Raw genomic sequence first — 57,671 nt, forward strand, 5'->3', positions numbered from 1 at the left:
CGTTCCGTGACCGCCGCCGCGCGTCTGCTGCCGTCCGCCTCGTCGGGCGCGCAATGCCCGGCGCGACAGGGCACCGTCACGCCGGCGGGTTCTCCTCCGGCGGGGCCTGCCCGGCCGCCGGGTCCGCCGGGGGCTGCGCCCCTTCCGGCGTGCCGTCGCCGCCCAGGGCGCCCTTCGCCTGCTCGGCGCCCTTGTCGATCTGACCGCGGTGCTTCCCGCCGGTCTTCTCGTCGATCATGTCAGCGGCCTTGTCGACACCCTGCCCGACCTTGTCGTGGTGCGGAGCGAGCTTCTGCTTGATGGTGTCCATGAGACCCATGTCGTGCTCTCCTTCGGGCTCCCGGTCCGCGCCGGCCGGCTGCGGAACCATGGCGAGGGCCGTCGCGGCGGCACTCTCCGCGGCCTCCACCGGGTGATCGCCTCCGGCGGACTCCTGGGCGGGGACGCGGCACTCGGCCGCGGGCCGCTCCTCGACGATGACTCCGACGCTGGTGGACAGGTGCTCCGGCACGTCCGGCGCCTGCGCTGCCGCTCCGGTGCCCGACGCGTCGCCGGGGCCTTTCACTTGACGCCTGAACCAGTCGAAAACGCCCATTTCGTGCTCCTTGACCCTACGACGCAGGTGGCGGGTATGCATGTCGTCCGACGGACAACGAGTGCGACCGTGCCCCGGTTATGTGATCCGGCCCGCGCGTACCGCATCGGGTGACGGGCGGTAGCCGCGCGTCCGGCAGACTTGTCCCGTGCGCCCCCATTCCCACACCGCCGGCCCGGCCGACCACGCCGCGCCGGACGCCGCCCCGCCGAGCCCGACCGCCCGTCCCCGGGTGGTCGCCGTGGTCGGCCCCACCGCCGCCGGCAAGTCCGAACTCGGCGTCGCGCTCGCCCGCGCGCTCGGCGGCGACGTCGTCAACACCGACTCGATGCAGCTGTACCGGGGCATGGACATCGGCACGGCCAAACTCACCGTGGCCGAACGCGGCGGGGTACCGCACCACCTGCTCGACGTGTGGGATGTGACCCGCACCGCCAGCGTCGCCGAGTACCAGCACGACGCCCGTGCGGTGGTCGACGACCTGCTCGCCGCCGGGCGGACCCCCGTCCTGGTCGGCGGCTCCGGACTGTACGTGCGGGCGGTCGTCGACGACCTGGAGTTCCCGGGCACCGACCCGGACGTCCGCGCGCGCCTCGAACGCGAGTTGGAAGCCGACGGCACCGGGCCGCTGCACGCCCGCCTCGCCTCCCTCGACCCGGCCGCCGCCGCCGCGATCCTGCCCAGCAACGGGCGGCGCATCGTGCGGGCGCTCGAGGTCATCGAGATCACCGGCCGGCCGTTCACCGCGACGCTGCCGGGCCCGGTGCCGGTCTACGACTGCGTGCAGATCGGCGTCGACGTGCCCCGCCCGGTGCTCGACACCCGCATCGACGCCCGCGTGGAACGCATGTGGCACGACGGACTCGTCGACGAAGTCCGGACGTTGGAGAAGCAGGGACTGCGCGACGGCCTGACCGCGTCCCGGGCCCTCGGATACGCGCAGGTGCTCAAGCAGCTGACCGGAGAACTGGGCGAGGCGGACGCCAAGCAGGAAACCGCCCGCGCCACACGCAGGTTCGCCCGCCGCCAGGACACGTGGTTCCGCCGGGACACGCGGGTGCGGTGGCTGGCGTACGACCGCGAGGACTTGCTCGACGAGGCGCTGCGGCAGGTGGGGGGAACGGGGGAGTAGGGACGGCGGCGCACAGCCGCGTCGTGCCTGCCGTGCACGGGCCGGCCGATCAGGCCGTGTTCGAACTGTCGTGCGGGTTTGTGGCGTTCGGCTCTGGACGGGTGTCGCCGGGTCGGGTGAACGGTTGTCCTGTGGCCCGAATTCGGCTGTGCGGAGCGTGTCCGGGGTGTCACGGTTGATGCGTCGCCGTCCCACCGGGCGCATCGTGCCATTCGTGCCACCCCGCGTCACAGCAGTGCGTCCGAGGCGACACCGGCACGCCACGCATTCCGTCAGGGGGAGGTTGCCATGGCCGGATCGTCCACACACGCACGGGAGTTCGCGCGCAGCGCGCGCTCTCCCGCGGCGCGCCGCCGCTGGGCCGCCGGAGCGGCCGTCGCCGCACTGCTCGTGACCGCGTCGCCCGCCGCATCCGCGCATCCGGGCGGCGGCACGGTCCCGAAAGTCCCGGTGATGACCGGATACGGCGGTGCCGTCGCGAGCGTCGACGACGACGCCACCCGCATCGGCATCGACGTCCTGCGGCGCGGCCGTCGCCACCGCCGCCGCACTCGGCGTCACGGAGCCCTACTCGGCCGGCATCGGCGGCGGAGGCTACTTCGTCTACTACGACGCCAAGTCCCGCACCGTCCGCACCCTCGACGGGCGCGAAACCGCACCCGGGAAGATGACCGCGACCTCGTTCGTCGACCCGTCGACCGGGCAGCCGCTGCCGTTCGACCAGGGCGTCAACTCCGGTCTGTCCGTGGGTATCCCCGGCACCGCCGCGACCTGGCAGCAAGCGCTGCGCCGGTGGGGGACCCTGTCGCTGCGCCAAGCCCTGGACCCGGCGGCGAAACTCGCGCAGCAAGGCTTCGTCGTGGACGCCACGTTCGAGGCCCAGACCGCGGCGAACCAGGACCGTTTCGCGGACATCGGGCCGACCCGGGACCTGTTCCTGCCCGGCGGCAACCCGCCCGCGGCCGGGACGGTCTTCCGCAATCCCGACCTGGCGCGGACGTACCGCGAACTCGGCCGCAAGGGCATCGGCTGGCTGTACGACGGCGGCCTCGGCGACGAGGTCGTGCGGACCGTGCAGGCACCGCCTGTGGTGCCCGGCGCCGACCGGGTGTTCCGGCCGGGGCTGATGGAGCGCGGCGACCTGTCGGCGTACTCGGTCCTCGAGCAGGCCCCGACCAAAGCCGACTACCGCGGGCTGACGGTCTACGGGATGGCGCCGTCGTCGTCCGGCGGCAGCACCGTCGCCGAGGCGCTCAACATCATGGAGTCCGCGAACGTCCCCGGGATGGACGCGGCGACCGCGGCGCACTACTACCTGGAGGCCTCGCGGCTCGCGTTCGCCGACCGGAACCGGTACGTCGGCGATCCGGCGTTCGTGGACGTCCCGCTGAGCGGACTGCTGTCCCAGGGCTACGCCGACGAGCGGGCCTGCCGGATCGACCCGGCGTACGCCGGGGTGAGCCCGGTCGCGCCCGGTGACCCGACCGCGCCGTACGGGGGCTGCCCGGCGGCCGCCGGCGCGGGGGAGCCGGAGCCGTACGAGGGGCTGTCCACGACGCACCTGGTCGCGTCGGACCGGTGGGGCAACGTCGTCGCGTACAACCTGACGATCGAGCAGACCGGTGGCAGCGCCATCACCGTGCCCGGCCGCGGGTTCCTGCTGAACAACGAGCTGACCGACTTCAGCTTCGCGCCGCTGTACCCCGGCGTCCCGGACCCGAACCTGCCGGCCGCGGGCAAGCGCCCGCGCAGCAGCATGGCGCCGACCATCGTGCTCAAGGACGGCAGGCCCTACATGGCGGTCGGCTCGCCCGGCGGCGCGACGATCATCACCACCGTCCTGCAGATCCTGACCGGCCGCATCGACCGCGGTCTGCCCCTGCTCGACGCGGTCGCCGCACCACGGCTTTCGCAACGCAACGGCGCCGCCACGGAAGCGGAGCCGGGGGTGCCCGCGGACCTGCGTGCCGCCTTGCTGGCGCGCGGCCACGTGCTGAAGGACAACCCGGAGATCGGTGCGGCGACGGCGCTGGAGTTCCTGCCGCGCGGGCAGGTCCAAGCGGTCGCGGAGCCGACCCGGCGCGGCGGCGGATCGGCGAAGGTGGTGTGGCCGACGGGGTAGCCACGGGCACCGGTCCGCGCCGGCCGACCCCGTAGGATCGATCCGTGACCACTCTCCGCTTCCTCAAGGGCCACGGCACCGAGAACGACTTCGTGATCGTTCCCGACCACGACGGCGTGCTCGACCTGTCCGCCCGGCAGGTGGCGGCGCTGTGCGACCGGCGGGCCGGGATCGGCGGCGACGGGCTGCTGCGCGTCGTGCGGTCGGCGAAGGACCCGGCCGCGGCCGGGATGGCCGGCGAGGCCGAGTGGTTCATGGACTACCGCAACTCCGACGGCAGCATCGCGGAGATGTGCGGCAACGGCAGCCGGGTGTTCGCGCGCTACCTCGTCGAGTCCGGCGAGGCGGCGCCCGGCACCATGGCCATCGCGACGCGTGGCGGGGTCAAGACCGTGCACGTGCCCGCGGACGGCGGCGACGTCACCGTCGACGTGGGCGCGGCGACGCTGCCCGACTCGGCCGGAATCGAGGTTGCGCTGCCGGACGGCACCCGCCGTCCGGCACGCAACGTGAACATGGGCAACCCGCACGCGGTCGTCTTCGTCGCCGACCTCGACGACGCCGGCGACCTGCGCACCGCCCCGCCGGTGACCCCGGCGACCGCATACCCGGAGGGCGTCAACGTCGAGTTCGTCGTCGACCGCGGCCCGCGCCACGTCGCGATGCGGGTGCACGAGCGCGGCTCCGGCGAGACCCGGTCGTGCGGGACGGGGGCGTGCGCCGTCATGGTCGCGACCGCGCGGCGCGACGGTGCCGAGCTGCCCGCGACGTACACCGTCGACGTGCCGGGCGGCCGCCTGGTCATCACCGAGCGCGCGGACGGCGGGGTCGAGATGACCGGACCCGCGCTGATCGTCGCGCAGGGCGACGTCGATCTCGACCGCCTGACCCTCCGCGGCTGACCCCCGTCCACGCAGCCGGGGACCGGCCATGGGAACCCCGCGGCGGCTCTGCTAGAAAGCGCTTGACATAGCCAAGCAAGGCCCTGGGGCCTGCGTGCTTGGGCAAGCGATTCGAGGAGTCGTCGTGAGCGGTTCGCGCATGGACACAGCCCGCACCACCAACCTCGCGGTCAAGGCCGCGGTACAGCAGATCGCGCCGAAGTTCTTCTTCGACCCGCTCACCACCGCGCGCGGTGCCGAACTCGGCTACGACGGGCTGCAGTTCTACATCGCCGGCCGTGGCGGCGTGATCGGCGACGCGAGCGACGACATCGTCGTCGACGCGTTCCACTACTTCGAGCCGGGCACGATCGCGGCGATGTGGGCCGCGGCCGCGAAGATCGGCACGGCGTCCGACGCCGCCGCGGCGTTCGCCGAGTGTTGCCATGCCTGGGGCCGCGCCAAGCTCGCCGACTTCGACGGCGTCGACCGCCTCGCCGAGATCGCCGGCAAGATCGCCGGCGCCAACGACCTCGGCGCGACCGGGCGCCTGTCCAGCGGCTGGCGCGCCCTCCCGGCCGCCGACGACGCCCCGGCCGCGGCGATGCACCACCTGCAGACGCTCCGCGAGCAGCGCGCCGACCTGCACGCGCTCGCGCTGCGCGCGCACCGCATCGCGCCGCTGGAGGCGCAGGTCGGCGAGCGCAAGAACGAAGGCATGATCAAGTTCTTCGGCTGGACCGAGCCGTTCCCGGCGCTCGACGCCGAACTCGAAGCCCGCCGCGCGGACGCCGAGACCCTCACCGACGACCTGGTCGCCGCCACCTACACGGTGCTCGACGACGCCGAGTCCGCCGACTTCGCCCGCCTCGCGCCGGCGGCTCTGGCGCACTTGGGCTGACCCGCGCCGGGTCGGCCCCCGGTCCGGGCCCGAACTCCCGGTCGTGGGGCCGACCCTGCCCGCCCGCAGGCAGGAGCGTTTCGGCACGCCGTCTCCTCGTCGCGGAGGATCCCGGCCTGCTCTCCGGCAGGAACCCGGCAGATCCGGCAAAACTCTACGTATCACCCGACTTCGGGCGGTCGGGAGGCTCGTCAACCCTGCGAACGTCGGATCCCTCTCCGGGGAAACCCGGAGAAAGTCGGCGCGAACCGGGCCGCCCTCCCTCGTCAGGAGGAGCGGCGGTGCCGGTCACACGGGCGACGCGGGGTCGCGCGTCTCGGACTTAGCGTGGACATACCGCCGAAACCGCACCTGGAGGCTCCGATGTCCGCGCCCGCGTCCCGCCCGTCCACCCGATCCCGACGGCGCCGACTCGCTTTGCTGATACCGGCGGTGGTCGTTGCTCCGGTCGTGCTCGCCGCGTGCAAGATGGACGTCGACGTGGACACCGAGAACAAGAACACCGCGACCTACGACGTCTCCGGCAAGCCCGCCAAGCTGTCCGTCGCCACCACCGCGGGCAAGGTCACGATCGTCGAGAAGGACGTCGCGTCCGTCCAGGTCACCGAGACCCGGCACTGGGAAGGCGACACCGAGCCCACCACCACGCACGACGTCACCGACGGCACCCTCGAGCTGCGCTACAAGTGCGGGAAGAAGGACTGCTGGGTGTCCTACGACGTGACCGTGCCGCGCGGCACCGCCGCCAAGGTGGAGACCGACGCCGGCGCGGTCACGGTGACGGGCCTGTCCGGCGACCTCGACCTGTCCACCAGCGCGGGCAAGATCGACGGCACCGGCCTGACCGCCAAGAACGCCACCGCCCGCACCACCGCCGGATCCCTCGACCTCTCCTTCGCCGCGGCACCGCACGACGTCGACGCCAAGACCACGGCCGGACGGGCGACGGTCCGGGTGCCGGACACGCAGGGGTACAACGTGGACGTGGAGGCGACCGTCGGCGACACCGACGTGAAGGTCCGCAAGGACAGCGCCGCGGCCGCCAAGATCAAGGTCCGCACCACGGCCGGCCAGGCCCGGGTCATCCCGAGCTGACGCCCCGCACGGGCGGCCGCGCACCGGAACAGGACGGGTTCCGCCCACCCCGCGATCCGCCCTGCGGAGAACCGTTTCGCCTGTGCTTCCCTCCACCCGTGACCGACCGCACCCCCGCCACGACCGAAACCCACGTGCCACGCCAGCGGAGCCCGTGGCACGATCGAGGTGACGGAATCCCCAGGCCGGGGAAAGACCGGGGGGAAGAACCCGGACCCCTGCCGCGTTGAACAGGACCATATGACCTCCGCATACGACCGCTCCCCGCACGACGACGACTCCGCTGTCGAGATCTTCGACGACCTGGAACCGGACGGATTCGACGGCGGGAAGCGTGACGGCGCCGGGTCGCGTTCAACGCGCACGGGCCGTGGCGCGTCCCAGGGCGACCCCGAAGCATCCGACAACCCCGACTACGACGGCGACCAGTTCGACCTCGCGGAACGCAACGCGCTCCGCCGCGTCGCGGGCCTGTCGACCGAACTCGCCGACGTCACCGAAGTCGAGTACCGGCAGCTCCGCCTGGAGCGCGTGGTGCTCGTCGGCGTCTGGACCGAAGGCACCGTCGAGGACGCCGAGAACTCCCTCGCGGAGCTGGCCGCCCTCGCCGAGACCGCCGGCTCCGAGATCCTCGACGGCGTGATCCAGCGCCGCGACAAGCCCGACCCCGCGACGTACATCGGCTCCGGCAAGGCCCGCGAGCTGCGCGACATCGTGGTCGCCACGGGCGCCGACACCGTCGTCTGCGACGGTGAATTGACGCCGGGTCAGCTCATCCACCTGGAAGACGTGGTGAAGGTCAAGGTCGTCGACCGGACCGCGCTCATCCTCGACATCTTCGCCCAGCACGCCAAGTCCCGAGAGGGCAAGGCGCAGGTCGCGCTCGCGCAGATGCAGTACATGCTTCCGCGGCTGCGCGGCTGGGGCCAGTCGCTGTCCCGCCAGATGGGCGGTGGCGGCAGCGGCAGCAGCGGCGGCGGCATGGCGACCCGCGGCCCCGGCGAGACCAAGATCGAGACCGACCGGCGGCGCATTCGCGAGAAGATGGCGAAGGCGCGCCGGGAAATCGCCGAGATGAAGAAGTCGCGCGACACCAAGCGTGCCGAACGGCGCCGCAACAAGGTGCCGTCGGTGGCGATCGCCGGCTACACCAACGCGGGCAAGTCCTCGCTGCTCAACCGGCTGACCGGCGCGGGCGTGCTGGTGGAGAACGCGCTGTTCGCCACCCTCGACCCGACGGTGCGCCGCAGCGAGACGCCGTCCGGCCGGGTGTACACGCTCGCCGACACGGTCGGATTCGTCCGGCATCTTCCGCACCAGCTCGTCGAGGCGTTCCGTTCGACGCTGGAGGAGGTCGGCGACTCCGACCTCGTCCTGCACATCGTGGACGGCTCGCATCCCGAGCCGGAGGCACAACTCGCCGCGGTGCGCGAGGTCTTCGTCGAGATCGACGCGCAGAACGTGCCGGAGATCGTGGTGGTCAACAAGGCCGACGCCGCCGACCCGCTGGTGCTGGCGCGGCTGCTGCGGCGCGAGCCGCACGCGATCGTCGTGTCCGCGAAGACCGGGCAGGGCATCGACGAGCTGCTGGCGCTGATCGACGACGAACTGCCGCGGCCCGAGGTCGAGGTCGAGGCGCTGGTGCCGTACGACCGCGGCGGCCTGGTCGCCAAGGTGCACGCAACCGGCGAGATCCTGGAGAGCGAACACCGTGCCGAGGGCACGTGGCTGCGCGCCCGCGTCGGCCAGGTGCTCGCCGCGGAACTCCAGCAGTTCGCGGTGGCCAACCACTAGGCATCCGCACGCAGGCGGCGGGTCTCCCCTTCGGGGGAGGCCCGCCGCCTTTTGCGTTCCCGGCGGGTCCGGCCGGGGCATCGGGCGAAAAGGGGGCGGGTCTGCCCGTGTTCGCGTCGGCTCCGCGTCGTTGAGCACGGCGGGGGTCGCCGCCGCGTGCGCGACTCCGGGTCGACCGCTGCGTCCACCCGAAGGTTGGTCACTCGAAGTAGTGGTGATTGTTGCGGAACGTCACGAAACTAAGGTAAGCCTTACCTAAATCACTCTGGCGGTGTGCCCCACGCACCCCTTTCGCACCCTGGAGGCCTGACCATGACCGCCGCGCTCACCCGGGCCGACAGCCGGCCGCACCCTCCGGCGGAGCCCCAGGACGGCACCTGCCCGGACACCGCCCGCGACGGCATCCTGCAGCGCCAGGCCCGCCGCGAGTCGTCGGCGCGGACGTACGCCCGGTCGCTGCCGATCGTGCCGGTGCGCGCCAAGGGCATGACCGTGGAAGGCGCGGACGGCCGCCGCTACCTCGACTGCCTGTCCGGCGCGGGCACCCTCGCCCTCGGCCACAACCACCCGGTGGTCCTCGAAGCGATCCGTGCGGTCCTCGACGCCGAGGCGCCCCTGCACGTGCTCGACCTCGCGACACCGGTCAAGGACCGCTTCGTCGATGCGCTGTTCGAGACGCTGCCGCCGGAGTTCGCCCGCGACGCACGCATCCAGTTCTGCGGACCGGCGGGCACGGACGGTGTCGAAGCGGCGCTCAAGCTGGTGCGGACCGCGACGGGGCGGCGCGGCGTTCTCGCGTTCACCGGCGCCTACCACGGGATGACGGCGGGGGCGCTCGCGGTCAGCGGCGACACGGCGATCCGGGAGGCGATCGGGCCGGGGGCGGACGAGGTGACGCGGCTGCCGTACCCGTACGCCTACCGCTGCCCGTTCGGCGTCGGCGGCCCCGAAGGCGCCGAACTCGCGGTCCGCTACGCGGAGACCCTCCTCGACGACCCGGCGGGCGGCGTCGCCGCACCCGCCGCGATGATCGTCGAAGCGGTGCAGGGCGAAGGCGGGGTGATCCCGGCGCCGGACACGTGGCTGCGCGAGATGCGGCGGATCACCGACGAGCGCGGCATCCCCCTGATCCTCGACGAGGTCCAGACCGGCCTCGGCCGGACCGGCGCGTTCTGGGCGGTGGAGCACAGCGGCGTGGTGCCCGACGTGATGGTGATCTCCAAGGCCGTCGGCGGGTCGCTGCCGCTCGCCGTGATCGTCTACCGCGGCGACCTGGACCGCTGGTGGCCGGGCGCGCACGCGGGCACGTTCCGCGGCAACCAGCTCGCGATGGCGGCGGGCACCGCGACGATCGCGCACATTCGCGCGAACCGCCTCGACACCCGCGCGGCGGAACTGGGCGACCGCCTCACCAGCGGCCTGCGCGCGCTGATGGCGGACCGTCCGGAAATCGGCGACGTCCGCGGCCGCGGCCTGATGATCGGCGTCGAAATCGTCGACCCGGATGCCGCTCCGGGCGTCGACGGCGCCCGCCGGGCCGCCCCCGAACTCGCCGCCGCCGTCCGCGCGGCGGCCTTGGACCGCGGGCTGATCGTCGAACTCGGCGGCCGCCACGGCGCGGTGGTGCGGCTGCTGCCGCCGCTCACGATGACGGACAGCCAGGCGGCGGCCGTACTCGACCGCCTGGCCGACGCGATCCCGGCCGCCACGGCGGCAGTCCGCAAGGCGTCGACACGGAGGGGGCGAACGGAGTGAGCGGGGGAGCGGGACCGGGAGGCGAGGGCGCGCCGACGCCGGTCGGGGAGGCACTGCCGGCGGGGAACGCGGTGGAACCGGTGGACGTGACGGCGGCCGTGCCGATCGCGGGTCCGGGGGCGACGGACGGTGCTTTGGCGGGTGCGGCTGTCGGGGCTCCGACGGCGGCACCGGGGCCGGGCGAGGTCCGTGCGGGCGCCGGAGCGATCGACGTGGCACCCGAGGCGGGCGTTGGCGCCTTCGGATGGTCCGCTGCCGAGGAAATGCCGGGCGGGCCGACGGCGCCGGTCCGCGATGCGACCGCGGACGCGCGGCGGCTGGCCGACGCGGTCGACACCGCCGCTGGGCCGGTACCGGATCGGCAACCGGTTGCCGAGTCGCCGGCGGCGTCGCCGGAGCCCCCACCTGTCGTGCCCGCGCTGCGGGAGTGGTCGGCCGCGGAGGAGCTCGCGGAGCACGCTGCCGGGTCCTTCGCGGGTCCCGGCACGGCCTCCGCCGCGGTTTTCCCGGCGACCGGCCCGGCGGCCACCGCTTCGGGTGGTACGCGCGATGCGACCTGGCCCGCACCCCCGGCCGTGCCGCCCGCGCACGCGGACGTTTCCGCCGCGCCCCCACCCGCCGCGCCCGCACCTGCCTCGCTCCCACCTGCCTCGCTCCCTCCTGCCTCGGACCTGGCGGCCACCGCCCTTGCCGGTGGCCTGGCCGGCCCCTCCGCCCTCACCCCGCTCCTCATGACCGCGCTGAGTGCCATGACGGCCGGTGCCCGGCGCCGCGGCGGGCCGCTGCCGCGCGGGGGACCGGCGGCGGTGGACGCGGACGTGCGGCGGGCGTTGGGGACGGCCGGAGTCGGCGACCTCTTCCCCCACGACACCGGGGCGTCGGCGGCCGACGTCACCGCAGCGGCGCACTTCACCGACGCTTCCGATGCCCTCCGCGTCCAGGGCCCGCACCCGGCCCCGTCGGCCTCGCCTGCGGCGGGAGACGTCCACTTCGGTCAGGCTCACCCCGCCGCAGCGACCGAACGCCGGCCCGGCGGGTACCCGACCGGTGGTGCGCCGACTGTCGAGTTCCCGGGCGCCGCCGCACTCGGCCCGCCGCCCGCCGGGCCTTCGGCGGCCGACGCGTCCCACCCCCAAGGCTTCGCAACCGGCCCGCACCCCGCCGTCCCCCACCCCCACGCCGCCACCGACACCCGCTCCGCCCCCGGGCCTGCCCGCCCCGCGGCCCGGCACGTCGCCGATCCGCTCCCCACACACGGCGTCGGTGCCCACCAAGCCCTCGCCGCCCTCACCGAAGCCCTCGCGCACGGCTCCGCCGATCCCGCCGACCCCCTTTGTGCCGGGCATCTGCACTGTCCGCCGCTCGCCGTCGCCGTGGTCGCCGATGCCGTCGCGGCGGCGCTCAACCCGTCCCTCGACTCGTGGGACCAGGCGCCTGCCGCGACCGCGTTGGAGACCGAGGTGGTCGCGGCGTTGGCCGGGCTGGTCGGGTTCGACCCGGCGGTGGCGTCGGGCACGGTCACGACGGGGGGGACGGAGTCGAACCTGCTCGGGCTGCTGCTCGCCCGGGACCGGTCCGGGCCGGGGGTGGGGCGGCACCGGGTGCTGTGTTCGGATGCCGCGCACTTCTCGGTGCGGCGGTCGGCCGTGCTGCTCGGGCTCGGGGACGATGCCGTGGTGCCGGTGGCGACCGGGCTCGACCACCGGATCGACCCGGGTGCGCTGGACGCCGTCTGCCGGCGGGTCGCCGCGGCGAACGACCTGCCCACCGCGATCGTCGCCACCGCCGGGACCACCGACTTCGGCGCCGTCGACCCGCTCGCCGCGTGTGCGGACGTGGCGCGGGAGCACGGCGCGTGGCTGCACGTCGATGCCGCGTACGGCGGCGGCGCCCTCTTCTCCGACCGCCTCGCCCCCCTCCTGCACGGGCTCGACCGGGCCGACTCGGTCGGCCTCGACCTGCACAAGCTCGGCTGGCAGCCGGTCGCCGCCGGGGTGTTCCTGGTCCGCGACCGGCGGCTCTTCGCGCCGCTGACGCAGCGCGCGAAGTACCTGAACCCGGCGGACGACGAAGACGCCGGGTTCCCGAGCCTCCTCGGCCACTCGCCCCGCACCACCCGCCGCGCCGACGTGTTCAAGATCGCGGTCACGCTGCGCGCCCTCGGCCGGGCCGGGCTCGGCGCGCTCGTCGACCGCTGCCACGAACTCGCCCGGTACGCGGGCGAGCGCATCGACCGCGACCCCGGCCCCGGCGCCCTCGAACTGACCGCCGAGCCCGTCCTCACCACGGTCGTGTTCCGGTACGTGCCCGAGGAGCGCATCGGCGAGTCCCCGGCCGCGCGGTCCGACACCGTCAACGCCGAACTGCGCCGCCGCCTGCTCGCCGAAGGCCGCGCGGTCGTCGGCCGGACCGACGTCGGCCCCGGCCCGGGCGCGGTCCGCCTCAAGCTCACGCTGCTCAACCCGCACGCCGCCGAGCACGACGTGGACGCCGTGCTGCGCGCGGTGATCGACGCGGGCCGCGCCGTGGAGCGCGAACTGTGAACCGCACCCGCCTCGCCGTGCGCACGCACCCCGCGACCGCCCGGGTGCGGATAGCGACCTGACGCACTGTCCGCCCGCCTGTTTGTCACGAATTCCGCGAAACACCCACCAAATGGGTCGACTTCGGATGAATTCGTCGGATCATCAATGGATGTCGGCCCGCCCGGGCCGATCGAACCTCTCGGAGCGCTGATGACCACCGCTGGTGCCCGACATCCGGCCGCGCCGCCCGCGGGGGTCCCCGCGTCCCGCGCCGGAGTCCGCGACGACCACGGGCTGCCGGGCGACCCGCTCGACGACCACGACCCCGACCGGGTCGGCAACACCGCCGCGACCGAAGCACTGCTGCGCTGCTGGGTCCGCGAACGCGCCCTGCCCCGCCCCCGGCCCGGCGAGCCGCTGCGCATCCCGCTGCCGGCCACCGGCATCGCCCTCGACGTCCCCGTCCGCTACTGGTCGGCGGCCGGCTGGCACCGCTTCGGCGCGCCCCGCCCGGCCGGCAGCGACGGACCCGACCTCGACGCCGTCGCCGTCGCCGCACTGCTGGCCCGCGAAGCCCCCGACGCCACGCCCGCCACCCGCACCGACACCGCCGCCCGCGTCGCCGACTCCGCACGCCGCGCCGCCGACCACGTCCGGCACCGCCGCGCCCACCCCGACGACCCGCCCGGCACCACCCCGTTCCTCGCCGCCGAACAAGCCCTCCTGCTCGGCCACCCCCTCCACCCCACCCCCAAGAGCCGGGACGGGCTCACCACCGCCGAAGCCGCCGCCTACGCCCCCGAACTCCGCGGCGGATTCCCCCTGCACTGGTTCGCCGTCCACACCGACCTCGTCACCCAGGACAGCACCCTCGGCACGTCCGCCGCGCAAGTCCTGGAGGAACTCTCCGACGGCCTCGCCGGACCCGCCGACCACGTCCTCGTGCCCGTCCACCCGTGGCAGGCCCGCGACGTCGCGCAGCGGCCCGGCATCCGCGCCCTCCTCGACGTCGCCCTCGTCCGCGACCTCGGCCCCGGCGGCCCCACCTGGCACCCCACCTCGTCCGTGCGCACCGTCTACCGGGCCGACGCACCCGTCATGCTCAAACTCTCCCTCGGCCTGCGCATCACCAACTCGCGCCGGGAGAACCTCCGCAAGGAACTCCTCCGCGGCATCGAGGTCGACCGCATCCTCCGCGCCGGCCTCGCCGCCGAACTCCACGCCGCACACCCCGGATTCGACATCGTCCGGGACCGCGCCTGGCTCGCCGTCGACGCCCCCCGCACCACCGGCCCCGAACGCGCCGAAAGCGGCCTCGAACTCGTGCTCCGCGAAAACCCGTTCGGCGACACCGACACCGTGTGCGTGGCCGGCCTCGTCGCCGAACGCCCCGGACTCGGCCCCTCCCGCCTCGCCGCCCTCGTCCACGGACTCGCCGCCCGCACCGGCCGCAGCACCGCCGACATCGCCCACGAATGGTTCACCCGCTACCTGGCCGCCGTCGCCGCACCCGTCCTCTGGCTCGACGCACACGCCGGCATCGCCCTCGAAGCCCACCAGCAGAACACCCTTGTCGTCCTCGACCCCGACGGCTGGCCCGTCGGCGGCCGCTACCGCGACAACCAGGGCTACTACTTCCGCGCCTCCCGCACCGCCGACCTGCGCGACCGCCTCCCCGCCGCGGGCGCCGCCAGCGACACCGTCGTCGACGACCACGTCGCCGACGAACGCCTCGCCTACTACCTCGGCGTCAACAACCTCCTCGGCCTCGTCGGCGCATTAGGCGCCCAACACCTCGCCGACGAAACCCCCCTGCTGCGCACCCTCCGCGACACGCTCGCCCCGCACGCCGGCCACTGCGGCGCGGCCCGCCTGCTCACCGGACCCCCCACCCTGCGCTGCAAAGCCAACCTCATGACCCGGCTCCACGGCCTGGACGAACTCACCGGCCCCGTCGCCACCCAGTCCGTGTACGTCGACATCCCCAACCCGCTCACCGTCCCGCCCGGCCCGCCGCCCGGCCCGGCCCCCCGCGACCCCGTGTCCGGGACCGCCGCCCCCGCCGACGAACCGACCCGCGCGACACCCGGAGGTGCCCTCCCCGCATGACCGTGTCACCCATGTCCCCGATGTCCCCGATGTCCAGCCCCGCCGACGCCACCCTCGACGCCGCCGTCGCCGCGGCCGCCGCACTCGGCACCACCGACACCCCGGAACGCACCGGCGTCGAAGACCTCGACGACGACACCCTCCGCCTCACCCACCGCGCCCTCCGCGCCGGCCTCTCCGGCCCGCTCACCGAAGCCAACCGGTGGGGCGCCGTCGCCCTGCCGCCCGGCCGCTTCTCCTTCCACGAACTCCACCTCAAACGCGACCTGCCGCTCCTCCACGAATGGATGAACGACCCCGACGTCGCCCGCTGGTGGGGACTCGGCGGCGACGTCGACGTCACCGCCAACCACCTCGCCGCACACGCCCGCCTCACCCACGCCACCGCCTACGTCGGCTGCCTCGACGACCAGCCCGTCAGCTACTGGGAGCTCTACCGGGCCGACCTCGACCCCCTCGCCCGGCACTACGCCGCCAAACCCCACGACGTCGGCATCCACGTCCTCATCGGCCCGGCCCACCACCGCGGCCAAGGACTCGGCTCGCTCCTCCTCCTCGTCGTCAGCGAACTCATCCTCCGCGCCGCCCCCGACACCCAGCGCGTCGTGGCCGAACCCGACGTCCGCAACGCCGCATCCATCGGCGCGTTCCGCCGCGCCGGATTCCGCCGCAGCGTCGACCTGACACTCCCCGGGAAAACCGCCGCCCTCATGATCCGCGACCGGCACCGCGACGCCACCGGCCCGGCGGCCTGACCATGACCGCCCGCGAACTCCCCGGGCCGCGCGCCGCCGGCGCGCGGCCCGACCCCGGCACCCCCGTCCACGACCTCGTCGGCATCGGCATCGGCCCGTTCAACCTCGCCCTCGCCGCCCTCGCCGACCGCGTCGGCGGATTACGCACCCTCTTCCTCGACCGCGCCCCCGCCTTCCACTGGCACCCCGGGCTCCTCATCGACGGCACCACCCTCCAAGTGCCGTTCCTCGCCGACCTGGTCTCCCTCGTCGACCCCACCAGCCCGTGGTCGTTCCTCGCCTACCTGCGCGCCCACGACCGGCTCTTCCCGTTCTACTTCGCCGAGCGGTTCCACATGCCGCGCCGCGAATACGACCACTACTGCCGCTGGGTCGCCGACGCCCTCCCGTCCTGCCGCTTCGGCGCCGACGCCACCACCGCCGACTGGGACCCCGACACCGCGACCTACCGCATCGAATTCCGCGACACCGCCACCGGCGAGATCCACCAGGCCGCCGCCCGCCACCTCGTCCTCGGCATCGGCACCGAACCCGTCGTCCCCGCCCCCTTCGCCGACCTCCTCGACCCGCACGGCGAACCCCCGCCCGACAATTCCGGCCACGACCCGTCCGGAAGCCCCGGCCACCCCGACGTCCTGCACAGCGCCGACTACCTCGACCACCGCGACGCCCTCACCCGCGCCCGCGACGTCACCGTCGTCGGCTCCGGCCAATCCGGCGCCGAAGTCTTCCTCGACCTGCTGCGCCGCCGCACCTCCCCGCGCCACCGGCTCAGCTGGCTCACCCGCTCCCCGGCGTTCGCCCCCATGGAGTACTCGAAACTCGGCCTCGAACACTTCACCCCCGACTACACGCGCTACTTCCACGCCCTCGACGAACCCGTCCGCGACCGCCTCGTCCCCGCCCAAGCCCAGCTCTACAAAGCGGTCAGCGCCGAAACCCTCGCCGCCATCCACGACGAGCTGTACGAACGCGGCATCGGCGGCCACCGCGTCCGCGCCACCCTCATGCCCGGCGTCAGCGTCGGCGCCGCCGCCCGCACCCGCGACGGACTCGAACTCGGCTGCCACCACGCCCACCAAGGCCGCGCGTTCACCCACCACACCGACATGGCCGTCCTCGCCACCGGCTACGCCCCCCGCCGCCCCGACCTCCTCGCCGCCCTCGACCCGCACATGCGCCGCGACCACGCCGACCGGCCCCGCATCGCCCTCGACCACCGCATCGAACTCGCCCCGCACATCACCGGCGGGCTCTACGTGCAGAACGCCGAACTCCACACCCACGGCGTCGGCACCCCCGACCTCGGCCTCGGCGCCCACCGCGCCGCCGTCATCCTCAACAGCCTGTGCGGCCGACCCGTCTACCGGCTCCCGGAACGCACCGCCTACACCACGTTCGGCCTCGCCGCAGGCGACATCCCCGGCGGCACCGCCGACCACCCCGGCCCGGCAAGCCCCGCCGCCGAACCACCCGAACCGCACCCCCACCGGCCCCGGCACGAACGACGCCCCGACGAACGGGAGACCCCGCGTGTCCCTGCCCACTGACGTGAACGACACCGCCACCGCCGCAGCCCCCATCACCGACGGGGCCGCCGGCACCGACCCGGCGACCGGCCCGGCCACCGCCCTCGACCACGCCCCCGGCTTACCCGCCGCCCGCACCGCCCCCGAACCGCCCCCCGCCGACCACGGCTGGGCCCGCGCCGGACGCGCCATGCTCGGCAAAGCCCTCGCCGAATTCGCCTACGAAGAACTCCTCCTCCCCGTCCACGAACACGACGGCACATACCGCGTCGACCTCCCCGGCGAAGTCCGCTACCGCTTCCACGCCCGCCGCGGCGCCTACGACAGCTGGCACATCGACCCCGCCACCATCCGCCGCACCAGCCCCCTCGGCGACGAACCCGGCGACGACATGCTGCGCTTCCTCCTCGACGCGCACTCCGCCCTCGGCCTCACCGGCGACACCGCCGGACACCTCGTCCGCGAAATCACCGCCACCCTCGCCGCCGACGTCGCCACCACCGCCACCGCCCAACCCGCCGCCGTCCTCGCCGAACTCGACTACGCCGCCCTCGAAGGCCACCAAACCGGCCACCCCTGGCTCGTCGCCAACAAAGGCCGCATCGGCTTCTCCGCCACCGACGCCGCCGCCTACGCCCCCGAATCCCGGCGCCCCCTGCGGCTCCCGTGGATCGCCGTCCACCGCAGCCTCGCCACCTACCGCGGCATCCCCGGCCTCGACGAACACCGGCTCTACGCCGACGAACTCGACCCCGCCACCGCCGCCCGCTTCCGCGACCGCATCACCGCCGCCCTCGGCGAAGACGCCGACCACGCCGCCTACCTGTGGCTGCCCGTCCACCCCTGGCAATGGGACGAAACCATCGCCACCCTCTACGCCCCCGACATCGCCGCCGGCCGCATCATCCGCCTCGGCGAAGCCCCCGACCGCTACCTCGCCCAGCAGTCCGTCCGCACCTTCCTCGACATCGACCAGCCCGCCCGGCGCACCGTCAAACTCCCGCTGTCCGTCCTCAACACCCTCGTCTACCGCGGCCTGCCCACCGAACGCACCATCGCCGCCCCCGCCGTCACCGCCTGGGTCCACGGCATCCGCGACAACGACCCGTTCCTCCGCGACGAATGCCGCGTCATCCTCCTCGGCGAAACCGCCTCCGTCACCGTCCGCCACCCCGTCCTCGAAGACGTCCCCGGCGTGCCCTACCAGTACCGCGAACTCCTCGGCGCGATCTGGCGCGAACCCCTCACCCCGCACCTCGCCCCCGACGAACACGCCCGCACCCTCGCCTCCCTCCTGCACGTCGACCCCTACGGCCGGCCCTTCGTCGCCGAACTCGTCGACCGCTCCGGCCTCGCCCCCCGCACCTGGCTCCGCGCCCTCTTCCACACCCTCCTCCCGCCGCTCCTGCACTGCCTCTACCAGCACGGCCTGGTCTTCTCCCCGCACGGCGAAAACACCATCGTCGTCTTCGACGGCGACGACATCCCCGTCCGCCTCGCCGTCAAGGACTTCGTCGACGACGTCAACATCAGCGACCAGCCCCTCCCCGAACTCGACGGCATCCCCGCCGCGGCCGCCCACGTCCTCCTCCGCGAACCCCCGGCATACCTCTGCCAGTTCATCCACGCCGCACTCCTCGTCGGGCACTTCCGCTACCTCGCCGACCTCGCCGACACCCACCTCGGCATCCCGCAACCCGACTTCTGGACCCTGGTCCGCGACGAAATCCTCGACCACCACGCCCGATTCCCCGAACTCGCCGACAGGCACGCCCTGTTCGACCTGCTGACCCCGCGCATCGACCGGCTCTGCCTCAACCGCAACCGGCTCATCCTGGACGGCTACCGCGACCGCGCAAGCCGCCCGCACGTCGCCGCGCACGGCACCGTCCCCAACCCCCTCCACGACCCCGCGGGCACCCTCAGGCACCCGCTCGTCCACGACAAGGCCGCCCGACCCATGGTGTGATTCCGATCACGATGTAACAATGCCGCCCGTGACGTTGGATCGAGCGCCCCTGCGCGTGGCCGCGGCCCAGGCCCACGCCCTGGCCGGGAACGTGGCCGAAAACGTGGCAACCGCCGCCCAGCTCGTCCGCTTCGCCGCGGCCTCGGGCGCCGACATCGTCGTGCTGCCCGAGATGTTCCTGTCCGGGTACGACCTCGACCTCATCCGCAGCGACCCCGCCGCCTGCGACGTCGTCCCCGGCGACCGCCGCCTCGACGACCTCGCCGCCGCCTGCTACGCCAGCCGCACCGTCGCCGTCGTCGGCGCCGCCGTCCGCCGCGGCGGACGCCGCACCATGTCCCTCATCGTCGTCGGCCTCGACGGCGAAGCCCAGATCGCCTACGACGCCCAGCACCTCCCGCGCGACGCCCGCACCCTCTTCGAACCCGGCGACCACGGCTGCTCCGTCGAAGTCCGCGGCTGGCGCCTCGGCCTCGGCACCCGCAGCGACATCGGCTTCCCCGAACACGTCCGCGCCGCCACCATGGACGGCTGCGACGCCTACCTGTGCTCCGGCCTGTTCACCCGCGGCGACCTCGAATACCGGCGCGGCCTCTTCCTCGCCACCCGCGCCCTCGAAAACACCTGCTACACCGTCCTCGCCAACCACGTCGGCGCCACCGGCGACGGACCCGCGTGCGGCCGCAGCGCCGTCTTCGGCCCCGACGGCCGCGTCGTCACCGAAGCCGACGGCGAACGCGTCGACGTCATCACCGCCACCCTCCAGGACTTCGAAGTCGAAGCCGCCCGGGAAAGCCTCACCATGCTCGCCGAACTACCGTGCCCCGCAAGCCGCCGCGAACGCATCAAACTCGACTGACGCCAGCCGGAACGCGCGCCCCGCCCACCCCGATCTGGCGCCCCGCACACCCCCGCGCTTAAGCTCGCCCGAGGCCTACCGGCGGGTAACGCGGCACTGCGCCACTGCGCCCTCGCCCGCACCGGCCGCAAGCGACCAGCCGACCAGGGGAGCGCCGCAGTGGGCCAGGGACGAATCCTCGCAGCGACCGCCGCCGCCGCGGCCCTCCTGCTCACCGCCTGCTCGTCCTCCTCCGGCAGCGACCCCGCAACCACCGCCGACGCCCCGGCCCCCACCACCCCGGCCGCCGCACCCACCGCCCCAGGCCCCGCCACCGGACCCGGCGGCTCCGCCTACGTCGCCCTCGGCGACTCCTACAGCGCCGGCGTCAAAATCTCCGCCACCCTCCCCGGCACCCCCGCCGTCTGCGCCCGCAGCGCCGACAACTACCCCCACATCCTCGCCAAGGCCCTCAACGTGCCGTCCTTCACCGACGTCACCTGCGGCGGCGCCGTCACCGACGACTTCGCCACCGCCCAAAAAGGCGGCGCCGACGGCAACTCCATCGCTCCGACCCCCCAATACGACGCCCTCGGCCCCGACACGAAACTCGTCACCATCGGCATCGGCGGCAACGACATCGGCTTCGGCGGAATAGTCACCACCTGCGCCCTCAGCAGCGGCTCCACCACCTCCGCCACGCCCTGCACCGACACGTTCACCAAGAACGGCACCGACACCCTCAAACAACGCATCGACGCCACCGGCACCAAGATCGACAACGTCCTCGCGACCGTCCACACCAAATCCCCGAACGCCCGCATCCTCCTCGTCGGCTACCCCGCGATCCTCCCCGAGACCGGCGACGGCTGCCGCGACAAACTCCCCGTCGCCCCCGGCGACCTCCCCTACCTGCGCACCACCCTCGGCAACCTCAACAAGATGCTCGCCGACCGCGCCGCCGCCGGAAACGCCGCCTACGTCGACACCTACACCCCCGGCCGTGGCCACGACGTCTGCCAGCCCGCCGGCACCCGCTGGATCGAAGGCCTCGCCCCCGAACAGCCCGCCGCCCCCGTCCACCCCAACGCCCTCGGCCAGCAAGGCATGGCCGCCGCCGTGCTCGCCACGGCCAAAACCGCCTGACCCGGACACCGCGGCCCACCACCCGCAACCACCCGCCTGGCCACCGGTCCGGCCACCGGTCCGGCCACCCAGGGCCACCCCTCCGGCCACCCCGGGACACCGTCCGGAAACGTCCGCCGCCTGGCCTAGGCTTGGCCTCGATGAGCGACACCGCGGAAACCGCAACCCCCCCGACCGGCACCGCCCCCACCGGCCCCGCGCCCACCGGACGCCCCGGCGTCGGCGACCTCCTCGACGCCGCCGTCGAAGCCGTCGGAGGCACCCGGCGACCCGGCCAAATCCGCATGGCCGAAGCCGTCGCCGGCGCCATCGCCCGCCGCGAACACCTCCTCGTCGAAGCAGGCACCGGCACCGGCAAATCCCTCGCCTACCTCGTCCCCGCCCTCGCCGGACGCGGCCGCGTCGTCGTCGCCACCGCCACCCTCGCGCTACAACGCCAACTCGTCGAACGCGACCTCCCCCGCACCGTCGACGCCCTCCACCCCCAACTCCGCCGCCGCCCCACCTTCGCCACCCTCAAGGGCCGCAGCAACTACGTCTGCCTCCACCGCCTCCACGACGGACCCCCCGACGAAGGCGACCAACTCTTCGAACCCTCGCCCACCTCGCAAATCGGCCGCGACATCATCCGCGTCCGCGACTGGGCCGACGACACCGAAACCGGCGACCGCGACGACCTCAGCCCCGGCGTCAACGACCGCGCCTGGGCCCAAGTCTCCGTCTCCTCAAGCGAATGCCTCGGCGCGAACAAATGCCCCTACGGCGAAGACTGCTTCGCCGAACGCGCCCGCGACATCGCCAAACAATCCGACATCGTCGTCACCAACCACGCCCTCCTCGCCATCGACGCCCTCGAAGGCGCCCCCGTCCTCCCCGAACACGAAGTCCTCGTCGTCGACGAAGCCCACGAACTCGCCGCCCGCGTCACCGCCGTCGCCACCGACGACCTCACCATCGGCACCGTCGAACGCGCCGCCCGCCGCGCCGCCAAACTCGCCAACGAAAAAGCCGTCGACGCACTCCAGACCGCCGCCGAGGCCTACGCCAAAACCATGGGCCCCCGCGAACCCGCCCGCATCAACGAACCCGACGCCGACCTCGGCTGGACCCTCGCCGCCCTCCGCGACGCCTGCCGCGCCGTCATCACCTCCCTCGGCGAAGTCCGCGACAAAACCCTCAGCGACGAAGACGCCTCCCGCCGCCAAGCCATGGCCTCCGCCCAGTCCATCCACGACACCTGCGAACGCATCCTCGGCGGATCCCCCTACGACGTCCTCTGGGTCGAACGCAACGACCGCGTCGGACCCTCGCTGCGCATCGCCCCCCTCGCCGTCGCCGGACTCCTCCGCGACGCCCTCTTCGGCGACCGCACCGTCGTCCTCACCTCCGCCACCCTCAAACTCGGCGGAGACTTCACCGGCGTCGCCCGCACCCTCGGCCTCAACCCCGAAGGGCTGCTCCCCGAACCCGGCGCCACCGTCCCGGTCACCGCCATCCCCGCCCCCAAACCCGCCGCCAAACCCGCGGCCAAACCCGCGGCCGACCGCGACACCGCCGACGACGACACCGACGCCACCGACGCCACCGCATCCGGCACTTCCGACACCTCCGATCAGGAAGACGCCGACCCGGACAACGACACCGACCTCGCCGTCTGGCGCTCCCTCGACGTCGGATCCCCCTACGACTACCCCCGCCAAGGCATCCTCTACGTCGCCAAACACCTGCCCCCACCCGGCCGCGACGGCATGCACCCCGACACCCTCGACGAACTCGCCGAACTCATCGAATGCGCCGGCGGCCGCACCCTCGGCCTCTTCTCCTCCCGCCGCGCCGCCGAAGCCGCCACCGAAGCCCTCCGCGAACGCCTCGACCTGCCGATCCTCTGCCAAGGCGACGACTCGCTCCCCGAACTCCTCAAAACGTTCGCCGAAGACACCCGCACCTGCCTCTTCGGCACCCTCTCCCTCTGGCAAGGCGTCGACGTCCCCGGCCCCTCCTGCCAACTCGTCGTCATGGACCGCATCCCCTTCCCCCGCCCGGACGACCCCCTCATGGCCGCCCGCGCCCAAGCCGTCCACCAGGCCGGCGGCAACGGCTTCATGGCCGTCTCCGCCACCCACGCCGCCCTCCTCATGGCCCAAGGCGCCGGACGCCTCATCCGTGCCGGAGAGGACCGCGGCGTCGTCGCCGTCCTCGACTCACGCCTCGCCACCGCCCGCTACGGCGGCTTCTTCCGCGCCTCCATGCCCGACTTCTGGTACACCACGGACCGCAACCAAGTCCGCAAGTCCCTCGCCGCGATCGACACCTGACGGACCATCCGGCAACCGCACCGGCCGGCCGGAACGTATCCTCGGACCGGCGCGCGCCGACCCACGGCCGCGCCACGCACCCGAGGGGGGAGCATGTCGCAGCCGCCGAACGGCCCCTACGGCCCGCCAGGGAACCCGCCGCCAGGACCACCCGGCCCGCCCGACAGCACCCCGCCCTGGCAAGCCATGACCCACGCCGGCGGCCCCTCCGCGGCGGTCCCGCCGCAAAGCAAGCCGCCGACCACCCCGCCCGCGGGCCCCACCCCCGCCGCGGTGCCGCCCGGCGCCGAACCCGGACTCTCCCTGCCGGGCGTCCCCCCGCCCCCTGGCACCCCCAGCCCGGCCGGTCCGCCCGGCCCCGCACCCGCGGCCTACCCCGGCAGCACCCCGCCGCCCGCCACCCCGCCCTACAGCTACGGGACCTCCAGCACCCCGCCCCCGCAGCGCACCCCCGGACGCGGCCTCATCGCCGGACTCTCCACCATCACCGCGCTGGCCGTCATCGCCGCCAGCGCCCTCGGCTACCTCTACGCCACCAAAGACGACGGCGGCACCGGCCCCGGCGGCGGCCTCGCCACCGACGGCAAAACCATGCGCCAAGCCTGGAAAAGCCCCGCCCCCGGCGCCCGCATCGACATGCTCGGCACCTGGACCGCACCCGGCCGCACCATCGCCGGCGACAAAACCGCCCTCGTCGCCTACGACGCCGGCACCGGCGCCGAAATCGGCCGCTTCACCCCGCCCACCGGCGAATTCTGCGGCATGGCCGCACACAGCAGCGACGGCGTAGGCCTCGCCATGTACGGCTCCAAAGACGCCTGCGACACCACCGTCGCCGTCGACCTCGCCACCATGCGCAGCCTCTGGGACAAGAAAACCAAGACCACGGCCACCGGCGACAAATACCGCAGCGTCGAAACCGACAGCGGACCCGGCACCGCCGTCCTCTCCACCAGCACCGGCGTCGCCGCCTTCGGCCTCAAAGACGGCGTCCAGAAATGGAGCTGGAACTTCGACCGCAGCACCACCAGCACCACCGACGACCCCGAAGTCGACGCGCTCCGCATCGACGGCGGCACCGTCCTCGTCGAACTCGGCCAGTACACCAAAAACACCCCCGCCCAAGTCGTCGCCCTCGACGCCGCCGACGGCCGCAGAAAATGGCAGACCACCATCCCCGTCACCGACAGCGGATACTCCACGGTCTACCTCGTCAACGCCGAACCCGCCGTCGTCGAAATCCAACGCAACGGCAGCTACTACCTGCAAAGCCTCGGCGACCAAGGCCAACTCCGCGCCGAAATCCCCCTCCGCGGCCCCGACGGCACCCTCCGCGCCTACGACACCCGCAGCGCCGCCTACAGCTCCGACTTCGGCGCCGCACCGCAATACGGCGTCGTCATCACCAAGGACACGCTCTTCGCGACCGCCGTCAAACGCGACCAGCCCGCCGGCGAAGCCGTCCGTCTCGTCGCCTTCGACCTCGCCAGCGGAAAAGCCCGCTGGAGCACCGCCCTCGGCGGCGACCTCTACAACGCCGACGTCGTCGGCACCGACGACACCGCCGTATTCGTCCTCGGCCGCGGACTGCCCGGCACCCCCGGCAAACTCGTCGCCGTGAAACGCCAGGACGGCAACGTCCGCGGCGCCCGCGCCGTCGACGGAAAAGACTTCCTGGCCGCCGACGAACGCGCCGGCTGGAGCCTCGCCGACCAGCGCCTCACCGCCTTCGCGTGGACCGCCTATCCGGAAGTCCCCGCCCTCGTCACCCTGGCCTGACCGGCACCCCGGCGGAACACAAAAACGGGCCGCGGAACACCTTCGTGTTCCGCGGCCCGATTCCGTTCGGGGATACGCCGGGAGACGCCCGGCGCGGTTCCCGGTCAGACCCGGCGCATCACCGCGACGACCTTCCCCAGAATCGTCGCGTCGTCACCCGGAATGGGCTCGTACGACGGGTTGTGCGGCATCAGCCAACGGTGCCCGTCGCGATTCCGCAGCCGCTTCACCGTCGCCTCGCCGTCCAGCATCGCGGCCACGATGTCGCCGTTCTCCGCCACCGGCTGACGGCGCACCGCGACATAGTCGCCGTCCATGATCGCCGCCTCGATCATCGAATCACCGCTCACCTTGAGCAGGAAAACCTCGCCGTCGCCCACCAGCTGGCGGGGCAGCGGGAAAACGTCCTCGATCGACTGCTCGGCCAGAATCGGACCACCCGCGGCAATGCGGCCCACCACCGGCACATACGACGCGGCCGGCCGGTCCGCGCCATTGGCCGCGGTGCCGTTCACGCCCGCCGCACCCGGCGCGCGGGTGCCGTCGGGGGAGCGGACCTCGTACGCCCGCGGACGGTGCGGATCGCGGCGCAAATACCCCTTGCGCTCCAGCGCCATCAGCTGGTGCGCCACGGACGACGTGCTGGACAGGCCCACCGCCTCGCCGATCTCGCGCATGCTCGGCGGATAGCCGCGCGACTCGACCGACGCGCGGATGACCTCCAGGACCCGGCTCTGGCGCGGCGTCAGACCACCCGCGCCGCGACGCGGCAGCGCCCGCACCTGACCCGAGTCCGACCGTTCCCCCCCGGGTGCGTCCGTTGCGGTTGCGGTGTTCCGGGCGGCACTGGCAAAGGCCGGCGACGGAACGCCTCCGGTGGCTTCTCCGGACACGGGTTTCCCCTCTCGACGGATTACTCGCACACGGAGAACGGTAGCCCGGTTCGAAAGGTTGCGCCAAACACACGTTCGAGTGAATTTGGTCGATTCCGTCGCCGAGCACTCCACTGGCGTAGTATTTAATCGTACAGGTATTCGATCGAAAGTTTGTACAGTGTGCGTCGGAGTCCGCCGGAGTCCGCCGCTTCCGCGTCGAAACCGTCGATCACGACACGTTCGCGCAGTCGCGCCCGGTTCCGCCCGGCCCGCGAATCCGAAGTCCGCGAACCGGGATTCACGAGGCCGCCGCAACACCCCGCACCCCCTGGGGCAGACCTGCGGACAAAGTCCGAACTGTCCGACATCACCCGTAACATGCGGCCACCCGGCTGAATTTTCGCCCCACGGGTTTCCGGCTCCGACGCGGTGACCTGCGCCGATGACGAGAGGTGGCAACCCCCTCTCCGAGCGTCAGTGTGTCGGCTTGCAGCCCCCCGGGCGGAGGCTTACGGTAGCCACTACATCTTGTGGTCCGGTCTTCGAACTAACCCACAAGTTGTGGTCGCCGTATATATCACATCCCGAAGCGCACCCGACGCCAACCTCGCCCGAACGAGGACCGGGGGCGCGGGCGACGACCGACCCGGACAGCATCCCGGCAGCCCCACAGGCCCCCGATGCCGCCCGACACCAGCAAGGCAGGCACTCAGGGGAGGACACACCAGTCATGCACTGCCCCTTCTGCCGACGACCCGACAGCCGCGTCGTCGACAGCCGCACCACCGACGACGGCGCCGCCATCCGCCGCCGCCGCTCCTGCCCCGACTGCGGCCGCCGCTTCACCACCATCGAGTCCGCCTCGCTCACCGTCGTCAAACGCAGCGGCGTCACCGAACCCTTCAGCCGCGACAAAGTCGTCACCGGCGTCCGCAAAGCCTGCCAAGGCCGCCCCGTCACCGAAGACGCCCTCGCGCAACTCGGACAACGCGTCGAAGAAGCCGTCCGCGCCACCGGCTGCGCCGAACTCAGCACCCACGACGTCGGCCTCGCCATCCTCGGACCCCTCCGCGAACTCGACGAAGTCGCCTACATGCGCTTCGCCTCCGTGTACCGCGCCTTCGACTCCCTCGACGACTTCGAAGCCGAAATCGCCCTGCTCCGCACCGGCGCCGCCGACGCCCTCGCCACCCCCGGCGAACCCGGCACCCCGTCCACCGCACCCGCCGAAACTCCCCCCCGAACCGGGGGATTGGATCCGGCCACCGATGGACAACCACACAAACTGCACCCCCCGGAGCCCGCGCCCACGGCCGGGCCCCACCCCGGCTGAGCACCCCCGCAGCCGCATAAAACCGCATTACCCACTGGTGGAACGAACGACGGGCCACCCGATCGGGCACGCCGGAATCCCCGGAACGCCCGCGGCGTTGTTCAGGAGGAGATACGTATGACAGAGACGACGAGCGGCTCAGCACGCAGCACCAGCCGGAAGGCCGGCAAGGGACTGCGCATCGAGCGCGTGTACACGACCCCCGGCAGCCACCCCTACGACGAGGTGGTCTGGGAACGTCGTGACGTCGTCATGACGAACTGGCGCGACGGCTCGATCAACTTCGAGCAGCGTGGCGTCGAGTTCCCCGACTTCTGGTCGGTGAACGCGGTCAACATCGTGACGAGCAAGTACTTCCGCGGCGCCGTCGGCACCGAACAGCGCGAGTCCAGCCTCAAGCAGTTGATCGACCGGGTCGTCAAGACCTACCGCAAGGCCGGCGAAGACCACGGCTACTTCGGCTCCCCCGCCGACGCCGAGATCTTCGAGCACGAACTGACCTACGCCCTCCTCCACCAGATCTTCAGCTTCAACTCCCCGGTGTGGTTCAACGTCGGCACCGCACAGCCCCAGCAGGTCAGCGCCTGCTTCATCCTGTCCGTCGACGACACGATGGAGTCGATCCTCGACTGGTACAAGGAAGAGGGCCTGATCTTCAAGGGCGGCTCCGGCGCCGGCCTCAACCTCTCCCGCATCCGCTCCAGCAAGGAACTCCTCTCCTCCGGCGGCAACGCCTCCGGCCCGGTGTCCTTCATGCGCGGCGCGGACGCCTCCGCCGGCACCATCAAGTCCGGCGGCGCCACCCGCCGCGCGGCCAAGATGGTCGTCCTCGACGTGGACCACCCGGACATCGAAGACTTCATCGCCACCAAGGTGAAGGAAGAGGAGAAGATCCGCGCCCTCCGCGACGCGGGCTTCGACATGGACCTGGGCGGCGACGACATCACGTCCGTCCAGTACCAGAACGCGAACAACTCGGTCCGCGTCTCGGACGAGTTCATGAACGCCGTGGAGTCGGGCTCGGAGTTCGGCCTGCGGGCCCGCATGACCGGCGACGTGATCGAGAACGTCGACGCGCGCGGCCTCTTCCGCAAGATGGCGGAGGCGGCCTGGGCGTGCGCGGACCCGGGCATCCAGTACGACGACACGATCAACCACTGGCACACGTGCCCGGAGTCGGGGCGGATCACGGCATCCAATCCCTGCTCGGAATATCTTCATATCGACAATTCGTCGTGCAACCTTGCGTCGCTGAACCTCATGAAGTTCCTGCGCGACGACGACACCTTCGACGCGGTGAAGTTCGCCAAGGTCGTCGAACTGGTCATCCTCGCGATGGACATCTCGATCTGCTTCGCGGACTTCCCGACGCAGAAGATCGGCGAGAACACCCGCGCCTTCCGCCAGCTGGGCATCGGGTACGCGAACCTGGGCGCGCTGCTGATGGCGACCGGGCACGCGTACGACAGCGACGGCGGCCGGGCGCTGGCGGGGGCGATCACGTCGCTGCTGACCGGTACTGCGTACAAGCGCTCTGCCGAGCTCGCTTCGGTGGTCGGACCCTACGACGGTTACGCCCGCAACGAGACCGCGCACAAGCGGGTCATGCAGCAGCATGCGGACGCCAGCGCGGCCGGCATCAGTGTCGATGCTCTCGACAAGTCGGTGTGGGACGCGGCGGGCAAGGTGTGGAAGGACGTGCTCAAGCTCGGCGAGAAGCACGGGTTCCGCAACGCGCAAGCCAGTGTGTTGGCGCCCACCGGAACAATCGGACTTATGCTCGATTGCGATACGACTGGTGTCGAACCGGACTTGGCGCTGGTCAAGTTCAAGAAGCTGGTCGGCGGCGGCTCGATGCAGATCGTCAACGGCACGGTCACCCGCGCGCTCAAGAAGCTCGGCTACCCGGACGAGCAGGTCGAGGCGATCGTCGAGTACATCGGCGAGCACGGCCATGTCGTCGACGCCCCGAGCCTGAAGGCCGAGCACTACGAGGTCTTCGACTGCGCGATGGGCGAGCGCGCGATTGCCCCGATGGGCCACGTGCGGATGATGGCGGCGATCCAGCCGTTCATCTCGGGAGCCATCTCCAAGACGGTGAACCTGCCGGAGCACGCGACCGTCGAGGACATCGAGCAGATCTACCTCCAGGGCTGGAAGCTCGGCACAAAGGCCCTCGCGGTTTATCGCGACAATTGCAAGGTCGGCCAGCCGCTGTCCGCGAAGAAGAAGGAAGCGGCAGTTGAGGAGAAGCCTGCCGCGGTCGAGAAGGTCGTCGAGTACCGGCCGGTCCGCAAGCGTCTGCCCAAGAGCCGCCCGGGGATTAGCACCTCGTTCTCGGTGGGTGGCGCCGAGGGCTACATGACGGCCAATTCGTACCCGGACGACGGCCTGGGCGAGGTCTTCCTGAAGATGTCCAAGCAGGGTTCGACCCTCGCGGGCATGATGGACGCCTTCTCGATCGCCGTGTCGGTGGGCCTGCAGTACGGCGTGCCGCTGGAGACGTACGTTTCGAAGTTCACGAACATGCGCTTCGAGCCCGCGGGCCTGACGGACGACCCGGACGTGCGGATGGCGCAGTCGATCGTGGACTACATCTTCCGTCGTCTGGCGCTGGACCACCTGCCGTTCGAGACGCGTTCGGCGCTCGGCATCCACTCGGCCGAGGAGCGTCAGCGCCACCTCGACACGGGCTCCTACGAGCCGGCCGCGGTCGAGGCGGACGACGAGGACGTCGAGACGGAGACGCTGGCGCAGTCGGCGCCGGTGGAGCGGAAGCCGTCGACGCCGTCGCTGAAGGTGCTTCCGGCGGCGGTGCATTCGTCGACCGAGCTGCTGGAGGCCCAGCAGGGCCGCAGCGCGGACGCGCCGCTGTGCTTGTCTTGTGGGATCAAGATGCGCCCGGCGGGCAGCTGCTACGTCTGCGAGGGCTGCGGTTCGACGAGCGGCTGCAGCTGAGCCGCTGACTGAGCCGAACGGGTGAACTAATCGGCGGGATGCGGGTCTTCGGGCCCGTATCCCGCCGATTTTGTCAGTGTGGGCGACTTCGCTTGAGGCATGAGCACTTCGCGTGGATCCCTCGTCGGTTCGACCCTGCTGACCACTGAGATCGGACTTGTCCGGCTCGACCAACTCGCGGCTATATCGGCGGCCTCCGGCCGGCTTGACGTCGTGGCACGGGGTCAGGGCCGAACCGTGTCTGTGCGTTGTTGGCCGACGCGCCGCGGAAGCGACACAATCCGTCGCGCGATCACCGCATCCGGATTCTCCTTGGCCGGCTCTCCGAACCACCAAATCGTTGCCATCGATCCGGAAACAGGGATCCGCCGGTGGGCGCGGCTGGCCGAACTCGGCATCGGCGCAGTTGTTCCCCTCGCGCTGGGAGGGTTTGTCGGTACTGAACGTCGCGTGCCGTTACCCGTGCTCAGCCAGGCCTATTACACCAACGACTTGGAATTGGCGGTCCCGAACGCGGTTTCCGCCGACCTCGGCGAACTTGTCGGGTATTTCATGGGCGATGGCAGCCTGCACGCCAAGGGAATCCGGCTCTGTGTCGCCGAGGACGACAGGGACGTTGTGGAGCGACTCGCCTTGCTTGTTCGGCGATTGTTCCGCGTGACACCTGTGGCCACCTTGAGGGAGGGGTACCTCGAACTCGCGGTGAACTCGACTCGGCTCGCAGAATGGTGGCACGTGGCCGGCTTCGCCAAGGGCCTGCCTGACGCCGGGCATCGCGGGAAGGGGTGGACACCACACGTTCCCGCCGCGCTGCGCGAGTGCAACTGCCCTCGGACCTATGCTGCGTTCTTGCGGGGGCTGTTCGAAGCCGACGGCACCGTTGCGGAGGGCGTCCCCATTCTGAGCACCGCGTCGGCCCGATTCGCCGACGAGGTCCGCGCGATGCTTCTGGCCCTTGGGCTCCTGACGACCACGCGGCAGACAACCAGCGGCTTCGGCGGATCGATCTTCCAAGTGCGCCTGCGGAATCTTTCGTACGCGGCCCGCTTCTTGGGGAGCGTGGGTTTCATCGGTTCGCGCAAGGCACGCCGTCTGTACGTGGGCGATTCTGCCAACACCGGCAAGCGGGACCGAATCTACTTGCCTCGAAGGCAGTGGCGGGAGCTGATTCCCGTCTCGGACCCGCGGCGCTCCCTCATCCTCCAATCGCTGAGGCGATACGGCAGCGTGCCGCGGAGCCTCGCTGACGCGCTGCACGTGGACTACCCCGATACGCGGCTGAAGCGTGCGCTCGCGGACTTCTATGAGTCGGTGTGTGACGTTGCCGATGAGCCCAGTGGCGGCGAGAACCGGCTTTCAGTGGACTCGGAGGCATCGGTCGTGGCTTCCGGTTTCATGGTCCGCTGACGTCCCCTGCGCGGGCGGGGTGCCCCGGTTGGCCGGGGCGCCCTGGCACACGGGGTGCTACCTCAGATCCCCAACGCCTCCCGTGTCCGGTCCAGTTCGGCCGGGTCTGTCGTGGTCGGGACGAGGAAGAGTTCGTCGAAGCCCGCGTCGCGGATGGTGTCGACGGCTTCGCGGAGGGCTTTGGGGGTGTGGATGGTGGCGGAGTCGGCCATGGCGGTGGCGAGTTCGTCGCCGAAGATGCGGAGGTAGTCGAAGGCGTAGGTGTGGAGGCGGGTTTCGGCGTCGGGGCCGAGGGCGTACCAGATGCTCGTCGACAGGTGGGGTTTGTCGGTGCGGCCGGCTTCGGTCCAGGCGGCGCGGACGCGGGCGGCGACGTCGGCGAGGTTGGCGGCGTCGGGGCGGGTGATGGAGGTGCCGTCGTCGATGCCGGCGGCCCAGTGGGCGGCGCGGGCCATGGCTTTGGGGCCGATGGCGCCGGAGACGAGGGGCGGGCCGTCGGGTTGGACGGGCGGGGGTCCGACGGGGTCGAGGTCGGGTTCGGGCGGGGTGCCGGCCCAGGTGGCGCGCATGGTGGCGATCTGGTCGTCGAGGCGTTGCCAGCGGCGTTCGAAGGGGGCGGCGACGGCGCGGTAGTCCTGTTCGCGGCCGCCGACGCCGACGCCGACGGTGAGGCGGCCGTCGGAGAGGCGGTCGACGGAGGCGAGGTCTTTGGCCATGCGGACGGCGTTGTGGGAGGGCAGGACGACGATGGTGGTCCAGAGCCGGACGCGTTCGGTGAGTGCTGCGGCGGCGGCGAGTTGGACGGTCATGGAGTGGCTGGTGTAGGCGACGCGTTCGGGGACGGCGAGGCTGGACCAGGGTCCTTCGTCGATGCCGCGGCACCATTCGAGCACTTCGGTGCGGCCGTGGGGGAGCATGGTCGGGAGGGTCATGGCGATGTCCACGACGGGGGATGCTGCCTCAGGGCGCATGCGAGAGCAATGGCCGCGCGGTGTGCTAAACGGCCTGGAGTGCCCGGCAAGGGTCGGTGACACCGGCACCGGCCGATGAAGCGGCGCAACGGGCAAACGGCAAACGGCGAAATGCTCAGCCGGCGAGCTGTGCGGCCTTCTCTTCGCGTCGCGCGAATACATCGGCCTTCATGGCTTCCATCTTCTTGAGGGCGTCCTTGCGGTCGCGCTTGGAGAGCCGGTCGATGTAGAGGTAGCCGTTGAGGTGGTCGGTTTCGTGCTGGAGGCAGCGGGCGAAGTAGCCGGTGCCTTCGATGACGACGGGGTTGCCGTTCTTGTCGACGCCGCGGGCGATCGCGTGGTCGGGGCGGGCGAGGTCTTTGTGCGGGCCCGGGACGGAGAGGCAGCCTTCGCCGGCTTCGTCGAGGTGGCGGTCGGCGGCGGGGAGTTCGTCGAGCACGGGGTTGAGGATGTGGCCGACGTGTCGGTTGCCGTCTTCGTCGGTGCAGTCGTAGACGAAGAGGCGGATGCCGACGTCGACCTGGTTGGCGGCGAGTCCGACGCCTTCGGCGACGTACATGGTGTGGAACATGTCGTCGAGGAGGGTGTCGAGTTCGGCCGTGCCGAATTCGGTGATCTCGGCGCAGGGGCGGTGGAGGACGTCTTCGCCGACGACGGTGATGCGGAGGGTTTTTCCGCGGGCGGCTTCGGGGGCGAATTCGGGGTAGTCGTCGACGGCCTCGCCCATGACGAAGATCCGGGCACCGGTGGGGCCGGTGTGGCTGTGCTGCTCGGACATCGCGGGCTGGGCCTTTCGGACGGTTGTGGTGGCGGGCGGGCGGACGCCGCCCGGGAAAACCTAACATCCCTGGGTGTGGCGGGGGACGGGTGCGTGCCGCTGCCGCGGGCCGGGCTCCGGGGCCGGGCCCGCGGAGAAGCGGGCGGGGCGGGCGGCGGTTCGGCCGGGGGTCAGGGCAGCAGCGCGGAGGCTTTTGCGGTGACGGTGACGCGGCCGGGGGTGGTGACGGTGATGCGGGTCCAGCCGTCGGGTGCGGCGGTGATGTGGGTGCCGGGGTGGTCGGTGGTGAACCACGCGGTGTGGTGGATGCGGATGGTGAAGTCGCCGGGGCGGTCGGCGGTGAAGGTGAAGCTGGAGGGGGTGAGGTCGGTGAGTTGCCCGGGGCCGTCGAGGAGGGGGACGGCGTCGGTGACTTCCCAGATCCGCCAGTGTTTGTCGGCCCAGACGGGTTCGAGCCAGGGTTGTCCGGCGCGGAGGAGTGCGGATTCGCGGTAGGCGGATTCGTCGAGGGGGACGTCGGGGAGGGCGATGTAGCGGACGCCGGTGTCGCGGAGCCACTGGTGGTAGCGCTCGGGGGTGAGGTCGGGGTCGTAGAGGGGTTCGTTGCGGGCGCGGTCGAGCTGGCGTTCCCAGCCGCGGGCGAGCGGCATGTGTTCGGCGACGTAGACGGTTTCCCAGTGGCCGCGGGTGAAGGGGATTTCGATGCGGCCGACGGGCTGGTTGTGGGCGGTGAGGTAGCCGAGCATGCCGGTGTAGTACGTGCGGGTGTCGGCGGCGCTGTCGCGGAAGTCGTGGGCGACGGCGAGGCTCGCGGAGGAGAGCTGCCAGGCGAGCAGGGGGACGGCGAGCAGGGCGACGAGGCGGCGTCGCCCGAGGGAGAGCAGGACGACGGCGGCGAGGGGTCCGGCCATGACTTCGCCGAGGCGGGCGACGTTGCCGCCGACGGCGCTGGGGACGAGGTAGAGGACGGTGCCGGAGACCGCGTAGAGCCACAGGAAGCGGCGGGCGGTGCGGTGTCCGGGTGGGAGGAGGGCGAGGCCGACGGCGGCGAAGCCGAGGATGGCGCCGAGCCGCCACAGGGGGTAGCCGAAGTCGCCGCCGCCGGGGAAGGCGAGGGGGGCGACGAGTCCGGCGATGGCGGGGGTGAAGGCGAGGCGGGTGGCCCAGACGCGTTCGTGGGGGACCCAGGCGAGGGCGGCCATGAGGAGGAATGCGGCGGCGAGGGGGCTGGCGAGGCCGGTGAGGAGTGCCGCGGATGCGGTCCACAGGGGGTGTCGGCTGCGGGCGGCGAGGAAGGCGAGGAGGGCGGCGGCGACGCCGAGGACGAAGGGGGTGCGGCCGATGAGGTATTCGACGCTGATGATGGCGGCGAACCAGATGGCGGCGACGCGGCGGGGGAGTCCGGGTTGGCCGACGCGGAGGCGGCCCCAGGCCCAGGCGGCGGCGATGCAGGAGGCGGCGGTGAGGGTGCGGGTGCCGACGCCGCCGGCGAGGGCGGGGGTGACGACGCTGTAGCCGGGGAGGAGGTGGCCGCCGTACCACTGGTTGTTCCACAAGAGGGCGCCGTGTTCGCGGGCGAGCCAGGCGCGGAACATCTGGGCGGGCCAGTCGGGTCCGGAGAATCCGGTGGCGGTGATGAGCGCGACGAGTCCGACGGTGACCAGGTAGGGGCGGTCGCCGAGGAAGATCGCGGTGGCGCGCAGGCGGGGCCATCGGGCGCCGGGGAGGCGGGGGGCGTCGTCGGGGGCGGGTGTGGGCCGGGGGATGCGGTGGGGCGGGTCGGCGGTGGTGCTCATGCCGCTGCCTCGGCGTGCGCGTGGAGCGCACTCGTGTCGCCGGTCCGCTTGCTGCGCTTCCGCGCCGCACCGCTGGTTCGCCCGCTGCGCTCCCTCACGGGCGCCGAGTTTTCCAGACGGGACGCCTGTGCGCACATTTGGCACGTGGGGCCCGTGTGTCGCATGTGCGGCCGGGGCGGGGTCAGCCGGGGTGGTAGCCGTCGACGGCTGCGGCGGTTTCGTCGTCGGGGACGGGTTCGGGCGGGTTGGGCAGGCCGGCGCGGGTGCGGAGGTCGCGTGGGTCGCGGGGGCCGTCGATGCGGCGGATGACGGACAGCGCGGCGGCGTTGAACGCTTCGACGAGGGCTTGGCCGCTGTCGGCGGTCCATTCGGCGCGCTGGACGGCGTGCATGTTGTGGTCGGCTTCGCACCAGCAGGCGACTTCGACGGTCGCGGTGACGCTGACGAGGTGGCCGTTCTGGTGCCACACGTCGAGGCCGAGTTCGAGCCAGTCGCCGTCGGATTCGTAGAGGAGCAGCGCGGTGCCGAGGACGTGGGGCTGGGCGTCGGGCTCGGGCTGGGGGTCGGCGGGGTCGGGCTCGTTCCAGAACCACCGTGCCGGGTCGTCGAGTGACCGGCGCAGGTCGAGGGCTCTCGCGGCGGCGATCAGTCGTTCGCGGCCGGAGTCGTCGAGCTGCGGGAACAGCCGCTCGAACGGGATGTCCGAGGCTGGGCGTTCGGTGGGGGGCACGCGGGCATTCTGCCGTGCGGTGGGGTCGCCCCGTCAATGTCGGGGGAGTGATCGTCCGGTCTTGTGGTGTCTTCTTGACTCGGGGTGACGGTCCGGGGCGGGTCGGGTGGTGGTGGTTCGGGTGCTGCGCCCCGGGCCGCGGTGTTTGTCCGGGGGTTGGGACAATGCAGGGGCTGCGGTGGGCGTCGTCGGCGGTGTGCGCCGTCCGGAAACGGCCGTTGCGGTGCCTTTGTCGCCAGTGTGCTGTGTCGCCAGTGTGCTGTGTCGTCGGTGTGTTGTGTTGTCGGTGTGCTGTGTCGTGATGTGTGTTGTCGTCGGGTCGGAGGGTGTGCGCGGTGCGGATAGCGGTGTTCGCGGGTTCGGCGTCGGGTGAGGGTGCGGGTTTCCGGGCTGCGGCCACGGAGCTGGGCGCGTCGTTGGCGCGTGCGGGTGTCGGGATTGTGTACGGGGGCGGGCATGTCGGTCTGATGGGTGCGGTCGCGGACGGGGCGTTGGCCGCGGGCGGCGAGGTGGTCGGGGTGATGCCGAAGGCGCTGGTGGACCGGGAGGTCGCGCACCTGGGGCTGACCCGGCTGGAGGTCACCGCCGACATGCACGAGCGCAAGGCGCGGATGGCGGAGCTGGCGGACGGTTTCGTGGCGTTGCCGGGTGGTGCGGGCACGTTGGAGGAGCTGTTCGAGGTGTGGACGTGGCAGCACTTGGCGATCCATGCGAAGCCGGTCGGCGTGCTGGACGCGGAGGGCTTCTGGCGGCCGTTGCTGGGTGCGCTGGACGCGATGGTGGCGTCGGGGTTCATCAAGCCGCGGATGCGGGACACGCTGCTGGTGGCGGACGATGCGGCGGGTCTGCTGGCGGCGTTCCGGGCGTGGGAGCCGCCCGCGCCGAAGTGGGAGGGCGGCTTGGACCCGCAGACCCGGGGCTGACGGGTCCGGGACTGACGGGTCCAGGACTGACAGGTCCGGGCTGGCGGGTTTGACGGGCTCGGGCTATGCCCGGGTCATTTGAGCAGTTTGGTCTGGTCGGCCTTGATGGTGACCGGTCCCGGCGTCTTGACGGTGATCTCGGTCCATTCCTTGTCCTTGTCCGGGGCGATCGTCACGCCGGGCCGGTCGGCGTCGAACCAGAACGTGTTGTGGACCTTGATGCGGAAGGTGCCGGCGGAGTCCGCGATGAAGGTGAATTCGGACGGCGTCATGCTGACGAGCCGGCCGGGGCCTTCGAGGAGCGGTTTGGGGTCCTGGACTTCCCAGACCGTCCAGTGCTTGTTCGACCAGACGGGCTTGAGCCAGGGCACGCCGGACTTGATGAGGTCGACCTCGGGCTTGGCGGACTTGTCGATGGGCACGTCGGGGAGGGCGACGAAGCGGACGCCGAGGTCGTCGATCCACGCCCGGTATTCGGGGGCGGTGAGGATCGGCTTGTAGAGGACTTCGTTGTAGTAGCGGTCGAGCTGGCGTTCCCAGCCGCGGGCGAGGGGTGTCTTGTCGGCGACGTAGACGGTTTCCCAGTGGCCGCGGGTGAACGGGATCTCGACGCGACCGAGCGGCTGGTTGGCCTGCTTGAGGTAGGCGTTGAGTTCCGTGTAGTACTCGGTTTTTTCGCCCCTGCTGTCCTGCCGGTCGTGGGTGATGGCGATGGCCGCGGACTGGAAGCCCCAGACCAGGAGCGGCACGGCGAGGAGGAGGACGAGGCGGCGGCGTCCCAGGGAGAGCAGGACGACGGCCATGACGGGGCCGGCGATCATCTCGCCGAGGCGGGCGAGGTTGCCGCCGAGGGCGGTCGGGACGAAGAAGAAGACGACGGCGGAGGCCGCGTACAGCCACAGGAAGCGGCGGGCGCTCTTGTGTTCCTTGGGGAGCAGCCACAGGCCGACGGCGGCGAAGCCGATGATGGGCCAGAACCGCCACCAGGGGAACGGGAACATGCCTTCGTTGGGGAAGGCGAGGGAGGCGAGGAGTCCGGCGGCGGCGGGGGCGAAGCAGAAGCGGGTCTTCCACACGTTCTCGCGCGGCACCCAGGCGAGGGCGGCCATGAGGAGGAACGCGGCGGAGAGGGGGCTGGCGAGGCCGCAGACGAGGGAGGCGAGTCCGGTGAGGACTTTGCGGCCGCGGCGGGCGGCGAGGAGGGCGAGGAGTCCGGCGGCGACGCCGAGCGCGAACGGGGTGCGGCCGATCAGGTAGTCGATGCTGGCCATGACGGCGAACCAGACGGCGCCGACGCGGCGGGCGAAGTCGTTGCGGCCGATGTCGAGCCGGGACCAGGCCCAGGCGGAGGCGATGCAGGACAGCGCGGTGAGGGTGTGGGTGCCGATGCCGCTCGACAGGACCGGGGTGAGGACGCTGTAGCCGGGGAGCAGGTGGCCGCCGTACCACTGGTTGTTCCACAGGACGGCGCCGTGTTCGCGGACGAGGCGGGTGCGGAATATCGCGGCGGGCCAGTCGGGTCCGGACAGGTCCAGCAGGATGATCAGGCCGATGAGTGCGGCGGTGATCCAGTACGGCCGGTCGGCTATGCCCATTGCGAGGGTCCGCCAGCGGCTTGTGGACCTCGGCAGAGGCGCACGGCCAGGCAGGTCTGCGGGGGGCGTCGCGGCTTCGGTCGTCACGTGGGTGAAGTCTTCCAGACGGCGGCGTCGGGCACGGTCGCCGGGAGCGACGGGCTGCGTTGGGCGGCTGTTCACCTCCCAGTATCGCGGTGCGGGGACGCCCGCGTCCGACGGAGGTCCCTCGCGTGCGGGTGTTCGGCGGCGTGCGGACGCCCGCCCCGGCCCGGTGCGTCACCGGGTCGGGGCGGGCGCGGGACCGGCCGCGCGGGCGTGCGGCCGGCCCGGATCAGGGCCGGTGCGGGTCGCGGACCGCGGCGGCGGGGGTGTGCGCGGGTTCGCCTCGGACCGTGAAGGTGATGGCGGCGCCGAGGAGGGTGAGGGCGGCGGCGACGAGGATGGCCCGGTCGCCGCCCGCGGCGAGCGCGTCGACGGGGGTGCGGCCGCCGGCGGACTGGACGACGGCGACGACGAGTGCGCCGCCGAGGGAGGCGCCGGTGTAGCGGGCGGCGTTGGCGGCGCCCGCGCCCATCGCGGCCCGGTCGGCGGGGACGCTCTCCACGGCGAGGCGGGTGCCGGACGCGTTGAGGAAGCCGAGGCCGATGCCGGCGACGAACAGGCCGGGCACGACGCGCGCCCAGGAGGTGTGCGGGCCCATGCCGTAGAGGGCGAGGAATCCGACGGCGATGACGGCGAGGCCGAGGGCGACCTGTCGCTGGGCGCGGACTCCGGCGGAGAAGCGGCCGATGAGGACGGCGGCGGCGACGGACGTGCCGGACCAGGTGGCGAGGAGTGCGGCGGACTGCAGCGGGCTCAGCCCGAGGACGCCTTGGAACAGGGTGGGCAGGTAGGACGCGAGTGAGATGACGGCGATGCCGGTGACGACGGACCCGAATATGGACAGGGCGAACCGCGGGCGGCGCAGGAGCCGCAGGTCGAGCATCGGTTCGCGGCCGCGCAGTGCGGTGGCGGCGTAGGCGGCGAGGAGGACGGCGGCGGTGCCGAGGAGGACGAAGACGCCGGTCTGGGTCCAGCCCTGGCGGCCTTGGACGAGGGCGGCGGTCAGGGTGCCGATGCCGCCGCCGAGGGTGAGGGCGCCGAGGGGGTCGAGGCGGCGGCGCACGGGGGAGCGGGATTCGGTGGTGGCGAGGGCGGCGGCCGCGGCGAGGAGGACGGCCGCGGCGGTGCCCGCCCAGTAGGGGGCGGAGTGTCCGGCGGTGCGGGTGAGTCCGGCGGCGGCGAGCGGGCCGGCGGCGATGCCGCCGCCGATGGCCGCGCCGACCGCGGCGGTGGCCCGGACGCGGGCGGCGCCGGCCGGGAAGACCTGGCCCACCAGGCCGAGTCCGGCGGCGAGGACGGCGGCGCCTGCGATGCCTTGCAGGACGCGTCCGGTGACGAACAGGGCGAGGTTTCCGGCGAGTGCGGTGACGGCGGACGCGACGGCGAGTCCGGCGGCTCCGGCGACGAAGACGCGGCGGCGGCCGAGGATGTCGGCGAGGCTGCCGGCGGCGAGCTGGGTCGCGGACAGGCCGAGGCTGATGCTGCTGAGGATCCAGGCCGGCCCGGTGGGCCCGGTATCGAGATAGCGCACGGTGTCGGGAAGGACCGCGAGCGGCGCGGTGTAGGTCATGAGGACCAGGAGGGTGCCCGCGACGACCACGGCGAGGGTCCCGCCGGGCGGGCGGCGGCGCGCGGATGCGGATGCGGCGGTGGTGGTGGGGCGGGCGGCGGACGCGGTGCGGGCGGCGGGTGCGGCCGTGGTCGGCATCGGGGGTTCCCCTTCGGGAGGCGTCGGCGGCGGTGGCTGCAGGAACGACGTTCGGCGGGTGTGCGGATGTGACGAGCCGTCCGTCAGTTCATTCAATGAACCTTTAGTGGGGATGACCCTAGCAGCTTCGGTTCATTCAGTGAACCCACGCGGTAGGCTGGTGCTTATGGCACTCGGCAAGGACTACCTGGGGCAGGAATGCGCGGTCGCCCGCGCGCTCGAACTCGTCGGCGAGCGGTGGACCCTGCTCGTCGTGCGCGACGTCTTCTACGGGGTCCGCAGGTTCAGCGACTTCCAAGCCCACCTGGACATCCCACGGGCCGTCCTCACCGCCCGGCTCGCCACCCTCGTCGAGGCCGGCGTCCTGGAACGCCGCCGCTACCAGGAATCCCCGCCGCGCGACGAATACGTCCTCACCGACATGGGCGTCTCGCTGTGGCCCGCCATCTACGCCCTCGCCCAGTGGGCCATCCAGTACGTGCCCTCCGCGGCCGGCGCCGTGCGCGAATTCGCCCACCTGCCCTGCGACACCGTCGTCGACCGCACCGGCCTGTGCCCCGCGTGCGGACGGGTCGCCCCGCCCGGCGAACTCGAAATGCGCCCCGGCCCCGGCATCCACGCCTACAAGCGCACCGACCCGGTCAGCCTCGCCCTGCGCAAGCCGCACCGCCTCCTCGAACCCCTGCACCCGGTGATCGCCGCCGCGGTCTGAAGGGACGTTCCCCCGCACCCGGCACCCCCGGCCCGCCGAGCCAATAGGGTGGTCCCCGGCGGCCTGGCAGGGCGGCCCGGCTGCCACGGGCAGCGCCGGATGTCGCGGGGGGCGGAGGGGCCGTGATCAAGGGAAGCCGCAACAGTGCCGCGGAGGCGGACCACAGCGGCGGAGCGTCCGCATGACGGCCGAGGCCACGACCGCCGAGCCCGTCGCGACCGAGCCCGCGACCACCGGGACCGCGGCGGGCAAGCCCACAACCGGCAGCGCCGCCGGCCTGCGCGCGTTCGCCGCCGTCGGCGTCCTCGCCGCCCTCTACGTCGCCATCGCGCTGCCGTTCGTCGTCGCCGCGCTCCTCGTCGGCCTCACCGTGCGCGGCTTCGGCCTGTTCACCGGCGGACAAGCCGTCCTGGTCGCCGAGATCGTCATCGCGCTCACCGCGCTCGTCCTGGAGATCGCCGGACCGCGCCGCCTGCCGTCCGGCATCTCCGTCACCGCCCGCGACCAGCCCCGGCTGTGGGCGCTCGTGCGCGCCACCGCCCGCGAACTCAACGTCCCCGAACCCGACGGCATCGTGCTGACCGGCGGCACCGTCGCCGAAATGCGCGCCGTCCGCCGCCCCGGCATCACCCTGCACCACCACCTCGTGCTCGGCGCCTGCGTCCCCGCGTCGCTCACCGAACCCCAACTGCGCGCCGTCGTCGCCACCGCCCTCGCCGCGCGCCGCCGGCGCCGCCCGCCGCTGCCCGACCAACTCGCGCTGCACGGCCTCGACATGGTCACCGGGCTCGCCGACGCCGCCCGGCAGCGCGGCGTCCTCGGCGACGCCGCCCGGCAGTTCGCCGCCCGCTACACCCGCCTCTGCGCGCCCGTCCTCGACCTCCAGCAGCGCACCCAGGACCGCTACGCCGCCGGCGTCTACGGCACCGACGCCGTCGCCGACGGCCTCGACGCGCTCCGCCGCCTGCGCACCGCCTGGCAGTGGTACCGCCGCGGCTACGTGCACGCCGGAATGGCGTCCGGATGCCTGCCCGCCGACCCGCTCGGCGACTTCCGCGCCCTGCTCGCCGACCCGGTCCGCGCCCGCGACCTCGCCGAACTCCCGGCCGGCGACCCGCCGCACCCGCTCGCCGTCCGCGCCGACCGGCTGCGCGCCCGCCCCCTGGACGCCAAGGTCGCGCTCCGCGGCGGCACCGACGGCATCACCCTCGGCTTCGACGAGCCCCGCCGCGTCGCCGCCCACCTGTACGCCTACCTGCTCGCCTGCGACGACGACGGCATCGCCCCCGCGGGCGCGTTCGCCGCGCTCGACCGCCTCACCGCCCTCGACCGCGAGGCGTTCCTGCGCCAGGTCAGCGGCTACCGCGCCGCCTACCGCGCCTCCCGCCTGGCGCCCGCCGCCCGCCACGCGGGCGCCGAAATGCCCGTCACCCTCGGCGGCGTCCTCGGCCTCCTCGTCGAAGGCAAGGGCGAGCGCATCGCCCAGGAGCACCGCCCCGCCGGTGCCACCGCCTCCAGCGCGGACACCGGCCCGGACAGCCCCACCGCCGCCGCGCTCGGCGCGCTCCTCGCCTGCGCCTGGGTCGACGCGGGCCGCGCCCGCTGGAAGACCACCTGGTCCGGCCAGGACGACGTCACCACCCACGACGGCAGCCCCCTCGACCTCGCCGCACTCGCCGCGAAAGCCCTCGCCGGCCCCGACGGCGCCCGCACCCTCCGCACCGCCATCCGCGACGCCGGCGTCTCCTCCTACTACGAAGTCCGCATGCCGGTCAGCTTCGCCGCCGCCCAGGAACGCGAGACCGCGGTGGGCCACCGCTGAGCGGCCGGGACGGACCACCCCGCGCCCCGCGATAGCCTGAAGCCGTGACCGTCCCCCCGCAGCCGCGGCAGCCCGCCCCCGCTCCGACTGCCGCCCCCAAGGTCGCGAAACCGCGCACCGGCGACGCCGCGACCCCGGTCGCGGACACCCCGGACGCCCCCGCCGCGCAGGCAGCCGTCAAAGCCCCGGCCAAGAAGGCCCCCGCCAAGCGGACCACCGCCGGCACCCGGAAGACGGCGGCGAAGACAGCCGCCAAGAAGACCGCGAAGAAGCCCGCCAAGCGCCCGTCCGGTCCCACCGACGTCGTCGAGCGCGAACTGATCGCCGCAGGCGCGCGCGTCGTCGCCGGGGTCGACGAAGTGGGCCGCGGCGCATGGGCCGGCCCCGTCGTCGTCGGCGCCGCGGTGTCCGCCGCGACCCCGCCGCCCGCCGGCCTCACCGACTCCAAGCTCCTCACCGCACCGCGCCGCGAAGCCCTCGTCCCCGAACTGGAGGCCTGGGCCACCGCCTACGCGTTCGGCGCCGCGTCCCCCGAGGAAATCGACGAACTCGGCATGACCGCCGCACTGCGCCTCGCCGCCGTCCGCGCCCTCGAAGCCCTCCCGGTGCGGCCCGACGCGGTCGTCCTCGACGGCAGCCACGACTTCCTCGGCGAACCGTGGACCGTCCGCACCGTCGTCAAGGGCGACCAGGCCTGCATCGGCGTCGCCGCCGCATCCGTCCTGGCCAAGGTCTACCGCGACGGCCTCATGGCCGAACTCGGCACCGGCCACCCCGCCTTCGCGTTCTGCGACAACGCCGGCTACCCCTCGCCGACGCACCGCAAGGCCCTCGAAGAGCTCGGCCCGACACCGTTCCACCGCATGTCGTGGGCCTTCCTCGACGACCTGCCGCAGTGGCGGCACCTCAAGAAGTTCCGCACGCCGCTCGAAGACGCCGGGCAGACCGCGCTCGACTTCTGACGCCGTGTCCCCTCCGCCCGCCCGTTTCTGACGTCTCGTCAGTAGGCCGGTATCCGCTGCGCGCCCCCGCCGGCGCGCCGCGGGTGACGACCGTGTCTCGATCCGCACCGTCATTCCCCCGCAACCACCCCTATATCGGGCACGGTTCGGCGCAGGGTGGAGGGGACCGCTCCCGCCGCGCACGAGGCGGGCGGTAGGTTGCCCCGGTGACTGCCTCGATACCTCCCGGCTGGTACGACGATCCCTCCGCGCCCGGAATGGAACGCTGGTGGGACGGGACCCAGTGGACCGAATCCTCCCGCCCGCGGGCCGACGCGCCGGGCGTTCCGCCCGCCCCCGGAGGCCCGTCCTCCGGGCCTGTCGGACCCGCCGGGCCCGCCGGCCCCATGGGTCAGCCCGGGTTCGGGCCGGCGAACGGGCCGGGCGGCCTGGCCGGGCCCGGGCAGGCGCCGTACCCGCCGCAGTACGGCTCGTACCCGCCCGCCGCCGGCGGGAGCCGCAAGAACCGCAACCTGATCATCGGCCTTGTCGCGCTGCTCGTGGTCGGCGGCCTGGTCGCCGTCCTGGTGTTCACGCTCGGCGGCAAGGACGACAAGTCCAGTGTCGCGACGGACGGCACGCTGACGGACACCACCACCGGCGTCACCATCCCGTTCATCAAGGGCTGGGACAAGGACACCGACAAGGACCGTCCCGCGCACCAGACCAAGGACAAGGTCGCCTGTTCGGACGAGAGCGGCAGCGCGTCCTCCGACCCGTCCGACGGTCCGTCGCCGGACTCCAGCGACAGCGACAGCTCCAGTGACTGCTACCTGGGCGAGGCCGAGGTCGCGTACGTCCCGGGCAAGAGCTTCGACGGCGCGGTCAGCCGGATGCAGGGCCAGATCAAGAACGGCGACGACTTCAAGGTCACCAAGACCGTCCGCGAGGACAAGACCAAGATCGACGGCAAGAACGCCCAGGTCCTGGTCTACGAAGTCGAAGAGAACAAGGGCTCGCCGGCGCGCACCGCGACGCTCGAGTTCATCATCATCGACAACAAGTTCGAGTACGAAGGCGACGACGCCTACCCGATCGTCTTCGTCGGCGTCGACCACGACCCGAAGGCGCCGAGCAAGGGCGTGCTCGACACCGTGCGCGACGGCATCAAGGTCGGCACCCCGCAGCCGTCCGCCAGCTCGTCCTGACGCGGGTTCCGCACCGCACCGCCAGGTATCCCCCGGCATTCCGGAGTCCGGTCCGGCACGGCACACGCCGCGCCCGACCGGACTCCGTCGCGTCCGCCCCCGGCGCGCTCCCACGAGCCGCCCACCCCGGGCGGCTTACTCGATCGAGTGACGGGGAAGACCGGCGTCCGGGTGAGAATGCCGTTTCGGTGCACCCGGCGCCCGGGCCACTACGGGGATTTCGGCCCGCGGAAAGCCGATCGACGCGCCGCAGCCCGGCGGGGTGAGGGTGATCCGTCGTAGAGTTCGGTTTCACCCGCGCGCCGCCGCCCCGGCGTGCGCACCACCACCGACGGGTAATTCCCCGGGCTGAGGGGTCGATGGGAAACCCGTCCCACGCCGTCCCGAGGCGCGCCGCACCGCCCCGGACCCGGCCGACCAGCATTGGGGGCTGACCGTGCGCCTGGGGGACCGCCTGCAATGCCCGGGCTACGCCGTCGTGGGCGTCGAGACCACGGGGCTTTCGCCGCACCGCCACCGCATCGTCGAGATAGCGGTCGCGCTCTGCGACCCGGACGGTCAGGTCACGGACTTCTTCACCACCCTGCTCAACCCCGACGGTCCGGTTGGCGACTTCCAGACGCACGGGCTGTTCGACGACGACATCGTCGAGGCCCCCGCCTTCTCCGACGTCGCCCCGTGGCTCGCCGGCATGCTGCGCCAACGCGTCGTCGTCGCCCACAACGCACGCTTCGAGCTGGGCTTTCTGGAACGCGAATTCCAGCGCCGCCGCCACCCGTCCGTGCCGCCGCTCACCATGCTGTGCACGATGCGCGAGGCACCCGAGTACGTGCCCGAAGCGCCGCGCTTCACTCTCGTCGCGTGCTGCGAGACGGCCAGCGTCCCGGTCGACTCCGGCTACGGCGCGGGCGCCAAGGCCATGGGCACCGCGCGGCTCCTCGCCTACTACCTCGAACAGGGCGCCGGGGAAGCGCGACACTGGCAGCAGGCCCGCACCGTCGCCGCGTCACTCAACTGGCCGCGCCGCAAAGCCGATCAGGCCCGCGTGTTCACCCGCGACGACGCGCACGACGCCCGCCGCGCCCGCGAGGAGGCCGAGCAGGCCCGCCGCCGGGTCGCGGTGTCGTACCTGGAGAAAGCCCGCGCGTTCGGCCCGCCGACCGGCGTAGGCGAGGGCCCGGACAGCTACCTGGCGGTCCTGGACGCGGCGCTCGAAGACCGCGTGATCACCCCTGAGGAAGCCGCCGACCTCGCCGAACTCGCGGTCTCGCTCGGCATTTCCGAGGCACAGCGCAAGGACCTCGACCGGCTCTACGTCACGACCCTCGCCGCGTCGATGGTCGCCGCGGGCCCGGTCATCGACCGCGAGGAACGCGCCGACCTCACCCGCGTCGCCGCCCAGCTCGGCATCCCGCGCATCGCCCTCGACGACATCATCGGCATGGCGCGCGACACCGCGACCGAGCACCACGCGGCGCCGATCCTGGCGCGCGGCCGCGCGCTGCTGCCCGGCCAGCACGTGCTCTTCCACGGCTACCTGGCGGTGTCCCGCTCGGAACTCGACCAGCGGATGGCGCGGGCCCGGCTGGAGATCGCGTCCGGCATCCACGACCGCGTGGACGTGCTGGTCGTGGCCGACCCCGACGAGTCCGCCGACCGCACCTTCTGGGCCCGGCAGCGCGGCATCCGGGTGCTCATCGAGCCGGTGTTCCTCGCCCTCCTCGCCGACCTGGAACGCGAACGCGGATCGGCCGCCGACGCCGCGTCGCGGGTCGCCGCGGCCGGCGTCCTGGCGGGCGCCGGGGCGGCCGTCGCCGGGGGAGCCCCCGCGCGGCGCACGACCAGCGGATTCCTCATGCCCCGGCCCGGCAGCACCCCGCCGTCCGGGGCCCTCGGCGGGCCCGGCTCGCCCCTGTCGGACGACTCCGGACCGCTGGACTCGACCGGCGACGAGACCGTCGCGGAGACCGCGCCCGGCACCGAGGCCCTCCCGCCGATCCCGCCCCCGCCGCCCCCGGCGGTGACCGCCGCCCTCAGCTCGGTCGGCCCCGGCGGCGCCGACAAGCCCGCGGGGCCGGCGACGCCCCCGGGTGGCGTCCCCGGCGGGAAGGCCGCCCCGGAGCGCGTGGTCGACCGGCATCCCGAGCCGCTCCCGGAACGGCCGACGGTGCCGCCGCCGATCCGGCCGCCGATTCCGGCCAGGCCCACCGAACCGCCGCCGACCACGGGCACCGAAGTACCGCGGGTCGACGACCGGTCCGGACCGGGCACCGGAACCGTTCCCCCGGTGCCGAAGGACCCGCCCCGCAGCTCCGCCACCGAGTTCGGCGTCCCGGCGGCCACGACCGCGCTGCCGGTCCCGTCCGGGACCCTGCCGGTGCCGCCGACCGAGGGCGCCACTGTCGTGGCGCCGACCGAAGGCACTGCCGTGATGGCGCCGCCCGTTCCGCAGACACCGCCGCCCGCGGAGACGTCGCCGACCCCGCAGGTTCCGCCACGGCCCGCGAAACAGCCCGCGGAACGGCCCGCGGAACAGCCGGCACGGCAGGGACGCGACCGCAGCCTCGGCGGCGGGCCCGCGGTCGTCGCGGGCGCCGCGGCCTCGGCTGCCGTTTCCGGTGCCGCCGCCACCCCGGCCGCCACCCCCGCCCCTGCTTCCGCCCCCGCTTCCGCTCCCGCGGACGAGCCGCGGTCGCTGCAACGCGGCCAGGCCGTCACCATGGACCAGCTCGGCACCTTCACCGGCGCCCTGCGCGTCGAGGCCGCCTGGTGGGGGCCGACCGAAGTCGACGCCGACGTCATCGTGCTCGTGCTCGACGACGACCGACGCGTGGGCGCCGACGAAGACCTGGTGTTCTACAACCAACCCGTGCACCCCAGCGGCGCGGTTCGCCTGGCAGGCAAACTGCAGGACGGCAAACCCGGTTCGGATTCCGTCGACATCGACGTCACCCGGCTGCCGGAAGGCCGCGTCCGCGTCGTCGTCGCGCTCGCCCTCGACGCCGGATCCGGCACCGCCTTCGCCCAAGTGCCCGTCGCCGTCGGTATCGTCGACCCCGTCACACGGCGCCGACTGGCCGATTTCCGGCTCACCGGCGGGGAGGAGACCGTGATGATACTCACCGAGGTGTACCGTCGCGGTGACCAGTGGCGGCTGCGGGCGGTCGGCCAAGGCTACGCGGAAGGCCTCGCCGCGCTGGTGACCGAATACGGAGTGGTGGTGGACGAATGACGCGGTAGCGCCCTGCCGTTCCGGCCGCCACGGCGCGTCCCCGGACCCCGCCACCGGTGCCCGGCCGGTGCGGATTCCGTTGGCGCGACGGCGAGTTCCCCGCCGAGCGGGGCGACCCGGGCCGACCGATTCCGGACCCCTCCGGAACGCCGCCCGCCGCCCTCCGGGCCACCGCCCGGGGCCCCGTCCCGGGCCGCTAGCGGACGACCCGCCGACCGTTCATGCCGACCCGGCCTGTGCACGCCCCGGCCGCCTTTGATAAGACTGCGACCATGCCGCGTGTGTTTCCCGGGGAGCCGGACGCCGACCTGTCCGGGGCGTCCCCGCGTATCTCCGCCTCCGGGCACTCCGGGCCCACACCAGACGAACCCAGCGTTCCCCAACTCACGACTGCGAATCCGGTGACGACAGCAAAGTCCGCGGCACCCAAGCCGTCCGCACCCCGTAACCCCGCCCACGCATCGGTCCCGAAGCCCGGACCGCCGCGCCCGGCGGCCCCGAAGCCGGGCCCGCCCCGGCCGGCCCAGCCGGCCGCGGACGCCGAACCGGCGCCCGCCACGCCCGCCACGCCCGCCGCGGTCCCCGCCGCGCGCAAGCCGGAGCGGTCCTCCGGACCCGACATCCGCCTGGTCTCCGCCACCCCGGAAACCGCGCTCGACGTCGCCGACGAGACCGTCGACCGGCTGCTCGACGAGGGCACCGCACCCGACACGATCCTGGTGCTCACCACGGGCGAAGCACACCCGTGGCAGCAGCACGAGGAGTCGTTCGGCAGCGAGCCGTACTGGCGCCAGTACACCGAAGGCAACGACGTCTTCTACGCCCGTGCCCTCGGCGACCGGCCGCTGCGCCGCGACACCGTCGTCCTGGTGGTGAACGGCTTCGCCGACCCGGCGCGCTCCACCGACGCGCTCGTCACGGCGATCGGCTCGGGCACCGCCGCGGTCATCGTGTGCGGCGACCTCGACCAGGTCCGGGCGCTCACCGGACTCTGACCCGGACCCCGCCCCGGCCCGACGACGGGCCGAGGCGGGTCCGCGAGGGCGTGCGGTGGCGTGCACGGCGTTTCTTTCCGCCGTCATGCCGCCGGTGGCGTTCGCGCGCCTTGCCGACGAGGCTTCCCCGGCGGGGTGCAACGGGCGTTCCGTCCTGTCTTCGACCGCTCCGTGCGGCGTGCGCCGCCGGCACAGCGTTCGGTTACCGCGGCTTCGCGATCTCGGGGCCGGCCGGGTCATGCCGTGCTGCCCTCGCGCACGACCACCCGTCGGGGCGGTTCCCTCACGCGACGCACACACGGTCGCCGGAAGTCGGCTACGGTTCGGTCCCATGTCGGAATCGCCTTCGGTAGCCCGGCAACCGGGCTCGTTCTCGGCCGAAGCCAGTGGGCTACGGTTCCCTTCTATGTCCGAATCCCCCTCCATAGCCCAGCTGCTAGACCGTTTCCTCAGCGACGAGGAAGACCGGTTGTCGCTCCAGCAGTACCGCGCGTGCAAGACCGTCGTGGACATGCTGGCGAACTACCTCAACCGGTATGCCTTCGCGGCCTTGAACCCCGTCGACCGCAAGGAGTGGGACGCGGCGTACGAGTCCGGCGATTCCGACGCCTACTGCAACCTGTTCGGCGTCCGCAAACTCGTCCTCGGCATCAAGCCGTTCCACGAACAGCATCTCCGGGGCCGCCTGCACGCCCCGGAGATGGTCCAGGAACACGCCCTGAGCGTCACCAGCGACCTCGCGGACTGGATCGCGTCCCAGGGGCACTCCGGACGGCCCTGAGCGCCTCAGAGGGCCTCAGGGGGCCGTCAACGACCTTGCGGTGGTGCGGGGTTGGGCGGGGTCCGGGACGGGCGGCAGGGCGAACGGCGTGTGGGGGCGGTCGGCGGCAACGGCGGCCGGGGTGTCGGGGCGGTTTCGGTGGCCCCAGGTGCGTGAACAGCGTGGGCCGGCAGGGGGTCCGGTCTGCGGGGCGGTCGGCTGTGGCCCGGGTGGGCGCAGGTTCGCCTTCGCGTCGCGATCTCGTCGGCTGCCTTCCCGGTCCGTGCCGGGGTGCCCGTCGGTGATCCGCACAGCGGGTCTCCGGCCTGGCCTCCATGGCACTGCCGCGATCCGGGACGGTCGATCGGTATCGGTCCGGCGCTGCGTGAGTCACCTTTCGAGCCGGCCTGCTGCGGGTCAGCCGGAAGGTTTCTGCGGTGTCCGGGCCGACAGCCGTCGAACGCTGTGCGTCGCGGGCGGTGTTTGTGGTGCCGGTCGTCGGTTCGCCGCGCATAACTGACGCATAGTCAGATACCGCAGGCGGCAACGAGATTCGGGTCACAACACCGTTCGCGATGCGGATTTCCCGGCGCTGCCGGGCCGCCGGGGCCGGCAGCGCGCACGGCACTCTGTCTCTTGACTCGTCGGGCCTGCGTGCGGTCGGCTCGCAGGCTCAGGAGCAGCGCAACCCCGTGCCTGTCGCCCCCGCGTCCGTCAAATACCGCACCGGTGCCGCGTAGTCCCGCTCGCCCGGACCCGGCGTCCCCTCCGCATGCCCTCCGAAAGCCGCTGCCGCCGCCGGGACTTCCGTACGCTCCGGAACTCCGACCCCTCGTCCGGGAGCCGCCACCGGCGACTCCACCGGGACGTCATGGCCCGCCGACTTCCTCCGCGTCCCCGGCTCGATCTGCGGTTCGGTCCGGGGCTCGATCTTCGGCTCCACCCGTGCCACCGTCCGCTCCGCCGGTTCCGGCGCAACCCGCGGTCGCGGTCGCTGTGCAGTCGCGGCCCGCCGCTTCGGCTTCGCCTCCGTCTTCGCTTTGCCCTTGCCGGGCTTGCGCCGTACGGGGAGGAGCGCGACCCGCGGCACGGAGGCCGGGGTGCGGCCGGAGCGGCCGTCGCCGACGACCTCCCAGCCGTCCTCGGCGAGCACCACGACGGCGCCGCCGCGCAGCCCGTGGAGCGCGCAGGCGTCGCGCAAGCCCCACATCCACCGGCCGTCGTCCGGTTCCCAGGCGCGGCGGCCGTCGCGGCAGAGCAGCAGCACGGTGGTCCGCACCGGGGCGGGCCGCCGCAGGTCGTCCGGGACGATCAGGCGCAAAGTGGCCAGAATCGTATTGCGGCACTGCCACCCGTCGACCGATCCCGTGTCGCCGTCCGTCGCGAACGACGCGCTGGCGACCGGCCGCCCGGTGGCGTCGAGCACCGCGACGACCGCGGTGCCGGGGGTGGGGCCATGCAGTTCGTGGAGGCGGGTGACCAGCGCCCGGGGGTCCCGCAGCAGCGGAACGTCGGACGAACGCCACGACTCCGGATCGATCGTCCGGACCGAAGCGGCGACCGGTCTCATGGCGGACGTGCGGCGGGTGGGCCGAATCGGGGTGACTGCTACGGCTGAGGCGATGGCGGCGTTGGTCACGGCGCTCCTTCGGTCCGGGGGCGGGCCGTGGGGAGCAGACCGCCGTCAGCCGGTATTTGACGCGCAGGCAAAAACAGAGGCGGGCGCACCGCGAACTCGCGCGGCACGACCCGCAAAGATCACCAGGGCGCTAAGTCGATTCTTCCGTGTGGGTCCGACACACGGCAACAGGGAAACGTGATCGGCTCCACACGAAATCTCCCTGTCACCAACCGGACACACCCCCACCATCCAGCCGCCCCCACGCGCCGTGCCGCAGCGGCAAATCGGCGTTCTCTCGGGGCGGACTCGTGCTCACTCACCGCACGCGTGACTTCGCCGGCCATCGCCCGCGCCCGGGGCCGATGCGCGGGTCGGCCCGCGCTGCCGTCCCGTACGCGGCAGCCGCGAACGCCCCCGCCAACCCGCGATGAGCCCGAAGGGCCGGGCGGCTGCGGCCTCAGCGCTGCATGTTCCGCCCGCCACAGCTCTCCGACAGCAGCGCGTTCGCACCCGGCCTCGCAAGCCCGCCCATGCTCCGGCTCGCGCGCCGGTCGCTCACGCTGCCACGGATGCCTGCGATCCGGCGGCGGGCCTCCGCGTGCTGCTCGTTGCTCGCACAGCGCCAGTCGCCCAGGGCTCGCTTCCGGGGCGACCCTGGCTCGGCGCACGATCCTTCAGCCGAGCGTGACCTCGTGGTTACGTGGCGTGTGTGCCTCAACTCTGGCCTTGGTGCCGCCCACGAGGCCGAGGCTCGTGCACCTGACCCGTTGCTCCGTCCCGGAGCGCCTGTTGCCGGACTGGGCCTTCGTCGAACTGCTCTTTGCCCCACAACCGGGCAGCTCGCCCGCGCGCCCGGTGCGCGCGGCCTAGCGGCCCACGTGCTTGTCCCGCCGTCACGTCAGGCGTGCGCTCCCACGCACAGGTCGTCGCACGCTGTCGTTGCCCCAGACCTCATCCCGCACCGGGCCCGCCTCCAGAAACCCACCCAACTCGCCCTCGCCCCCCACCCACCCCCAAGGCCGCCACCGCGTCCCCGCTTGCCTCTCTTCGGCCGCCCCCACCCTCGCCACAAAAAACTTTCGAAGAAGTTCTGCGGACCTGTCGATCACGCGCGGCCCCGTTCGACCTACGGGTGAGAGGGTCCGGGGAGACGGGCCCGACGATCCAGGGAGACGAGCCCCATGAAGTTCATGCTGATCATGCGCGCGACCGACGAGGGTTACGCGGCGATGGGCGAGGTCGACTTCGAGACCATGCTCGAGCGGATCGGCCGGTTCAACGACGAGATGATCCGGGCCGGGGTGCTGCTGGCCGCCGAGGGGCTCGACAATGCCGCCGACGGTGTCGTGGTCGACTACGCGTCCGAGCCGCCGGTGGTCACGGACGGCCCTTACGGCGAGACCAAGGAGCTGTTCGGCGGGTTCTATATCCTCAACGTCGCCTCCAAGGAAGAAGCCGTGGAGTGGGCGAAGCGCGCCCCCTCGATCGGGGCCGGTTTCAAGGCCGAGATCCGTCGGGTGACCACGATCGACGAGTTTCCGCAGGACAACGAATGGATCAAGAAGGAGCGGGAGTGGCGCGAGGCCACGGGCCAGCTCTGAGCGGACCGGTCGCGGAGGGGCGCGCCGACCGTGAGGCCGTCGCCGCCGTATGGCGGATCGAATCGGCCCGGATCGTCGGCGCGCTCGCCCGCTACACCGGCGATTTCGCCCTGGCTGAAGACGTCGCCCAGGAGGCGCTCGCCGAGGCCTTGGTGACCTGGCCGCGCGAGGGGGTGCCCCGCAACCCCGCCGGCTGGCTGCTCGCGGTAGGCCGTCGGCGGGCGATCGACGCCTTCCGGCGCCGTGCCGCCCGCGACGAGCGGTACGCCGTCCTCGCCCGTGACTTGGGCGAGGGCGGCGCGGCCGCCGGTGCGGCACCCGCCGATCCGGCACGCGCCGGCGACGACGTGCTGTGGGATCCGGACCAGATCGACGACGACGTCCTCGCGCTGATGTTCGTGTCCTGCCATCCCGTGTTGCCGCGCGAAGCGCGGGTGGCGCTCACGCTGCGCGTGGTCGGCGGTCTGACCAGCGACGAGATCGCCCGCGGCTTCCTCGTCCCGACGGCCACCGTGCAGGCGCGGATCACCCGTGCCAAGAAGGCGCTGGGCGCGGCCGGTGTGCCGTTCCGGGTGCCCGCCGCCGACGAGCGTGCCGAACGGCTCGGTTCGGTGCTGAGCGTCGTGTACCTGATCTTCACGGAGGGGTCGTCGCCCACGTCGGGCGGCGACCTCATCCGCTTCGACCTGGCCGGCGAAGCCCAGCGTTTGGCGCGGGTGCTGAGCCGGTTGATGCCGGACGAGCCCGAAGTGCACGGCCTGCTCGCGCTGTTGGAGCTGACCGCGGCGCGTTTCCCGGCCCGCACCGGAGCGGACGGCGAGCCTGTCCTGCTCGAACACCAGGACCGGCGCCGCTGGGACCGCGCCGCCATCCGCCGCGGCCGGGCGGCGCTGACGCGGGCCGAGAAGGTCGGCCGCGGACTCGGCGCCTACGGCGTGCAGGCCGCCATCGCCGAATGCCATGCCCTCGCCCCCTCCGTGGACGACACGGACTGGGACCGCATCGTCCTGCTCTACGAAGCCCTCGGCACGTTCGCCCCCTCGCCCGTCGTCGACCTCAACCGCGCCGTGGCGGTCTCGATGGCGCAAGGGCCGGCCGCCGCGCTGCCGCTCGTCGACGCCCTCCTCGAGCGGGACGCCCTGCCGAACTCGCATCTCCTGCCGGGCGTCCGCGGCGAACTGCTCACCCGCCTCGGCCGGGCCGATGAAGCCCGCGCCGAACTCGAACGCGCCGTGCTGCTGTGCGGGAACGCCCGCGAACGTTCCGTCCTGCAACGCAAGATCGCCGCGTTGACGGATGCCGACGACAAGCCGGATCCGGATTCCGGCGCGTCGTAGCCGTCGTCGCGCCGCGGCAGGCAGACCGAATACCGGGTGTCCTGCCCCACTTTCAGCCCTTTTCAGCCCTCGACGGCCAACACCAAAGGCAGCACCTCCCCGGCTCCGGCTTGGCGAAGCAGGCGGGCCGCGACGGTCAACGTCCAGCCGCTGTCCATGCGGTCGTCGACCAGCAGGATCGGGCCGCTCGCCTCGCGCACCGCCGCTGCGGTCTCCGGCGGGAGGACGAACGCGTCGGCGAGGGCGCGGAGACGCTGGGCGCTGTTGCTGCGGGCGGGGGCGCGTTCCGCGTGCGGTGCGTACTCGATGCGGCCCAGCCAGGGCAGTCGCCCCACTTCGGCCAGCCGGGCGCCGAGGGAATCGACGAGGGTGCCGTGCGTCCGCGAGGCGATGGTCACCACACCGACCGGGCGTTGCTCCCATCCCCACGTTGCCAGCACCTGGACGACGGCGCCGAAGACGTCGTCCGGCACCGGGGCGTCGGCGGCATCCGCGGCGAGCAGCGGCCGCAGCCGGTTGCCCCAGCCGATGTCGGAGAGTCGGCCGAGGGCGCGGCCCGTTGCGGCTTGTTCGTCGGCCTTGATGCGTCCCTTGAGCGGCACGCCCGCGTCGGTCATGCCGGTGGGCCACATGCGGCGCGGCTCGATTTCCACGCCTGGTCGGCCGAGTGCCGCCCGGGCCGCGTCGAGCGATGCGGTGGCGACGTCGTCGCCGTAGCGGGCGCCTGCGCAGGTGTCGCAGCGGCCGCACGGTGCGGCTTGTTCGTCGTCGAGTTGGCGGCGCAGGAATTCCAGACGGCAGCCGTCCGTCGCGATGTAGTCGCGCATGGCCTGTTGTTCGCGGCCGCGGGCCTCGGCGACGCGGGCGTAGCGTTCGGCGTCGTAGCGCCACGGCAGGCCGGTGGAGATCCAGCCGCCCTTGACGCGCTTGGCGGCTCCGTCGACGTCGAGCACCTTGAGCATCAGTTCGAGGCGGTTGCGGCGGAGGTCGACGCGCGGTTCGAGGGCGGCGGTCGACAACGGCCGTCCGGCGTCGGCGAGGACGTCGAGGGTCCGGCGGACCTGGTCTTCGGGCGGGAACCCGAGCGAGGCGAAGTACCGCCAGATGGCTTCGTCTTCGCGGCCGGGCAGGAGCAGGACGTCGGCGCGGTCGACGGCTCGTCCCGCGCGGCCGATCTGCTGGTAGTAGGCGATGGGGGACTGGGGGGAGCCGAGGTGGACGACGAAACCCAGGTCGCCCTTGTCGAACCCCATGCCGAGGGCCGAGGTCGCGACGAGCGCTTTGACGCGGTTGGCCAGCAGGTCGGCTTCGGCCGCCTGCCGTTCGGCGTCGTCGGTGCGGCCCGAGTACGACGCGACGACGTGGCCGCGCGAGCGGAGGAACGCGGTGACTTCCTCGGCCGCGGCCACCGTCAGCGTGTAGATGATCCCGGAGCCCGGCATCTCCGGGAGATGCGTGTCGAGCCAGGCGAGGCGGTTCGCCGCGTCCGGGAGGCGCAGCACGCCCAGGGTGAGGCTTTCGCGGTCGAGCGAGCCGCGGAGCACGAGCGCGTCCTCGTCGTCGGTGCCGGTGCCGAGTTGCTCGGCGACGTCGGCGGTGACGCGGGCGTTGGCGGTCGCGGTGGTCGCGAGGACCGGCACGTCGCGCGGGAGTTCGCCCAGCAGGGTGCGGAGCCTGCGGTAGTCGGGCCGGAAGTCGTGTCCCCAGTCCGACACGCAGTGTGCTTCGTCGACGACGAGGAGCCCGCAGGCGGCGGCGAGCTTGGGCAGCACGGTGTCCCGGAAGTCGGGGTTGTTGAGCCGCTCGGGGCTGACCAGCAGCACATCGACCGCGCCGTCGGCGACCTCGGCCTGCACGGCGTCCCACTCGTCGACGTTCGCCGAGTTGATGGTCCGGGCGCGGATCCCGGCGCGCGCGGCGGAGTCGATCTGGTTGCGCATCAGTGCGAGCAGGGGGGACACGATCACCGTGGGGCCCGCGCCGCGGGCGCGCAGCAGCGATGTCGCGACGAAGTACACCGCGGACTTGCCCCACCCGGTCCGCTGCACGACCAGCACCCGGCGGCGGTCGGCGACCAGGGCCGCGACCGCCCGCCACTGGTCCTCGCGCAGCCGGGCGGTGTCGCCGGCCAGCCCGCGCAGCACGGCGTCGGCTTCGCCGCGCAGCGCGGCGAGGGGCCCGTCGGCGGCGCCGGACGCGGGGGCGCCGGACGGCGGCACGGCAGGGCGGCCGGTCTCGGATTGGGGGTCGGGGGTGGCGGTGGAACTCATGGGACCTTTGTAGTCGGTTCTCCGGACAGGCGGGCAAACCGCGCCACGAATCTGTGGAGAAACGATTCTCCATGAGGTTGCCGGGCAAAGTTGTCCACAGCCCTTGGCGCGTGGCGCGCCCGGGGCCAAGGTGGAGGACGGGGCCGCAGGTGCCGGGGAGACCATGCATGCGCTATCTCGATCTCGACGTCGACGCTCTGCCCAAGATCGGCCGCATCGGCCTCGGCACGTGGCAGTTCGGCTCCCGCCCCTGGGGCTACGGCGAGCACTACGCCGCGGTGACCGCCCGCGCCCTGGTCAGGCGCGCCGTGGAGCTGGGCGTCACGCTCTTCGACACCGCCGAGGTCTACGGCGCCGGACGCAGCGAACGGATCCTCGGCGCGGCGCTCGGCGACGACGCGGCCCGGGTCGTCGTCGCCACGAAGTTCGCCCCGGTCCTTCCCCTCGCGCGCGTCGTGCGCACCCGCGCGTACGCGAGCCGCGACCGCATCGGCGTCGACCGCATCGGCCTCTACCAGGCGCATTTCCCGAATCCGCTGTTCGGCATGGACACGGCGGTACGGGGATTCGCCGAACTTCTCGACGAGGGGGTGGTCGCGGAGGTCGGCGTCAGCAACTACGACCTGGCCCGGTGGCGCCGCGCCGAGCAGGCGCTCGGCCGTCGCGTGCTTTCCGACCAGGTCGAATTCAGCCTCGCGCACCCCGGACCGCTCGACGACCTCGTGCCGTGGGCGGAACGCAACGGGCGGATGGTCATCGCGTACAGCCCGCTCG

General features: G+C 72.8%; 39 protein-coding genes and 1 pseudogene (1 of these 40 running past the window's edge). 30 read left to right on the forward strand and 10 right to left on the reverse strand.

What is annotated here, in order from left to right:
* Positions 1-76 precede the first annotated feature (76 nt).
* Positions 77-595, reverse strand: a complete 519-nt coding sequence (locus ACPA54_RS32725) for an antitoxin (protein ID WP_423535249.1) — start codon at positions 593-595, stop codon at positions 77-79.
* 232 nt (positions 596-827) lie between these two features.
* On the opposite strand from ACPA54_RS32725, the gene miaA reads away from it, so the two are divergent.
* From miaA to ACPA54_RS32805, 16 genes and pseudogenes are all read left to right on the forward strand, one after another.
* A complete protein-coding gene (miaA, locus tag ACPA54_RS32730) occupies positions 828-1,727 on the forward strand; it encodes a tRNA (adenosine(37)-N6)-dimethylallyltransferase MiaA (RefSeq protein WP_423535411.1) in 900 nt (299 codons plus the stop codon).
* A gap of 288 nt (positions 1,728-2,015) precedes the next feature.
* Positions 2,016-3,849, forward strand: a pseudogene (gene ggt, locus ACPA54_RS32735) (gamma-glutamyltransferase).
* A 44-nt stretch (positions 3,850-3,893) separates the two neighbouring features.
* Positions 3,894-4,751, forward strand: a complete 858-nt coding sequence (gene dapF, locus ACPA54_RS32740; RefSeq protein ID WP_423535251.1) for a diaminopimelate epimerase — start codon at positions 3,894-3,896, stop codon at positions 4,749-4,751.
* A 124-nt stretch (positions 4,752-4,875) separates the two neighbouring features.
* Positions 4,876-5,631, forward strand: a complete 756-nt coding sequence (locus ACPA54_RS32745) for an SCO6745 family protein (RefSeq protein WP_423535253.1) — start codon at positions 4,876-4,878, stop codon at positions 5,629-5,631.
* 432 nt (positions 5,632-6,063) lie between these two features.
* Positions 6,064-6,726: a DUF4097 family beta strand repeat-containing protein gene (locus ACPA54_RS32750; protein ID WP_423535254.1), complete on the forward strand. Its 663-nt coding sequence runs from the start codon at positions 6,064-6,066 to the stop codon at positions 6,724-6,726.
* Positions 6,727-6,966: 240 nt separating this feature from the next.
* Positions 6,967-8,520, forward strand: coding sequence for a GTPase HflX (gene hflX / locus ACPA54_RS32755; protein WP_423535256.1), 1,554 nt, complete (start codon positions 6,967-6,969; stop codon positions 8,518-8,520).
* A 312-nt stretch (positions 8,521-8,832) separates the two neighbouring features.
* Complete coding sequence (locus tag ACPA54_RS32760) at positions 8,833-10,275, forward strand: diaminobutyrate--2-oxoglutarate transaminase (protein ID WP_423535257.1); 1,443 nt, start codon at positions 8,833-8,835, stop codon at positions 10,273-10,275.
* A 731-nt stretch (positions 10,276-11,006) separates the two neighbouring features.
* Positions 11,007-12,818, forward strand: coding sequence for a pyridoxal phosphate-dependent decarboxylase family protein (locus tag ACPA54_RS32765; protein WP_423535259.1), 1,812 nt, complete (start codon positions 11,007-11,009; stop codon positions 12,816-12,818).
* Positions 12,819-13,010: 192 nt separating this feature from the next.
* On the forward strand, positions 13,011-14,909 hold the full coding sequence (locus ACPA54_RS32770; RefSeq protein WP_423535261.1) for an IucA/IucC family protein: 1,899 nt from the start codon (positions 13,011-13,013) through the stop codon (positions 14,907-14,909).
* Positions 14,906-15,664: a GNAT family N-acetyltransferase gene (locus ACPA54_RS32775; protein WP_423535262.1), complete on the forward strand. Its 759-nt coding sequence runs from the start codon at positions 14,906-14,908 to the stop codon at positions 15,662-15,664. Before ACPA54_RS32770 ends, ACPA54_RS32775 begins: the two co-directional genes overlap by 4 nt.
* A gap of 2 nt (positions 15,665-15,666) precedes the next feature.
* The gene (locus ACPA54_RS32780; protein ID WP_423535263.1) at positions 15,667-17,214 is read left to right on the forward strand and encodes a lysine N(6)-hydroxylase/L-ornithine N(5)-oxygenase family protein; all 1,548 of its coding nucleotides are present in this window, start codon (positions 15,667-15,669) and stop codon (positions 17,212-17,214) included.
* A gap of 169 nt (positions 17,215-17,383) precedes the next feature.
* Positions 17,384-19,162, forward strand: a complete 1,779-nt coding sequence (locus ACPA54_RS32785) for an IucA/IucC family protein (protein ID WP_423535413.1) — start codon at positions 17,384-17,386, stop codon at positions 19,160-19,162.
* A gap of 28 nt (positions 19,163-19,190) precedes the next feature.
* On the forward strand, positions 19,191-20,021 hold the full coding sequence (locus tag ACPA54_RS32790; RefSeq protein ID WP_345675422.1) for a carbon-nitrogen hydrolase family protein: 831 nt from the start codon (positions 19,191-19,193) through the stop codon (positions 20,019-20,021).
* 159 nt (positions 20,022-20,180) lie between these two features.
* Entirely contained in the window at positions 20,181-21,146 is a 966-nt protein-coding gene (locus tag ACPA54_RS32795; protein WP_423535266.1) for an SGNH/GDSL hydrolase family protein, read from the forward strand.
* 140 nt (positions 21,147-21,286) lie between these two features.
* Positions 21,287-23,461 carry an ATP-dependent DNA helicase gene (locus ACPA54_RS32800; protein WP_423535268.1) on the forward strand — a complete coding sequence of 725 codons (2,175 nt, stop codon included), beginning with the start codon at positions 21,287-21,289 and terminating at the stop codon, positions 23,459-23,461.
* A 186-nt stretch (positions 23,462-23,647) separates the two neighbouring features.
* On the forward strand, positions 23,648-25,240 hold the full coding sequence (locus ACPA54_RS32805; RefSeq protein WP_423535270.1) for an outer membrane protein assembly factor BamB family protein: 1,593 nt from the start codon (positions 23,648-23,650) through the stop codon (positions 25,238-25,240).
* A gap of 104 nt (positions 25,241-25,344) precedes the next feature.
* Here ACPA54_RS32805 and lexA read toward each other — a convergent pair whose 3' ends face one another.
* A complete protein-coding gene (gene lexA, locus ACPA54_RS32810) occupies positions 25,345-26,022 on the reverse strand; it encodes a transcriptional repressor LexA (protein ID WP_423535272.1) in 678 nt (225 codons plus the stop codon).
* 823 nt (positions 26,023-26,845) lie between these two features.
* Here lexA and nrdR point away from each other — a divergent pair.
* The 3 genes from nrdR (at position 26,846) to ACPA54_RS32825 (ending at position 31,813) form a co-directional block, all read left to right on the forward strand.
* A complete protein-coding gene (gene nrdR, locus ACPA54_RS32815; protein ID WP_423535274.1) occupies positions 26,846-27,448 on the forward strand; it encodes a transcriptional regulator NrdR in 603 nt (200 codons plus the stop codon).
* Positions 27,449-27,565: 117 nt separating this feature from the next.
* Positions 27,566-30,406 (forward strand): vitamin B12-dependent ribonucleotide reductase, encoded by a 2,841-nt coding sequence (locus ACPA54_RS32820; protein ID WP_423535275.1) that lies wholly within the window; start codon positions 27,566-27,568, stop codon positions 30,404-30,406.
* Between the two features lie 99 nt (positions 30,407-30,505).
* Positions 30,506-31,813: an LAGLIDADG family homing endonuclease gene (locus ACPA54_RS32825; RefSeq protein WP_423535277.1), complete on the forward strand. Its 1,308-nt coding sequence runs from the start codon at positions 30,506-30,508 to the stop codon at positions 31,811-31,813.
* 62 nt (positions 31,814-31,875) lie between these two features.
* On the opposite strand, the gene ACPA54_RS32830 is transcribed toward ACPA54_RS32825, so the two are convergent.
* The 4 genes from ACPA54_RS32830 to ACPA54_RS32845 all read right to left on the reverse strand — a co-directional run bounded on the left by ACPA54_RS32830 (position 31,876) and on the right by ACPA54_RS32845 (position 36,088).
* Positions 31,876-32,757: an LLM class flavin-dependent oxidoreductase gene (locus ACPA54_RS32830; RefSeq protein WP_423535279.1), complete on the reverse strand. Its 882-nt coding sequence runs from the start codon at positions 32,755-32,757 to the stop codon at positions 31,876-31,878.
* Positions 32,758-32,899: 142 nt separating this feature from the next.
* Complete coding sequence (def, locus tag ACPA54_RS32835; RefSeq protein WP_423535281.1) at positions 32,900-33,562, reverse strand: peptide deformylase; 663 nt, start codon at positions 33,560-33,562, stop codon at positions 32,900-32,902.
* A gap of 170 nt (positions 33,563-33,732) precedes the next feature.
* Positions 33,733-35,358: a hypothetical protein gene (locus ACPA54_RS32840; protein ID WP_423535282.1), complete on the reverse strand. Its 1,626-nt coding sequence runs from the start codon at positions 35,356-35,358 to the stop codon at positions 33,733-33,735.
* Between the two features lie 181 nt (positions 35,359-35,539).
* Positions 35,540-36,088, reverse strand: a complete 549-nt coding sequence (locus tag ACPA54_RS32845) for a hypothetical protein (RefSeq protein ID WP_345675412.1) — start codon at positions 36,086-36,088, stop codon at positions 35,540-35,542.
* 335 nt (positions 36,089-36,423) lie between these two features.
* On the opposite strand from ACPA54_RS32845, the gene ACPA54_RS32850 reads away from it, so the two are divergent.
* The gene (locus ACPA54_RS32850; RefSeq protein WP_423535284.1) at positions 36,424-37,011 is read left to right on the forward strand and encodes an LOG family protein; all 588 of its coding nucleotides are present in this window, start codon (positions 36,424-36,426) and stop codon (positions 37,009-37,011) included.
* Between the two features lie 74 nt (positions 37,012-37,085).
* On the opposite strand, the gene ACPA54_RS32855 is transcribed toward ACPA54_RS32850, so the two are convergent.
* Positions 37,086-38,606 (reverse strand): hypothetical protein, encoded by a 1,521-nt coding sequence (locus tag ACPA54_RS32855; protein ID WP_423535286.1) that lies wholly within the window; start codon positions 38,604-38,606, stop codon positions 37,086-37,088.
* A 313-nt stretch (positions 38,607-38,919) separates the two neighbouring features.
* On the reverse strand, positions 38,920-40,398 hold the full coding sequence (locus ACPA54_RS32860; RefSeq protein WP_423535288.1) for an MFS transporter: 1,479 nt from the start codon (positions 40,396-40,398) through the stop codon (positions 38,920-38,922).
* 166 nt (positions 40,399-40,564) lie between these two features.
* Here ACPA54_RS32860 and ACPA54_RS32865 point away from each other — a divergent pair, with 166 nt between their 5' ends.
* The 7 genes from ACPA54_RS32865 (at position 40,565) to ACPA54_RS32895 (ending at position 50,089) form a co-directional block, all read left to right on the forward strand.
* Positions 40,565-41,110: a winged helix-turn-helix transcriptional regulator gene (locus ACPA54_RS32865; protein ID WP_423535290.1), complete on the forward strand. Its 546-nt coding sequence runs from the start codon at positions 40,565-40,567 to the stop codon at positions 41,108-41,110.
* A 181-nt stretch (positions 41,111-41,291) separates the two neighbouring features.
* Positions 41,292-42,932: a hypothetical protein gene (locus ACPA54_RS32870; RefSeq protein WP_423535291.1), complete on the forward strand. Its 1,641-nt coding sequence runs from the start codon at positions 41,292-41,294 to the stop codon at positions 42,930-42,932.
* Positions 42,933-43,249: 317 nt separating this feature from the next.
* On the forward strand, positions 43,250-43,894 hold the full coding sequence (locus tag ACPA54_RS32875; RefSeq protein WP_423535415.1) for a ribonuclease HII: 645 nt from the start codon (positions 43,250-43,252) through the stop codon (positions 43,892-43,894).
* Positions 43,895-44,100: 206 nt separating this feature from the next.
* Positions 44,101-45,081 carry a DUF2510 domain-containing protein gene (locus tag ACPA54_RS32880; protein WP_423535293.1) on the forward strand — a complete coding sequence of 327 codons (981 nt, stop codon included), beginning with the start codon at positions 44,101-44,103 and terminating at the stop codon, positions 45,079-45,081.
* Positions 45,082-45,517: 436 nt separating this feature from the next.
* A complete protein-coding gene (locus ACPA54_RS32885; RefSeq protein WP_423535295.1) occupies positions 45,518-48,313 on the forward strand; it encodes a TerD family protein in 2,796 nt (931 codons plus the stop codon).
* A gap of 401 nt (positions 48,314-48,714) precedes the next feature.
* Positions 48,715-49,308: a hypothetical protein gene (locus ACPA54_RS32890; RefSeq protein WP_423535297.1), complete on the forward strand. Its 594-nt coding sequence runs from the start codon at positions 48,715-48,717 to the stop codon at positions 49,306-49,308.
* A gap of 406 nt (positions 49,309-49,714) precedes the next feature.
* Positions 49,715-50,089: a hypothetical protein gene (locus ACPA54_RS32895; RefSeq protein ID WP_423535298.1), complete on the forward strand. Its 375-nt coding sequence runs from the start codon at positions 49,715-49,717 to the stop codon at positions 50,087-50,089.
* 652 nt (positions 50,090-50,741) lie between these two features.
* On the opposite strand, the gene ACPA54_RS32900 is transcribed toward ACPA54_RS32895, so the two are convergent.
* The gene (locus tag ACPA54_RS32900; RefSeq protein ID WP_423535300.1) at positions 50,742-51,707 is read right to left on the reverse strand and encodes a hypothetical protein; all 966 of its coding nucleotides are present in this window, start codon (positions 51,705-51,707) and stop codon (positions 50,742-50,744) included.
* Between the two features lie 1,163 nt (positions 51,708-52,870).
* Between ACPA54_RS32900 and ACPA54_RS32905 the strand changes: the two genes are divergently transcribed.
* Together ACPA54_RS32905 and ACPA54_RS32910 are read left to right on the forward strand one after the other, a co-directional pair.
* Complete coding sequence (locus ACPA54_RS32905; protein WP_345675401.1) at positions 52,871-53,290, forward strand: YciI family protein; 420 nt, start codon at positions 52,871-52,873, stop codon at positions 53,288-53,290.
* Positions 53,263-54,627 carry an RNA polymerase sigma factor gene (locus tag ACPA54_RS32910; RefSeq protein WP_423535302.1) on the forward strand — a complete coding sequence of 455 codons (1,365 nt, stop codon included), beginning with the start codon at positions 53,263-53,265 and terminating at the stop codon, positions 54,625-54,627. Before ACPA54_RS32905 ends, ACPA54_RS32910 begins: the two co-directional genes overlap by 28 nt.
* A 62-nt stretch (positions 54,628-54,689) precedes the next feature.
* Here ACPA54_RS32910 and ACPA54_RS32915 read toward each other — a convergent pair whose 3' ends face one another.
* Positions 54,690-56,897 (reverse strand): RecQ family ATP-dependent DNA helicase, encoded by a 2,208-nt coding sequence (locus tag ACPA54_RS32915; RefSeq protein WP_423535304.1) that lies wholly within the window; start codon positions 56,895-56,897, stop codon positions 54,690-54,692.
* 167 nt (positions 56,898-57,064) lie between these two features.
* Between ACPA54_RS32915 and ACPA54_RS32920 the strand changes: the two genes are divergently transcribed.
* Positions 57,065-57,671 carry the 5' portion of an aldo/keto reductase gene (locus ACPA54_RS32920; protein ID WP_423535306.1) on the forward strand. The gene runs 377 nt beyond the window's last position, so only the first 607 of its 984 coding nucleotides appear in the window; its start codon is at positions 57,065-57,067; its stop codon lies beyond the right edge, outside the window.

The organism is Uniformispora flossi (assembly GCF_049534875.1).
Taxonomy (GTDB): domain Bacteria; phylum Actinomycetota; class Actinomycetes; order Streptomycetales; family Streptomycetaceae; genus Yinghuangia; species Yinghuangia aomiensis.

Coding starts and splice junctions, on each gene's coding strand:
- ACPA54_RS32725 (WP_423535249.1), bottom strand. CDS start 595: ATGGGCGTTTTCGACTGGTTCAGGCGTCAAGTGAAAGGCCCCGGCGAC.
- hflX (WP_423535256.1), top strand. CDS start 6,967: ATGACCTCCGCATACGACCGCTCCCCGCACGACGACGACTCCGCTGTC.
- ACPA54_RS32760 (WP_423535257.1), top strand. CDS start 8,833: ATGACCGCCGCGCTCACCCGGGCCGACAGCCGGCCGCACCCTCCGGCG.
- ACPA54_RS32765 (WP_423535259.1), top strand. CDS start 11,007: ATGACCGCGCTGAGTGCCATGACGGCCGGTGCCCGGCGCCGCGGCGGG.
- ACPA54_RS32770 (WP_423535261.1), top strand. CDS start 13,011: ATGACCACCGCTGGTGCCCGACATCCGGCCGCGCCGCCCGCGGGGGTC.
- ACPA54_RS32775 (WP_423535262.1), top strand. CDS start 14,906: ATGACCGTGTCACCCATGTCCCCGATGTCCCCGATGTCCAGCCCCGCC.
- ACPA54_RS32780 (WP_423535263.1), top strand. CDS start 15,667: ATGACCGCCCGCGAACTCCCCGGGCCGCGCGCCGCCGGCGCGCGGCCC.
- ACPA54_RS32785 (WP_423535413.1), top strand. CDS start 17,384: ATGCTCGGCAAAGCCCTCGCCGAATTCGCCTACGAAGAACTCCTCCTC.
- ACPA54_RS32800 (WP_423535268.1), top strand. CDS start 21,287: ATGAGCGACACCGCGGAAACCGCAACCCCCCCGACCGGCACCGCCCCC.
- ACPA54_RS32805 (WP_423535270.1), top strand. CDS start 23,648: ATGACCCACGCCGGCGGCCCCTCCGCGGCGGTCCCGCCGCAAAGCAAG.
- nrdR (WP_423535274.1), top strand. CDS start 26,846: ATGCACTGCCCCTTCTGCCGACGACCCGACAGCCGCGTCGTCGACAGC.
- ACPA54_RS32820 (WP_423535275.1), top strand. CDS start 27,566: ATGACAGAGACGACGAGCGGCTCAGCACGCAGCACCAGCCGGAAGGCC.
- ACPA54_RS32825 (WP_423535277.1), top strand. CDS start 30,506: ATGAGCACTTCGCGTGGATCCCTCGTCGGTTCGACCCTGCTGACCACT.
- def (WP_423535281.1), bottom strand. CDS start 33,562: ATGTCCGAGCAGCACAGCCACACCGGCCCCACCGGTGCCCGGATCTTC.
- ACPA54_RS32840 (WP_423535282.1), bottom strand. CDS start 35,358: ATGAGCACCACCGCCGACCCGCCCCACCGCATCCCCCGGCCCACACCC.
- ACPA54_RS32855 (WP_423535286.1), bottom strand. CDS start 38,606: ATGGGCATAGCCGACCGGCCGTACTGGATCACCGCCGCACTCATCGGC.
- ACPA54_RS32860 (WP_423535288.1), bottom strand. CDS start 40,398: ATGCCGACCACGGCCGCACCCGCCGCCCGCACCGCGTCCGCCGCCCGC.
- ACPA54_RS32865 (WP_423535290.1), top strand. CDS start 40,565: ATGGCACTCGGCAAGGACTACCTGGGGCAGGAATGCGCGGTCGCCCGC.
- ACPA54_RS32870 (WP_423535291.1), top strand. CDS start 41,292: ATGACGGCCGAGGCCACGACCGCCGAGCCCGTCGCGACCGAGCCCGCG.
- ACPA54_RS32895 (WP_423535298.1), top strand. CDS start 49,715: ATGTCCGAATCCCCCTCCATAGCCCAGCTGCTAGACCGTTTCCTCAGC.
- ACPA54_RS32905 (WP_345675401.1), top strand. CDS start 52,871: ATGAAGTTCATGCTGATCATGCGCGCGACCGACGAGGGTTACGCGGCG.
- ACPA54_RS32915 (WP_423535304.1), bottom strand. CDS start 56,897: ATGAGTTCCACCGCCACCCCCGACCCCCAATCCGAGACCGGCCGCCCT.